The following is a 57,671-nucleotide window of genomic DNA, read 5'->3' as shown; positions in this document are numbered from 1 at the left end:
GCTCGACCGGTACGAAAGGCAGCCCGGCGAGGAGGCACCCATCGGCCTCATCCTGTGCACCGAGGCGAGCCGGGAACAGGTGGAGCTGCTGGAGATGCACAAGGACGGCATAGTCGTGGCCGAGTACTGGACCACACTGCCGCCCAAGGAGAAACTCGAGACACGCATCCAGGAGATCTACCGGGACGCCCGGGAACGGATCGCCCGACACCAGATCACCCCGGCAACCGAGGACCGAGATGACTGACCACACCCGACACGCAGGCACCACGTCGTAGGAGACACCGATGGCAGTGAACAACCGGGACCGAATCAGCAAGGCCTTCGACCTGCTCTCCGAGGGCCTCCAGGATGTGGTGGACGAGGTGATGACCAAGGTCTACGGATCGTCGCAGTGGCCGACGATGTGGGCCGACGAGGACGCGCGACGCCGGGGGAGTGCCCCGAAGATCCTCGCGAAACACGATGTCCAGGTGCAGCTGCGCGCGATCACCGAACGCGGTTACGAGTTCAGGGATGTGCTGTCCCGGGCGCAGCAGAGTTTCGCCTCGGAGCTGCGGGAGACCCGCAACCAGTGGGCCCACAACGCGCCGTTCAGTTCCGACGACACCGATCGCGCCCTCGACACAATCGTGCGGCTCCTCCAGGCGGTGGGATCCGCCGATTCCGCGGCCGATGTGCGCAAGATGCGCTCCGATCTGCGGCGCACCGTCTACGAGGACCAGACCCGCCAGCAGGTGAAGAGGACGAGAAAGGCATCGCTCAAGCCGGGCGGCGGGCTGAAGCCGTGGCGCGAGGTGATCCATCCCCACGACGACGTGGCGCGCGGCGAGTTCACCGCCTCGGAGTTCGCCGCCGACCTGCACCTGGTGCACACCGGCCAGGCCACCAGCCCCGAGTACGGCGACCCGGGAGAGTTCTTCACCCGCACCTACCTCACCGAGGGCCTACGGGACCTACTCAGCCGGGCCCTGCGTCGCATGAGCGGCGACGGCAACGCCAGCCCCGTGGTGAACCTCCAGACCAACTTCGGCGGCGGCAAAACCCACTCGATGCTTGCCCTCTACCACCTGTTCAGCGGCATCCCCGCGCAGGACATGCCCCAGGAGATCCAAGACCTCGTCGCCGGGAACGGAAACCCGCGGCTCGAGAAGCTCGGGGTGCGGCGAGTGGCCCTGGTTGGAACCTACCTGCAGGCCGGCTCCACGCACACCAAACCGGACGGCACGAAGATCCACACCCTGTGGGGGGAGCTCGCCTGGCAGCTGGGCGGGCGGGAAGCCTACGAGATGGTCGCGGATGCGGACCGATCCGGGACCAATCCCGGATCGGCCCTGCGAACGCTGATCCAGAAGTACGCGCCGGCGCTGATCCTGATCGACGAATGGGTGGCCTACGCCAGGCAGCTCGTCACGGACAAGGAGTTGCCGTCGGGTTCCTTCGAGACGCAGTTCACCTTCGCCCAGTCGCTGACCGAGATCGTCCGGTCCGTGCCGGGGGCGATGCTGGTGGTCTCCATTCCGGCTTCGGACACAGGCGCGGCCGGCGCCGGCAGCGATATCGAGGTCGGTGGCGCGAACGGTCAGCTCGCGTTGGAGCGTCTCCAGAACGTGATTCGCCGGGTGGCCGATCAGTGGAGGCCGTCCAGCAAGAACGAGTCGTTCGAGATAGTCCGCCGCCGCCTGTTCCAGCCCGCGGATGCCGAGGCACTCAGGACGATTGCCGCGGTGGCGCGCAATTTCGTGGGCTTCTACCAGAGCCACGCGGCGCTTTTCCCGCGCGACGCAGCGAAGGTCAGCGACGAGTACGAGAAACGAATCCGCGTCTCCTATCCGCTTCATCCCGAGCTGTTGGATCGGCTCTACGAGGACTGGTCCACGCTGGAACGATTCCAACGCACCCGTGGCGTGCTGAAACTCGTGTCGTCGATAGTCCACGAACTGTGGAAGTCCGAGGACGCCTCACCGCTCATTCTTCTCGGTAATGTGCCGTTGGACGCGACGACGGTCAACACCGATCTGACCCAGTACCTAGAGGATCAGTGGAAACCGATCATTGATTCCGACATCGACGGGCCCAGTTCCATGGCTCAGCGCATCGACCTGGAGCGCCCGAGCCTGGGGCAGCGGTTCGTCACCCAGCGGCTAGCGCGCGCGATTTTCATGGGTGCTGCTCCGCGCGTCCGGAGTACCCACAGGGGATTGGACAAGCAGTACCTGTGGCTCGGCACTGCGATTCCCGGCGACACGCTGGGTAATTTCGGCAGTGCCCTCGAACTGCTGGCCCAGCGGTCCACCTATTTCTACGAGGAGCAGGGGCATTACTGGTTCGACACGCAGCCGTCGGTGACCAAGACGGCCAATGATTACGCCGAGCGGCTCCGCGAGGATCCCGAGAAGGTGTGGAACGAGATCACCCGTCGGCTGCGCGCGGAGGAAAGGTCCCGCGACGTGTTCGACCGGGTTCACATCTCCCCGGAGTCGAGCGCCGACATTCCCGATCTGGAGGATGTGCGTCTGGTCATAGCTCATCCCCGGTATTCCTGGCGCAAACAGGAGAGCCGGGAATCCGAAGCATACCGGTGGGTTCATGACGCCGTCGGGGCCAAGGGCGCCAGCCAGCGCATTCACCGCAACACTGTGGTGTTCTTGCTGGCGGACAGGAACCAGCTGGATGGGCTGGAGGCCGCGACTCGCGCCTATCTCGGGTGGAAACAGGTTCAGGCGACCAGCGAATCCCTAAACCTGTCGGTCCAGCAGCGGAAACAGGCCGACGAGCAGGTGGGTAATTTCGATCAGGTGGTCGCGGATCGCATTCGAGGCACCTTCATCTGGATGGTCTACCCTGTGCAACCCGAAACGACGCAACCCTTCGAGCTGGAGGAGGATAAGGTGTCCGATTCCGGCGGTAGGTCATTGGCGGAGCGGGTTTCCTACAAGATGCGGTGTGGTGATTTGCTCGTCACCGAGTTCGGTGCGGCAATTCTCGGGTCCACCCTGCGTGATAAACTCGGCGCCAGGTGGCGTGAAACCGGTGAGATCAGCGTCGGTGAGTTGTGGGGGTATTTCACCCGCTACATCTACATGGATCGGCTCGTGAAACGCGAGGTGCTCGATGCTGCCATCGAGCGTGCGCTAACCGCCATCCTGGTGGAGAACGAATGCTTCGGAATCGCGGCGGGCAAGGATTCGGAAACCGGGCGCTACCGGGGGCTTGTGCTGCCACCCGACCCGAATGCGACGATCCAGGTGACCGACAGCACCCTGCTGGTGGATCCTGCCCGTGCTCAGGAACAACTCGACGCAGACCGCGCCGCCCGGGAAACCGCACCCCCGGCTGCAGCCGACAGCCAATCGGAGGGGGGACACGTCGATGTGGTCCGGGTTGCACCGGGCATTGGGGAAGCCGACAGGGCCGGGGTGGATGAAGTGGTCAAGACCGTGGCCGCGCGTTTCTTCGGATCGGTGAAGATCGACCCCGAACTCTACTCCCGCGACATCGGAAACATCACCCGGGAGATCATCGACCGCCTGGCAGGGGCAGGGGCCCGCCTGGAGATCACCATCGACATCCAAGCGGTGAAAACCGAAGGATTCAACGACACCGAAATCCGAACCATCAGCGAAAACGCCCGAGTCCTCAAATTCGATCCCAGTTCTGGGTTCGAGAAAAGCTGACGTGGGAATGAAACGAAACGTGAAGGGATGGTGCTGGGGTGGCTGAACCTCGAACCGTATATCTTCTTGGCGCCGGAGTGTCGGGGCGTCGCGTGATGCGGGGCTTCGATAGGTGGGGTGCATGTTGAGCGAAGCAAGCGGTCCGCAGCCCAAAGGCTGGCATGACGATCCGATCGAAGCAGTGGAGCAAGATAGATTCAATCGCGCCCCTGTTGCAGAACGAATCGCGAAATTGATTCACAGAAATCATTCGGTTAATTCGAGTATCGTATACGGACTCGAAGGTCCGTGGGGGTGTGGGAAATCATCTATTATCGCATTGATTTCAATATTCCTGAAACAGTTTCAGGAATCGAGGCGAGAATGGAGAATCGTCTCATTCACTCCTTGGGCGACGGCGGGGATTGATGGAATGCTTTCGGAGTTCTTTGCAGCCTTGTCGAGTGTCATCCCGGATGTCCCAAGGAGGAATAGAAAGAGATTGCGAAAGCTGCTCGCTGAGTACATGTGGATTGTTCGATCAGCGGGGTCATTTGTCCCGATGGTTGGTGGAATGATCGGCTCAGCCGCTAAGGTTATTGAAGATAAATTGCAAAAGCAAAAACCGTGGAAAGTGCTATTCGAAGAACTCTCCAACGGGTTGCGCGAATTGAATTCCCCGATACTCGTGATTGTGGATGATATTGATCGATTGCAAGTCGATGAACTGCTTGTTCTTCTAAAAGTCGTGCGACTTCTTGGGAGGTTTCCGGGGGTCGATTTTTTGCTTGCGTACGATGAGCAGACCTTGGTGGATATTGTCCGGTCTTCCGGTCGGGAAGACCTGTCTCAAATGCGGGCGCACGCCTTTATGGAGAAGATTATTCAGTACCCACTGACCCTCCCTCCTCTGTTGAGTGGACAGATTGTAAAACTTATATCTGATGGATTGAATGAAGTGCTGTTGCTGGACAAAACGGGAAAGGGTTTCGAATCTCATCGTATTGATGGTATTATTCTGGAAACAATGCCGTCGCAACTCGGTACTCCGCGTGCCCTTGCAAGGTTTTTCGCTCAGCTGCGTGAAGAATTTAATATTCATGCTCCGGGTGAGGTTGATAATACGGATCTAGTGCTCGCCGTGTTCCTGCGAATTCAATTTCCAAGCGTATTTTCTCAACTTCAGTACTGGAAAACCAAACTCACGGCAACTGATGATTCCCCGTTCGAGACACTTGCAAATCCTTCAAGTGAGAAGGAAGTTGACTGGAGTCCTCTTGTGCAGACTTTGGAGTGCGAGAGAGACAGGAAGGACGCATTGACTTTGCTGGAGGCCATCTTTCCCGCTGCCAAAGGGCTAGCTGGTCGGCCTCTCAAGTCTCCGCGATTTGCAAACCCCAACTATTTTGATCGCTATCTTGCCCAGAGTATGCCGGAAGGAGACATTCCCGATGGGGAAATAAGGTGCGCACTTGGTAAAGCCGTGGAAAACAATCCAGGTGATCTCAAGAAGCTGCTTAAGGAATCTGATGAGGCGCGACTAAATCTGATCTTGAGCAAGATCAATGCGCACTACCCGAATGTAATCGAGCGGTCATATCACGACGGTCCTAGGGGGCCATTGAAACGTAATCTGCTGGAGATGGCAATGGGGTGTCTGGGCTCAAACCCCTATCCCCCTTGGGTGGTGCGAACGCCATATCTTGCACTTCTAAGATGGGCCAGCACACTTCTTCATTTATTGCTGGAGGAAGATCCTGATGTGAACTTGGATCACGAGCTAGGAGCCTGCAAGCTCCCTGATCGAAGATTGGAGGTAATATCGCTTGCTGCGAAGCGCGTTGAAGGCTTGGAAGCCAAAACGATCTCCGCGCTTAAAGATACGCTTAGTCGTGAATACCGACGGTTGGTGCCAGAGATTCTTGCCAATTTGCGAGAACGTGACGGAGCCTGCCCAGATATCCGTATGGCATTTCTGCTGGATCAAGTTCTCGCCTCGCCGGAGCGGGACAAACTAATTGAGTGTGTCCGTAGAGGCTTGAGGAGCAGTGAGTTCACGCCCCAAGATGTCGCAGCTCGCCTGGTGGGTCTTTCCTATTATGAGCCCAGCGGGTTTGGGGCGGTGTCGTTCGATGGCAATTTGTTTACTCAGCTCACGGATATACCGGCTCGCAGTATTGACTACACGTCCCATTACCCTTTGTCTGGTAATGATTGGGTGTATCGCAGAGAGTTTGCTGCTTCTTTCATTGAAGAATCAGGCGCAAGCGCAGTAGAGCAAGAAGAATGAGGCTTATTCACAGCCGTCCTCAAGTGTGGTCTGACTAGGGGTTTCGCTGGCCTAGGTGTCGCCTGTGACTAAGTCTCCTCGTATCGATCTTGCTGGTAGTCTGATGAGTTGTACTTGCTCCTTCTTGAGGAGCGCCACCATCTACCAGAACCACGACCGCCGAAGGGATACCGAATGACCATTGCCATCGTCCAGGGGGAGGAGGCGGACCTGCCTGAGGTGGCTGGTCTGTTCGCTGCGGCTTTCCGTGACGACCCGGTGATCGCGGTGATGATCCCGGGGGAGCGGAACCGGCTGCAGCGTCTGACGAAGGTGTTCCTGTCCGAGTTGCGGACCGGGGCGATGGCGGGAGGGGCCGTCGATCTGGCCCGCCGGGAGGACGACGGCCGCCTGGTCGGCGCTGCGGCATGGGAGTCGCCCGACCGCAAGACCTCCAGTTGGGCGAAGGTGCGTGAGCTGCCGCGGGTGGTCTCGGCGGTGGGGTTGCGTCACCTGCCGCAGACCCTGAGGACTCTCGATGTCTTTGCCAAGAGCCGTCCCGATCACGCCCACTGGTACCTCGTCGACATCGTTGTCGGTGAGGAGGCGCGTGGCCTCGGTATCGGGTCTCGGCTGCTGAACCACCGCCTCGAGGTGGTCGACGAGGCCGGTCTGCCCGCATACCTGGAAGCCACCACCCTGGGAAGCCAGCGACTCTACGAGCGCTTCGGCTTCACCGCCAAGGAGTGGCTGCACATGACCGAGTCCGACTATCCCGTGACCATGTACCGCGAGATCCCCGAAGGCTGACCGCTCTTCGGCATGGTTTCGACTCGACCTACTCGCTGACGCTCGCAGGTCGGCTCAACCAACTTCCTCTTCCCGAAGCTGGTTGAGCCGGGTCGCGAGGGACGAGCGTCCCGAGTCGCCCCCTTTGAAGTTGGTTGAGCCAGCACGTGAGCGCCAGCGAACGGCTGAGTCGAAACCACTCCCGGCGCCCGGTGGCCAGAACCTGACTTCAGTCCCCAGACACGTGCAAGGGGTTTCGACTCGACCTGCTCGCTGACGCTCGCAGTTCGGCTCAACCAGCTTCTGGGGAAGGTCGCCCTGCCTTTCAAGGGCCCGCGGGTCGGCTCAACCAGCTTCGGGGGAGTGCGGCTTGGTGTCGAGTCGACCAGCTTTGGGTAGATGGGATCAGCGGTATTTGTCGTGCAGGTACTCCAACAGCCGCGGATCGTGATGGGTCATGCCCGCGTTCGGCTTGTGCTCGTCCAGGGCGGCGATGTCCGACATCTCGGCCTCGGTCAGTTCGAAGTCGAAGACATCCAGGTTTTCCCGCAGCCGGGCTTCGTGGGTGCTCTTGACCACCAAGGAGATCCCGCGTTGCACCAGCCATCGCAGCATCACCTGAGCCACCGACTTCCCGTGCCGCTCCGCGATCTTCCGCAGCACCGGGGAGCCGTGGATCTCCGATTTCCCTTGGGCCAGCGGCGCCCACGCCTGGAGGACGGTGCCGTGCTGCCGGGTGAGCTCGTGGAGGTCCCCTCGCTGATGGAGGGGATGCACCTCGCACTGGTCGACCGCGGGCGTGACGTCGTTGTGGACGACGAAGTCGAAATAGCGATCCGGCATGAAGTTCGACACCCCGATCGCGCGGACGACCCCCTGCCCGTACAGCTCTTCGAGGGCCCGCCACGCCCCGTAGCAATCGTTGAAGGGCTGGTGCAGCAGGTACAGGTCCACGTGATCCAGCCCCAACCTGCTCAGCGACTTCTCGAAGGCCCGCAACGTGGCGTCGCGGCCGAAGTCGCGATACCAGACCTTGGTGGTGACGAACAGCTCGTCGCGCGGCAGCCCGGAGGCCGCGATCACCTCACCGACCGCCTCTTCGTTGCCGTACAGGGCGGCCGTGTCGATCAGCCGATACCCGGCATCAAGAGCCACCGGCAGCGCGGCGCGCACCTCATCCCCGGTCATCCGGAACACACCCATGCCCACCATGGGCATCTCCACACCATTGTTGAGGGTGATCGTCTGCATCACGCACCTTCCTGTCGTGGAACCGTCCCACCACTTTAGATGTACGTCATGTGGTGAGCCGGCTCGTGGCCGGGTTCTGGCTACCAAGCGTCAGGGGTGGTTTCGACTCGGACCGCTCGTTCCTCACGGCCCGGCTCAATCAGTTTCAGAGGGAAGAGCCGGTCGGCTTTTGAGAAGATCTTTTTGAATGTTGCAGGAACGTGTAGCATCACGATCGTGGCGCCAGGAGTTGGCGATAAGGGGAGGACCGAGAAATCGTGTTCTAGGAGGAACAGATGAACTGTGTCCGGTTTTCCCGTCGTGCCCTTCTCGGGACCGGAGGCCTCGGCCTGGTGGCGTGCTGCGTCGCCGGCTCCCATCCCTCCCCATCAACTTCGGCGGTGGCATCTCCGCCCGGTGCGGGTCCGAGCAATCCCTTCGATGCGCTGTACGAGTCAAGCTTCCGGCTCACCCCGCTGTCGGACGATCCGATCAACACCATTCCTCGGCCGGAACGCTCCACCGGTCTGTCCGATGCCCTGATCGACCCCGCCTACGGAACCCGCCTGTACCGCGCGACCGCCGTTGCCGATGGGGAGGGCGACCGCATGCGGCACGAGTACTCCAGGCGGCAGGCCTTCAACGCCGACAACACCCGCTACCTCGTCCAGGATGGCAAGGGTTTCTGGCACCTCTACGACGCCACCACCTTCGGGTATCTGCGCAAGCTCCCGGACCTGGCCGGCGATTGCGAACCCCTCTGGCATCCCGGTGAACCCAACCGGCTCTACTTCACCGAACGCAACGGCGGCATGGTCTGGTGGCTGCTCGACGTGGAGACCGGAACCAAGGAACAGGCCTTCGACTTCACGGGCCGGACCCCGTGGCCCGGGGCCACGTCCTTCTGGACCAAAGGAGAAGGCACCTTCAGCGCCGACGGCAAGGTCCTGGGCCTCATGGCCACCTCCTACGACGCGGCCGCCCGGGGCAACATCTGTCACGGGCTCCTTGCCCTCGACCTCGAGAACAAAACCGTGATCGGCACCCTGGATGCCTCGGCCTTCCCTGTCCCGGGGGCCTTCCCGGACCACATCTCAACGGCGCCGAGCGGCACATACGTGGTGCCGTCCTGGCTGGCCGGGGAGGGCGGAACCGTCGCCTACAGCACCGACTTCACGCAGTCGCGTCAACTCCTCGACAGGTCGGAACACTCCGACCTCGCCCTCGGCCCGAACCATGAGGATCTCCTGGTGGTCGCCGACTACGGAAGGGGACAGATCGCGTCCATCGACGTCGCGACGGGTGAGCGCAACGACCTGCACACCCTCTATCCGGCGCAGGGAGAGGAATACTCGGTGCACATCAGCGGGCAGGCCTTCGGAGCCCCCGGGTGGGCGGTCATCTCCACCTACGGCGACGCCGCCGGTTACCGTGCCCAGATGCCGGCACCCATCCTCCGGGCCGAGTACCGGAAGGTGTGGCTGCTGGAGCTCACCCCCGGCGGGCGGGCGCTCAATGTCGCACACATCCGCGCCAACTGGGAAGAGGTCGAGGGGGACACCTATTTCCTCGAGCCACAGGCCAGCGCATCCCGTGACCTCAGTCGTATCATTGTCGCCACCAATTTCGGTGGGGGAGAGATCAACAGCTACGTCATCGGTCTGCCATCGGCGTTCGCCTGACCAACCCCGTCAGATAGGTCTCGACCACGCCAGTCGGATCGATGGGGGCCGCGTCCACGGCCCGATACATCAGGACCGCGTCGACTAGGGCGACGAACTCCGGGGCGGTCCCCTCCGGATCAGCCGCGCCGAGGGCGCGCAGCAGCTCGATGGCCTTCTCGTCGAAGCTGCGGCGCACCGGGGCGTCGACGGTGAGTTCGCGGCGCAGTTCGTCGTCGTCGCGGACCTCGAACATCAGGGCGAACCGCGCCGCCTGCGCGTCGCCGTTCAGGATGAGCCGTTCGGCCAGCCTTCCCACCAGATCGGTGGCCTGCCGGACCGTCAGCTCCCCGGGCACCTCGATGTCGGTCAGGTCGGCCTGCGACTCCGCGGAGAGCTGCTCCATCACCAGACGGATCAGGTCGCGGCGGGAACGCGCGTAATACGAGGTCGAGCCGTTGGGGAGCCCGGCCTCGGCGTCCACCGCGCGGTGGGTCAGGCGGTGGGTGCCGCCGCGCGCTATCAGGGCGATTCCCGCATTCGCGATCCGTTGTCGTCGGTCCATCCACCCTCCCATGTATCCTCTACGATCATATAGTCTCTACGTTCGTAGAGGGATGGGAGATGCACATGCATGCGGTGATAGTCGGAGGCGGGGCCTCGGGGGCCGCGATCCAGCGCGCCTGCGAGACCGAGGGGATCCGGGCGCGGCAGGTCTCGCGTTCCACCGGGTTCGACGTGACTGCGGATTCGCTGCCGCCGCTCGAAGCGGATGTGGTGATCGAGGCGACGAACATCGTCGCCACCGGGCGCAAACCCTGTGTCGAGTTCTTCGAACGGTCCGCGCGATCGGTGGCGTACGCCGCGGCTCGGGCAGGTGCGCGTCACGTCCTCCTGTCGATCGTCAACACCGACCGGCCGGAGGTCCAGGGGTACGGGTACTTCGCGGGCAAGAAGGCCCAGGAGGAGACGGCCAGGCGGTTCAGCCCGGCCCTGACGATCGTGCGCACCACCCAGTGGTTCGAGTTCGGAGCCCAGGTCCTGCAACGCAACCGGCTGGGGCCACTGGGGTTCGTGCCCGGGATGCGCATCAAGCCGATCGCCCTCGAAGCGGCGGCCCGGGTGCTTGCCGAGACGGCCTCGGGGAAACGGGCCGGGGACCTCGTCGAGGCCTCGGGTCCCGAGGAGATGACCCTCTGGGAGCTGGTGCGGTCAACCCCCGGGCCCGAGGGAGTTCTTCCGGTTCCGTTGTTCCTGCCCACCGGTTTCGGGCGCGCATTCCGGCGGGGAGCCCTGCTCCCGGACCCCGGGGTGGAGGAGGTCGGACCGAGGGTGGAGGAGTGGATGAACCGCGAGGATCCATCCTGACGGCAAATTCTCCCTCGCGGATCGATAGGCTGGGCCCGACGATTGACCAGCCGTAGGCGTTGTTCAGTGAGGATGGACGAGTTGAAGATCAGTCTTGGCACGAAGAACTCCGTGGTGGATGTCGCCCGCTCGCAGGCCGTGGCCGCCACTCTACGAGAGATGGGACACGACGTGGATGTGGTGCACATCCCCGCCGCCGGTGACTCCGAGACGGTGGGGCAACTGCGTCTCGGGCTGATGCGTGGTGATTTCGACCTGGTGGTGCACCGCATGCATCGCATCCCCAAACAGCAGATGCCGGGACTGACCTTCGCGGCCATCCTGAAACGCGGCGATCAGCGTGACGCGCTGGTGGCTCGCGACGGCCTGACCCTGGAACAGCTCCCCGAGGGGTCGGTGATCGCGACCCGCTCCGCTCTGCGTCGCTCGCAGCTGCTGGGCGTCAACCCCGGGCTCACGTTCGTCAAACGCACCCCCGGGCAGCTCCTCGAGTTCCTGGAGAAGGTGCGCACCGGTGAGATCGACGGCGTGGTGGCTGGGGCGGCCGACTTCGAGGCCGTGGGGCGCCTCGACCTCGTCACCGAATACCTCGACGACATCCTCCCGGACGCCGGGCTGGGGGCCACCGGTCTCGAATGCCGCAGCGAGGACGAGGAACTCATCGGTATTCTCCAGGAACTCGACCATCCCGACACCCGCGTCTGTGTCATGGCCGAACGGGCCGCCTATGCCGCCCTCGACGTCAGCGAAGCGGTCTCGGTGGCCGCGAAGGCCAGACGGGACGGGGTGCTGTCGCTGATCGTCGCGGTCCTGCCGAAGGACGGCTCCAAGGGGCTGATGGTGCAGATGGGTATGCCCACCTCCGAGTACCACGCCGTGCGCACCGCCCGCCGCGCCGCCGCCTATCTGCGTTCCAAGGGGGCCGAGGAACTCGGACGCAACCAGGCGCAGAACGAAACCGAACCCGAGGCGGAGAGCGGCCACCGGGTCACCGAACTCGCCAAGGCCAGGATCCTCGTTCCCCGCGAGGAGGGACGGATCGCCCGCGGGCTGCGTGAACACGGCCTGGACGTCACCTCCGTGGCGTTGCAGCGCCGCGAGGTGCTGGCGGTCAGCTCCACGCTGGAGGGTGCGGACTGGGTGGCGTTCACCTCGGTGCGTGCCGTCGAGAGCATCCGGGACCTCGGCTGGCGGCTCCCGAAGGAGGCGAAGATCGCCGCCGTCGGTGTCGGAACGGCGGATGCGCTGCGTGAGATGGGCTACCACGTCGATCTGGTGCCCGAGGGGGCGGCCGGTGTTCCGGCGCTTCTCGACATCTGGCCCACGGGCGACGGGACGGGAACGGTCCTGGTGCCCGGATCGGCCCTGCTCGCGCCGGGATTCATCTCCGGGCTCCACGCGAAGGGCTGGAAGGCCCAGCTGATTCCCGTCTACACCATGCAGCTGCTGCGGGAGGCACCCACCGACATCCGCGAGATGTGGGAGGAGGGCGCTTTCGACGCGGTGATCGTCACCTCGGGTTCGAACGCGATAGCCGTGGGCCGTCTGCTCGGCTGGCACCCCGAAGTGCTGGTGTTCGCCGTCGGCGACTCCGCCACCAAGGTGCTGGAACGGGCCGGGATCAAGGTCGCAGGAGCCACCGAGAACTACTCCGCCACCGAGGTGTTGAGGCTTCTCCGCGAGGTCATCGAGGGGTAGGACCTCGGTGATTCCAGACGCATGGGGTGGGACATCTCAGATGTCCCACCCCATGCGTCGTGTCGGTTCAAGCAGCCCCGAGAAATCTCAGACCCCTCATGCGCGGGGCTGGCGGGAGGTCCACTCCTCAAGGGTGACTCGGGGACCGGTGAAGAACGGGATCTCCTCGCGCACGTGCAGCCGGGCCTCGGCCCCACGCTGGTGCCGCATCGCGTCGGTGAGGCGATGCAGCTCGTCGGCCTCGAAGGCCAGCAGCCACTCGTAGTCGTTCAGCGCGAAGGCCGAGGTGGTGGAACCCGGCACGTCGGGGTACTCGCGGCCCATGCGGCCGTGGGCGGCCAGCATCTTGGAGCGGCGCTCCTCATCCATGTAGTACCACTCGTAGCTGCGCACGAACGGGTAGACGCACGCCCACGGGCGGGGGGCGACACCGGAGAAACAGGCCGGGGTGTGGCCGCGGTTGAACTCGGCGGGCCGGTGCACACCGATGCAGGACCACACCGGCTCCAGGTCCCGGCCCAGCCCGGAGCCGCGCAGCGCGTGGTAGGCCGCCTGCAGCTGGTGAGGGTCGTTGGCCAAGGTCCACAGCATCAGGTCAGCGTCGGCGCGGAAACCACCGATGTCGTACCAGCCGCGGATGTTCACCCCGGTGGCGAGAACCGCCTTCTCCGCGGCCGCGGTGTCGGGATCGCGCAGCGGACCCACGGTGCGGAACACCGAATACATCACGTAGTGCGGGGTGGCGTTGACCTCCTCGGCCGGAATCAGATGGTCGCGGGGATCAGCGTGCGTGTGATGCGGATGGGACATGGGTTTGCTCCTTCTGCGGATGGGGGAGGCAGCAACTCGCCGGCTCCGTGAGGCAGGGATGGTCGGGTGGGGCGAGTTCGCCCCGCGCCACGGCGGCCTGCTCGAGAAGAAGATCGGCCAGGGTGGCGATGAAGTCCGGGTGGATGCCGGCGGTGGCGGCGCGTTCGTAGTCGAAACCGGCCGCTGCCGCTGATTCGCGGGCCTGGGTGTCCAGGTCGTAGGCAACCTCCATGTGGTCGCTGATGAAACCGATCGGGGCGGCGACCACGCCGGCGACGCCCGTCAGCTCGGCCAGGCGGTCGTTGACGTCGGGTTCGAGCCAAGCGACGCGCGGGCTGCCCGAACGGGAACAGTAGACCAGCTCCCAGTCGAGACGCTCACCCAGGTGGGCCTCGGCGGCCTCGGCCACCCGGGCGGCCACCCTGATGTGCTGGGCGTCGTAGCGGGCAGCGGGGGTGCCGTCGGCGGAAGCGGCATTCATGGCGACGGGAATGGAATGGGTGACGAACAACACCTTCATCACCCCGTCGCCGATCCGGGACCGCAGCGCCTGTACAGATGCGACCAGGGCGTCCACGTTGGCCGAGACGAAACCGTCGCGCTCCGAATAGGGGCCGACCTTGTCGATGACCACGCCGGATACCTGTTCCATGACGGCGGCCAGGTCCTCCCGGTACTGACGACAGGCGGAATAGCAGGAATACGCGGCGGTGGTCAACGCCACCACCCTGTCGTGACGGTCACGATGCAGGGCAGAGACGGTCTCGGCGAAGAAAGGGGTCCAGTTGCGGTTCCCGATCACGACGGGACGGGGACAGCCTCGACTTTTCAACTCCGCCACGAGGGCGTCGCGGAGCGCCTCGTTCTGCTCGTTGATGGGGGAGCGACCACCGAAGAGCTGGTAATGCTGGGAGACCTCCAGCAGGCGTTCGTCCGGCACCCCCCGTCCCGCAGTGGCGTTGCGCATGAAGGGCAACACGTCCTCCGGTTGGCGCGGACCCCCGTAGGAGGCCAGCAGCACGGCCGAATACGGGCTCAGGGCGTCACTCATCTGATCTCCGTGGGTTCGGTGGCGAGGTCGGCGAAACTGAGCCCCGTCACCGGGCAGCGACGATGGCTCTGAACGTCGAAATCGGGTTGGATCTCGATGCCGTAGAGCTCCTCCATGGCCGCCAGGTAGTCGGCGATTCTGCCCTCGGCCGCAGCGTCGCGTGCTCGTATCGAGGGGGTGTGAAGCAGCTTCGTGGTCAGATGCCGCAGCGCCAGGGCACAGTCCTCGACGGTCAGCGCGCGGCCCTGCGGGAGCCGCGCCACCTCCTCGTCGACGATCCGCAGCATCGCGGCTCGCAGCGAGGCGACCGCGGGGTCCGCGGCGCGGGAGGCCAGGCGATCGGAGATTTCGTGCACCCCTTCGGCGACGATCCGTTCGGCGTGGGCGGAGTCGGCGGCCCAGGTGGGGGAGATGGCGGCCTGGATCGCGGTCAGGTCGAGGAGGGTGATCCCCGGGAGGGAGGCCACGGCTGGATCCACGTCCGGCTGCAATGACAGGTCGAGCAGCACGGTGGGGGTGGCGTCCTTGAGGTTGGCGGTGGTCACCACGGGGGTGGCCGAGCCGCGGCAGGTGACCACCAGCGTGGCCCTGCCCAGGGCCGAATCGAGGTCCAGAGCGGGGGTGATGGCGTGCCGCTCGGCGAATCCGATCGCCCTCCCGGACGAGGAGTGGACGAAAATGGTTCCGGCCCCGCGTTGCCGCAGTGCCGCGACGACGGCGCCCGCGTAGGAACCGGTGCCCACCAGCAACACCCGCTGGTTCTCCCAGTCCGTGATTCCGGTCATGTCGAGGCCGACGCTGACCACCGAACGTCCCGACTCCTGCAGCCGGGTCTCGGCGCTCACCCGCCGGGAGGTGTGCAGGGCGGCGTTGATGACGCTGGTCAGGGTGCCGGATGCGTCACCGGAGGCCTGTGCGGCCTTCAGGGCGCGGCGCAGCTGCCCCGTGATCTCCCGCTCGCCGACCACCATCGACTCCAGCCCGGAGGCGACCCGGAACAGGTGGGTGAGGGCGTCCTCGCCCTCGTGCACGACCCAGTCGGGCTGGGAGTCGAGTTCGCGGGCCAGCCTCAGGCGCAGGTGGGATTCGGGTACCTTCGGGGAGTCGATCATGAACTCGAGCCGGTTGCAGGTCGCCAGGGTGACCAGGCCCTCGACACCGGCGGTGCTCCTCAATGAAGCGGACAGAGTGTCCGTATGTTGAGATACGCGCTGGACCTCGGTCAGACCGTGGAGGTCATGCGTTACGGACAGGATGCGGAGGTTCACAGTGGCTCCAGTGAACCAGATTTCTGGTGATAGGGCAGAATTCGGCCATGACAAGAAGCGATCAGCCTACCCTTCTGGCCGCCCTCGAGGGCCGTCGGCCGGAACGTCTGCCCGTGTGGTTCATGCGTCAGGCCGGGCGATCGCTGCCAGAGTACCGCAATGCGAGACAGGGCGTCGCGATGCTGGATGCCTGCCTCAAACCCGAACTGGCCGCCGAGATAACCTGCCAGCCGGTGCGCCGCCACGGCGTGGACGCGGCCGTGTTCTTCTCCGACATCATGGTCCCCTTGGCGCTCGCGGGCGTCGACGTGACGATCACCGCCGGGGTGGGGCCGGTTTTCGAACAACCGGTGAACAGCGTCGCGGAGGTGAACAGGTTGGTGGAGCGCCGAATCCTCGAAGCATCGGCCGTGGAGAAGGCGGTGGCGCTGGCCGTCGCGGAACTCGGCGAGGACACGCCGGTGATCGGGTTCGCGGGTGCCCCCTTCACCCTGGCCGCCTATTTGGTGGAGGGACGCGGCGCCCGCGATCACCTGGGGGCGCGGGCCTTCATGCACTCCGAGCCCGCGGCGTGGGACCGGCTTCTCAGCTGGTGCGCCGACCTGTCGGGTGAGTTCCTGCGCATCCAGGTTGCGGCCGGGGCGCGGGCGGTGCAGCTGTTCGACTCCTGGGTCGGGACGCTCTGCCTGGCCGACTACACCACCCGGGTCGCCCCCTACTCTCGGCGGGCGCTGGAGAGCGTTTCCGTGCCCCGCATCCACTTCGGCACCGGAACCGGACACCTGCTGGAGGCCATGGCCGAATGCGGATCCGAGGCGATCGGGATCGACCACCGCATCCCCCTGGACGAGGCCGCGCGCCGCCTGCCCGGAAAGGTGCTCCAGGGCAACATCGATCCCGCGCGACTGGCCGCGGGCTGGGAGAACCTCGCCGCCCACACCAGGGATGTCGTCGAGCGAGGCCGATCCGCTCCCGCCCACGTGGTCAACCTCGGGCACGGTGTACCGCCCGAGACCGATCCCGCGGTGCTGACCGACCTCGTCGCCCTGGTACACGAGCTGTGAGGGCCGTGATCGTCGGGGCCGGGGTGGCCGGGCTGGCGGCCGCCCACCGGCTGGCCCGCGCGGGCGCCGAGGTTGTCGTCCTGGAGGCCTCGGAACGGATCGGCGGGATGGTGGCGCCGCTGACGATAGCCGGGAAAGTGATCGACGGCGGGGCCGAGGCCTACGCCCGTCGCCTGGGAATCGCGGACGAACTGTGCGCGACCCTCGGGCTGGAGGTCGCCGCCCCCACGGGGGGACCGCACATCCGCTGGTCCGCCACGCGGTCCTGGCCTGGCGCCGACGGAGTACTGGGCATCCCCGCCGACCCGGATGATCCGGCCCTGACTGCCGCTCTGGACGGCACGGACCTGGCAACGGCACTGGCCGAACCCGGACTCGGCGACGAGATCGGGGCCGGCGCCGCCACCGTCGGCGAACTGGTGACCGCGCGCCTCGGCCGGGCCGTCACCGACCGGCTGGTGGCCCCCGTGACCCGGACCGTCTACCGGATGGAACCCGACCAGATGCCGCTGGCGCAGTTCGCGCCCGGCCTGAGGGGACCCGGCTCCCTGTACGCGAAAGTCGCGGCAGCCCGCGGCAGCCGCTCCACCGTCGCCCAACCCATCGGGGGTTTGATCCGCCTCGTCGAGGCCCTGGCCTCCGACATCCGGGGCAACGGCGGAAAGATCCGGCTCGGTGCCCGCGTCACCGGGATCGGACGCGACGCGACGGTCACCGCAGGCGGTGACCGGCTGGAGGCCGACCGCGTGATCCTGGCCTGCCCCGCCCGCCCCGCCGCGGAACTGCTCGGCGGGCTGGGAATCACCGCATCGGCACCCGCGACGGGGACCTCGGTCAATGCGGTCCTGGCGCTGGAACCCGAGCCGCTGGCGGGGGCGCCGGTCGGTTCCGGGGTGATGCTCGGCCAGCCGATCCCGGGGCTCGGAGCCCGGGCGCTGACCCACTACTCGGCGAAATGGCCCTGGAGCCGCGGCGAGGTGGAGCTGATCCGCCTCAGCTACGCACCCGACGCCAACCCCACCCGGGAGCAGGCCCTGGCCGATGCCCGCCTGCTGCTCGGGTGCGAGAACCTGGTGCTCCGTGACCACGCCTTGGTGCGCTGGCCCGCCGTACCTAGGGTGCTCCCGGCCACGGAACGGGCCGGGCTGCTGGAATCCCTTCCCACCAACATCAAGGTGGCGGGGGCCTGGGTGGCGGGCAATGGAATAGAGGCCGCAATCGCATCCGGACTGGAGGCGGCAGCATGAGGCTGGGAACGCGCGCATCCACCCTGGCGGTGACCCAGTCCACCTGGGTGGCCGACCAGCTCCGCGCCCTCGGACACGAGGTGGAGATCGTCACCATCCGCACCCGCGGCGATCACGAACGCGGGTCGCTGACCCGACTCTCCGGGCTCGGGGTGTTCGCCGCGGAGCTGCGTTCCGCGCTGCTCAGGGGAGAAGTGGACCTGGCCGTCCACTCCCTGAAGGACCTCCCGGTCGAACCCGTCCCCGGACTGGTGATCGCCGCCACCCCGGAGCGGGAATCCCCCCGCGACGCGCTGTGCTCCCGCGACGGCCTGAGCCTGGCCGAGCTACCAAGGGGGGCCCGGGTGGGCACCGGGTCGCCGCGGCGGGTGGCGCAGCTGCGGGCCCTGCGTCCCGACCTGGTCTTCGTCGACATCCGCGGCAACATCGACACCCGGCTGTCCCGGGTGACCTCCGGCGACCTGGATGCGGTGGTGCTGGCCGCGGCGGGGCTGCGCCGCCTCGGGCTTGCGGGACGGATCACCGAGGAACTGCCCATCCTGCCCGCACCCGGGCAGGGGGCGCTCGGGGTTGAGTGCCGGGCCGGTGATGCCGCCCTGATCGCCGTCCTCGAAGCCCTAGAGGACGCGGACACGCGACTCGCGGTCACCGAGGAACGGGCTGTCCTGGCAGCCCTGGGCGGTGGCTGCGCGGCCCCGATAGCGGCCCTCGGGACCGGCGACGGGCTGGCAGCGGGGGTGCACTCCGCCGACGGCACCCGCCAGGCCAGAGCCGAGGTGCCGCTGATTTCCGGTGCGGGAAGAACCGCCGCCTCCCGGCTGCTCGCCCTCGGCGCCGCCGACGTGACCCAGCTGGACGCCACCCGCGCCTCCCGGCTGGCCGAGTTCCACGACGACGCGGACCTGTGGCCCCAGGCCGGGGGACGCAGGGTGTTTCTTCCCCGCGAGGCGGGCGCGCTCTCGAAGGCGCTGAACGCCGCCGGACTGGAGGTCACGACCTTCCCGGTGCAGGCTCCGGTGGTGCTGGTCGACGGGCTCGACCTCGGGCAGGCAGACTGGTCGGTGGTCACCTCCGTCCGTACCGTCGAGGCCCTTCAGGGGCTGGGTGTCCGGCTGCCCGGGCGGATCGCCGCCGTCGGTAAGGCGACCGCAGCGGCCCTGGAAGCGGCCGGGTATGCGGTGGATCTCGTCCCCGGGAAGGCCAGCGCGGCAGGACTCGTCGAGGAGTTCCCGGCCGGCACGGGACGGGTGGTGATCCCGGGATCGGCGCTGTCCAAACCGGATCTTCCCGAGGGTTTGCGGGAGCTGGGCTGGCAGGTCGATGTCTTCCCCGTCTACACGATGGAGGCGACCCGGGAACCCGCCGAACTGGCGGCCCGCTGGAGGGCCGGGGAGTTCGCGGCAGTGGTCGTGACCGCTGGCTCGGTGGCGCGGGTGATCGACCAACGGCTGGGCTGGCCGGAGGAAACCCGGGTGCTGGCCATCGGACAACCCACCGCGAAGGTGTTGAATGAACTTGGGGTGGCGGCCAGTGTCTCGCCGTCCCCCGACGCGGAGGCGGTCGCAAGGGCCGCCGCCGAACTGGTTGGGAAGGGAAACGCATGATCGAGCGCCCACGCAGGCTACGCACCACCGCCGCCATGAGAAAACTGGTCCGCGAAACCCGGCCGCGCCCGGCGCAGCTCGTCCTGCCCGTCTTCGTCGGCGAGTCCCCCGCCGAGATCGGCGCCATGCCGGGGGTGCGGCGGCACACCGTCGAACAGATCGGTGACATCGCACGATCGGCGGTAGAGGCGGGGCTGGGGGGGGTCATGGTGTTCGGGGTGCCCGATGATGCGGACAAGGACCCGCGGGGCACGCAGGCCTGGGCGCCCGACGGCATCGAACAGCGTGCCATCACCGCCTGCCGGGAAGCGGTGGGCGATGATCTGGTGATCATGTCGGATGTGTGCCTGGACGAGTTCGCCAGCCACGGGCACTGCGGTTTCCTCGCCGAGGACGGCCGCGTGATCAATGACGAGACCTGCGATGCCTACGCGCAGCAGGCGGTGGCGCAGGCCCGGGCCGGCACGCACGTCGTGGCGCCATCGGGGATGATGGACGGTCAGATCCGGGTGATCCGCGCCGGGCTGGACGCGGCCGGTTTCGAGGACGTCGGGATCCTGGCCTACTCAGCGAAGTACGCCTCCGCGTTCTACGGGCCGTTCCGGGAGGCGGTCGGCTCATCTCTCCAGGGGGATCGCCGCACCTACCAGCAGGATCCAGCGAACCGCCGCGAGGGCCTCAGGGAGGCGCTGCTGGACCTGTCGGAGGGCGCCGACATGGTGATGGTCAAACCCGCCAGCCACTACCTCGACGTGCTCGCCGATGTGGCCGCCGTCTCGAAGGTTCCGGTGGCGGCCTATCAGGTGTCGGGGGAGTACGCCATGATCGAGGCGGCGGCAGAACGCGGATGGATCGACCGGCGCGCCGCCATCCAGGAGTCGATCACGAGTATCGTTCGCTCGGGCGCCGATGTGGTGCTCACCTACTGGGCGTTGGAGGTTGCCGAATGGCTGGACTGAACCAGGAATGGATGACACGGGCCTGCGAGGCGATCCCGGGCGGGGTCAACTCGCCCGTGCGGGCATTCGCGTCCGTGGGTGGCACGCCGCGTTTCATCAAGCAGGCATCCGGTTGCCGAGTGACCGACGTCGACGGCACCAGCTACGTCGATCTCGTGTGTTCCTGGGGGCCGGCGCTGCTCGGGCACGCCCATCCTCAGGTCGTCGCGGCCGTGCAGGAGGCGGCCGCCAGGGGCCTCAGTTTCGGGGCACCGACGGGCGCGGAGGTGGAGCTCGCCGAGCGGATCCGTGCCCGGGTTCCCGTCGCGGAACACGTGAGGCTGGTCTCCACCGGCACGGAGGCCACCATGACCGCGGTGCGGATCGCCCGCGGCGCCACGGGCCGCGACAAGATCGTCAAGTTCGCGGGCTGCTATCACGGCCACTCGGATGCGCTGCTGGCCGCCGCCGGATCGGGTGTGGCCACCCAGGGGCTACCGGGAAGCGCCGGGGTGACGGTGGCTGCCGCGGCCGACACCATCGTGCTTGCCTACAACGACTTCGACGAACTGCGTTCGCTGTTTGAACGGATCGGCGGGCAGATCGCGGCGGTCATCACGGAGGCCGCACCCGCGAACATGGGGGTCGTCACCCCGGCCGAGGGATTCAACGCCGAGATCCGCCGGCTGACCGCCGAGCACGGGGCGCTCATGATCCTCGACGAGGTGCTCACCGGTTTCCGTGTCGGAGCCTCCGGCTGGTGGGGTTTCGAAGCGGGGGTCGAGGCCCCGGAGTGGGTGCCCGACCTGATCACCTTCGGGAAGGTGGTCGGCGGTGGCATGCCTCTCGCGGCGGTCGGGGGTCGCAGGGAGATCATGGATCTGCTGGCCCCTCTCGGCCCCGTCTACCAGGCGGGCACGCTCTCCGGGAATCCCCTCGCCACCGCGGCCGGGATAGCCACCCTCGACCTGGCGAAACCGGAGGTCTACGACAGGGTCGACGCCCGCTCCGCCGAGCTGCAGCGGCTGGTCGGTGACGCACTGACCGGGGCCGGGGTGCCCCACGTCATCCAGAACGCCGGGAACCTGTTCTCCGTGTTCTTCCGGGAGAAGCCCGTCATCGACTACGCAGACGCCCAGGACCAGGACACCGCGGCCTACGGGCGGTTCTTCCACGCGATGCTGGACGGGGGAGTGGCGCTGCCACCGTCGGCCTTCGAGGCGTGGTTCCTCTCCGCCGCCCACGACGACGCCGCCATGGAGACCATCGCAGCGGCCCTGAAACAGGCGGCCAGGGCCGCTTTGCCAACAGGGGAGAGCATCCGATAGTCTGGGACAGCTCTCGGGGCTATGGCGCAGTTGGTAGCGCGCTTCCATGGCATGGAAGAGGTCAGGGGTTCGAATCCCCTTAGCTCCACGTAAGATGAGCAAATCGAAATTTGCCCTGCCTGATGGTGGGGCAAATTTGTTTTGCGGTGAATTGCGCCAGAGCCTCGGTGCTGGCGTAGGCGAAGATGCTGGCTGTGGGCTAATCGGGGGTGTAGGTGGCGTTCTCATCGTCGTCGAGGGTGATGCAGATGAACAAGGCGCGGTTGAGTATGCGTCGTTTGGCTGGTTCGCACCTGTTGTATGGCGTCCCACGTCAAGTGATTGGCAGGATTTCGGGCTCGCGAGCGTTGCGGATGGTCGGGATGGTCGGATCGGCCAGGCCGCGGTGAACGTCTGAGGGCCGGTTCCAGGCCAGGGCTTGGTGCGGGCGGACGCTATTAAATTAGACGCGGTCTCGTCATCGGCTGCTCGGACCAGGTCGAGCGCATCATTGATCTACTCGCGGTAGAGGAGCTCGTACTTCAAACTCTGGAAGGCGCGTTCACGGACACCGTGCTGCCCGGGGGCCTTACACGCGTGCGGACATGACACAGCTCGGGATGGACCGTGATGCAGTGTTCGAACCGGAACGAGCGCAATGGTCCACCGTCGTCGGTGACCAACGTGATCGCAACGATCTCACCAGCCTCGGGATCAGTCAGGTGATCGATCAGGCTGATGCCATCGAGCATCGCTTCAGCCTCCGCGCGTTCAGCCTGTTGATCTGTGACCGCGACGATTCTCCTGAGATGGTCGATGTTCACCGCTTTACGCACGCCTGAGAGAAGACCGCGTCCCTGGAGCTGCGGCACGGCCGCACCCCGGTCATCGATACCTACCTCGACCACCATCGCATCCACGATGGCGACGCCGATGCCATGACCGATGCCGCCTACACCGCCTGGCGCCACGACCGGCAGCAGGGTTTGGCGTCGGTGCTGATCGCCGAAACCCGCGAGAACGTCACCACCCTCAACGTCCGCGCCCGCGCCGCTCTCATCCTTGACGGCACGTTGAAGCCCGGACCTGAAATCACCCTGTCCGACGGGTCCATGACAGGAGTCGGGGACACGATCATCACCCGCCACAACGACCGGCGGCTGCGAAACCGGCACGGGTGGGTCCGCAACAGTCAAACCTGGACCATCAGCCAAGTTCGTGGCGACGGGCCGGTCACGATCCGCCCACCCGGTGCCCGGTTCGGCAACAGCATCGTGCTGCCCGCCGAGTACGTGGCTGAGCACGTCGACCTCGGCTACGCCGACACCGCCCACCGCGCCCAGGGCATCACCGCCGACACCGCCCACGTCCTCGTCGAACCCACCACCACGCGAGAGAACCTGTATGTCGCGATGACGCGCGGACGGGAGTCGAACCTGGCTTGCGTGATCCTTGACCGCCCCGACGGTCACGCCACTCCGCATCCGGGCGACAATCCCGACGCCACCGCCCGCACGGTCCTCTACGGCGTGCTGCAACACAGCGGTGCTGAGCTGTCCGCGCACGAGACCATCACCACCGAGCAGGACCGGTGGGGCTCGATCGCCCAACTCGCCGCCGAATATGACACCATCGCCGCCCCAGCCCAACACGACCGCTGGACCACCCTCATCACCACCAGCGGACTCACCACCGACCAAGCGCAAGCCGTCATCGACTCCGACGCCTTCGGCGCCCTGACCGCGAAACTGCGCCGGGCCGAAGCCAACCACCACAACGTCGACACCCTCCTACCACGCCTCATCAAGACTCGCGGGTTCACCGACGCCGATGACATCGCCTCCATCATCCACCACCGCCTCGCCAACGCCACCACCCGCTCCGCTGACTCCGGCCGCACACGCTACGCGCCGCGTCTCATCGCCGGGCTGATCCCTGAAGCCGCCGGCCCTATGACCTCCGATATGCGGCATGCCCTCGATGAACGGCGCGAGCTGATCGAGACCTGCGCCGGCGCTGTGCTCGACACCGCCCGCGCCGCCGGAGAAGCTTGGACGCGGCCACTCGGTGACCCGCCGCGCGACCCGCGCAAGGCAGCGGCGTGGCGACGGTACGCCCGCACCATCGCCGCCTACCACGACCGTTACGGCATCACCGAGGATACGCCTCTCGGTCCAGTGCCGGATGACGCGGCGCAGAAGATCGACCGCGCCAGAGCAGAGGCCGCACTTCGCCAGCTCGCCAGCCAGCCCGAGCCACACTCGCGGCACCGCCCACCTGCCCCGACCCGACATGGGCCGACCCTATGAGACACACGGTTGCCGGAAGTAATCACGAGGTGACCGCTCATCGCCGACGGCCGCCCTATGCATGCTGCTCCGTAGTCGCCGAGCATCTTTCGTCAGTCTGTTCGGGTTCTCTTACGTGAACGTGCGACCCCGCCCGTTTGTCAGCCGCCGAAGTTGCTATCGAGGATCATCCGCGCCGCCAAGAACCGCTGGGCTGCTTGTCCGGCATCCTGGAAGGTCGGGCGAGGCGCTGTTCGGCAGCGTCGGCAAACCAGCCGATCCAACGGTCGAGAAACTCCGTGGGGTCCGCACGATCCAACTCTTCGACAGGCCACGCGAGCTGCATCGTGCCGATAACGTTCTGGAAGGCGACCTCTCCTTCGGCGGGCGAGCATGAGAACGGTTCGACCGAAGGATGACCGCTGCTGAACGGCGAGCCCATGAACGCTGTTTCGTACCAGGCAAAGCGGCCTTGCTCGTGGGCATCGCAGAACCACAGCGAGTGACTGCGGCCTTCCCAACCCACTCGGTTCCGGTCTCCCAAGTTGACTTCGATGTTCGCGAACGCGATGACGTCGAACGGGCCCTGCCAAGCGGGTGACGGTTGCGGCCGACTGACGCCGAGTTTGGCTCCAGAAAGCTCGGCCACGAACCGCATCTTTCCGCGGTCCGCGCCGACCTCGATCGTGGCGGTAGGAGCGTTGTCCTCGATGGCCTGCAACAGTGGCTGCGAGAACGACCCGAATGACTGCTCGGCCGCCGCGAAGATCTGTGCGCGGCGCTCAGATTCTTCGCGCTGCTCCACCTCATGCGCATGGCTCTGCGCTCTGCGCTGCACTTCCGCGTGGCTCACCTGTGCAAGCCGCGATAGTCCCGGACGGGAAGGTTCCTCGGCAGCGGTAGCCAGCCGGGCCAGGACATTGGTGGCGTTGGGTCGTGCTTGAGGTGCCTTGTAGAGGCACTCTTCGATGAGTATCCGAAGCCGTGCTGTCCCCGTAGTGAGCGGAGGAGGGTTGGCCGTGAGGTGCTGTTCTCTGTAACTCGCAGGGTCCGGGCCGTCGAACGGGAGTGTGCCAGACAACAACTGGAACGCGATGACACCGAAGGCGTAGATGTCAGTTGCGCTGGTCGCGCGCTCACTTCTCCACTGTTCCGGGGCTCCATAAGGGGGCGTGAGACTGAACTTGCGCGTATCGTCGGAGGTCGTCGCTTCTGCGTATCTCGCGATGCCGAAATCCGCGACGCACCATGTGCCGTCAAGCAGCAACACGTTCTGTGGCTTCAAGTCCCGATGGACAACAGCACCGTCGATGTCAGAGAGAGCCGTGGCGATATCGCTGAGGATCGACACGACTTCGGAGAGACCCAACGGGGCATGAGACTCTTCCAAGTGCTGTGCCAGTGACTTATCGGCTCTAGGCATCACCAGAACCCAGAAGTCCTCGTGTTCGCCCCGGTCAATCACCGGCACGATGTTCCGGAACTCCGCAGCGCGAAGAGAGTCGCCGATGAGGAGTTCACGCTCCGCACCCGGCGCCTTGGGAACAAACTTGGCCACCGCTGAGGAGCCGTCGACTGCCTGGACCTCGTACACCGTCCCGAAGCCACCTTCGCCGTCGACCAAGGGCTCGCCCCTCATCCACGCGCCGCTCTCCAGCTCGATCTTCATGATCTGAGCCTACAGCTGACGCTCTCCATCTCGTGTCGATGGCTGCCGTGGTGCAGCCGCCGTGTTGTCACGCGACGGTTCACAGTGAGGGAGTATCGCGCCCGAGGTCACGGCGTGCATGGTCGCGGGAGAACGCTGAGCCGAGAGGTGACCGCTGCGGACTCTTGTGGAGGGCTTCGTGCATCTGGAGCATGTGGGTGATCTGTCCGGCATCGGTGACGATCCGTGCCCGCCCGTCACCGATGAGTTGGTGGGGGCCGGTGCTGGCGGCGCTGGTCACCGGGCCGGGGATCGCACCGACGTTGCGACCCAAGTCGTACGCCTGCCGGGCGGTGTGCAGCGCGCCGGAGCGGACCCCGGCCTCGACCACGATGGTCGTGTTCGACAGGGCGGCCAGGAGCCGGTTGCGCGCGAGGAACCGGTGCCGGGTGGGCGTCGCGCCCGGTGGCGTCTCGCTGACAGCCCCACGCCGGCGATCTGGTCGAGCAGGTCGCGGTGCCCTGCGGGGTAGGGGCGGTCGACGCCACCGGCGAGGACGGCGATCGTGTCCCCACCGGCGGCCAGAGCGGCGCGGTGGGCGGCGCACTCGATCCCGTACGCGCCGCCGGCGACGACCACCCGCCCGTCGTGTGCCAGATCGGTGGCGAAGTCCGCGGCGACGCGCTCGCCGTATGAGGTCGCCGCTCGTGAGCCGGTGATCGTCAGCAGGTCCGTGAACGGACGTGACAGAAACGACGCGGCTCCGCGCGTCCACAACACGAAAGGCTCCCGCACACTCAGATCGGTCAGCGCGGCAGGCCAGTCCCGGTCGCCGGGGATCACCACGCCGATCCCGGCCGCCTCAGCGTGGCGGAGGCGGCCGGCCAGCTCATCGGGCCGCGCCGCCGTGGTGAGCCGGTCACGCCAGACCCGCGCATCGACACGGCCCAAGCCCGGCAGCTTTCCGCTGCCATCGAGCAGCCCCACCGTCTTCACGGCGCCGAGCCGGCCCAGCAGCCTCCCGGTCACCGCATCGTCGGGTTCGGTCAGCATCGACAACACCATCCGCGCCGCCCGCGCATCGCGGGCAAGCTCACTGAACGAGGTCATAATCCGGGGTCCCCTCTCGGTCGGTCCGTCGCCGAGAAGGTGCACCCACGCCGGCGCTGGGCGGGCGGGTTCCATGTGCCCGGGCTTGGGCGTAAAGTGCAAACCGAGGCAGGTTCTCCTCGATTGCGGGTCCTTCGGGACGGCCCAGCTTGGGCGCTCATACACGTACTGCCTCCTCGACGGAGAGATACGTGTGACGAGAGGCCCGCCATGATCCGCCTGATCTGGACGCTCAGCGCCCACACCCGCTACTACCTGCGCCGCTACATGCCGACCAACCGGCTGCTCGACGCGATCCGACGCCGACGCAACTTGAAGTGGGGCATCCCCGCGATGCTCCTCGCCGTTCCCTACCTGCTGATCGCGAGTACTTGCACCAACGCCCTCGAACGGGTGCCCCAGGCTGGCTGCATCTGGTCGTGTTCTAATCGGTGTGGAACGCGATGAAGTTCATCATCATGGGGCCGATCAGCCTCGTCCTTCTGGTGCGCGCCCGTATCCGAGAGGCTGGTGCACGTCGCCGGGATCGAACACGTGAGACCCTGAACCGGACTCCGCGCCAGAAGGAACCGCCTACCTACGTCGCGGCGCGGTAGCCCTCGCCGGGATAGGCCTCACTTGACCGGCGTGCGTAGTCACGATCGCGGCGGTCCGAGGCCGGCCGCGAACCAACGCGCCCTATCGGTGTGTTGGTTGTCCCTTCGCGCGCCTGCCGGTCGCTCTAGAATTGAGCCTGAGCAGCACGGTCGCCCCCGACCTCGCGCTCACGGCGAGGGAGGATGATAGTGACAGACGCGACGCCACCTCAACGGGTAGACCCGCGCGACCTGCTCAGCGAGTGGGCGAACGTTTCCGACGAATGGGTCCGCTACATCGTGAGGCACGTGCTTAACGGCGGCGGTCCGCTCGGAAGCGAGGAGCAATCCAGAGCTTACGTCCTATTTCGTCAAGAGAAAGCCCTCGATACCCGCGAACTCCCCACGGAGGAGCCGCTTGTCACCCTAGAACGCGAGGATGAGGCGATCGAGCCGCTGACCCTTACCTCGCTCTCCGATGTCGTTGGTGTCAACGCCTTGGTAGAGGGCGGAGTCATCGAGCCGCATGCCGGCCTGACGATCCTGTTCGGAGAGAACGGCACAGGCAAAACGGGGTACTCCCGCATCTTCAAAGCCCTCGCGGCGAGCCGCACTGCCGACGTGATCCTCGGCGACATCGAAGCCGCATCGCCGCAGCCCCAATCAGCACTTGTCGGCTACATGCTCGGCACTGAAACGAAGACCTACACTTGGACCGGACAACAGGGCGTTGCGCCCTTCACCAGGATGTCTATCTTCGACAGCCCTTCTGTCAGCTTTCACGTCGATGACGACCTTGAGTACGTCTACGTGCCAGCAGCCCTGGCACTGTTCAATCACGTCATCACAGGAATCAAGTCGGTGCAAGCCCACATCGACCAGGCCGTCAAAGACCTACGATCTGGGTCCACAGGGCTTCTGCCCCGTTTCCCACGAACCGCCACGGTTTACCCGCTCATCGAGGCACTGGGAGCGTCCACTGATCTGGAACACCTGAGGTCGCTCGCCGACTCCGATCCCGACGTAGACACACGTATCGGTGACCTGCGCCGCACGGTCGCCGCTCTGGAGGCGGACACCATCAGCGCTGAGATCAAGCTGCAATGGCGAGTCGAACGCGTCTTGACGCAAGCTTCCCACGCGGCCACCGTGATGGCTGACTTCAACGTGGAGGCATACGGCCGCGAACGCGACACCCTCCACGGACTTGAAGAGGACTACCGCGCCTTCCGAGCCGCCCTGTTCGAGGCAGCCGACCTGCCGGCCGAGCCCGACGACACCTGGAGCACTTTCATCGAGGCCGGCGAGGCATACCAAGCACATCTCATCGCGGTCGGAGCACACGACGTCGATCGGTGCCTGTACTGCCGGCAGCCACTGAACGAAGCGGCGCGATCGCTGATCGCCAAGTACTCCGAATACCTCGAAGATAAGATCACCACTGATATCGCCGCTTCAAAGGCGCGGCTCCACGCACTTACAGAACCGGTCACCTCGATCCAAGTCAACGACATCTCTACCTTCGCCGACGAGTACGCAGACACTGAGGACAAGCCTCACTTCCACGTTCAACTCGACCGGACCCTAAGCACCATCGCGGAGCTATCCGAGCAGCTTCTCGCCGCTTCCGCTGTGAACATAGCGCTGACCGAACACGCCGGCACAGATGCGATAGCGCTCGGCTCGGCGCTGGATACCGCCAAGCAGGCCCTCGGTGAACTGAGGGCACAGGCAGCCACACGGGCTGACACCTTGGCCGAGAAGAAGAAGGAGCTCGTCGAGCTAGAAGCCGCAGCAGAACTGACGAAGTCGTGGACGCTCATCGAGTCACACGTACGCGACGCCAAGCAGGCTGACCGGCTCACGCTGCTCGCCAAGCCCATGCCTCGGCTCCTGCGCGCTGTAACCGGGCTGGCCAAGACCGCAAGTGACCAGATGATCAACGAGAGCTTTGATGCGCTCTTCAACGAAGAGTGCGCGGCACTTCGCGCGCCGGCGCTACACGTGGAGTTCGTCGGCCGCCAAGGTCGTGCACAACGCCGCAAGATCCTCAGCGGGAAACACAAGCCGTCCAAGGTGCTCTCCGAAGGAGAGCAGAAGGTCCTCGCAATAGCGGATTTCCTCGCCGAAGCGCGCCTCGCCGGAATCACCGCGCCGGTCATTTTCGATGATCCTGTCTCAAGCCTCGACCATCGCCGCATCAACGAAGTCGCGCAGCGCGTCGCGTCGCTCGCTGACACGACACAGGTCATCGTCTTCACCCACGACATCTTCTTCGCCAGTACGCTGCTTACGCTCATGGAGGCAACCAAGCGCTGTTCCTACTTCCAGATCACCGATGAAGAGGGCAAAGGAAAGGTCACCCGAGCGACAGGACCCCGCTGGGACAGCTTGAACAACATCAAGAAGAACATCAACGAGACCATCCAGGCAGCAAAGTCACAGGACGGCGATGCGCGGGCGGCACTGGTCCGCACGGGTTACGACTGGGTGCGCGCGTGGTGTGAGGTCTTCACCGAGACTGAACTACTCCAGGGCGTCACGCAGCGCTATCAACCCAACGTGCGCATGACCAACTTGCCCAAGATCAAGTCCGAAGCACTTCCCGCTGCGATCGATACCGTCAACCGCATCTTCGAGGAAGCATGCCGGTACATCGACGGCCACTCACAACCCCTGCCTAGTCTCGGGGTCAGCCCTACACTCGCCGGACTCGAAGCCCACTGGGCCGAGCTGACCGAAGCACGAACCGCATACAACGCGGCGACTTCTTAGGTCCTCTCAGCGACACAACCAGCCGCAGCGGAACCGAGTCCCAGCCACAGGCCCTCATGTCAGTCCTCGCGCTCGGCAGGCCGGGTGCGAAAGCTGTTCACCCGTTGTGCGTCGGAACCGTGAGGGAGAATGTAGCTGTGACTGAGTACATCCCTGAGGCAGAGGCGTACATCCGTTTTCGCCTGGACGAGCTCTCGTCGCGGAACGAGCATCATCGGTTCGAGGAGATCGCGACGCGGGTTGCTCAGAAGCGGATCAGCTCGAACATCTTGATCGCGACCGGGCCTGTCAGTTCGAGCGGCGATCAGCAGCGAGACGCGGAGACGTTCATAACCCGCCTCCCGAACGAGCTACCGCACTCGGCGGGCTTCGCGGCCGCCGCCTCCACGTCGCCGGTGGTGGTTGCCTGCACCGTCCAAAGCGGAAGCCTGAAACAGAAGGTCCTCAGTGACCTCGCCGGCATCTGCGCCGACGATGCGGCGGACGTTGACCACGTCGCGTTCTTCAGCGTGCACCCCATCTCCGAGGGCGTGACCCATGACCTCCAGCAGACCGCCCGCGAATCCTACGGAGTGACCCTGGACATCTTCTGCGGTGGCGACATCGCGACGTTCCTCGCCGAGGTTGACTTGGTGTGGGTCGCACGGCACTACCTCGAACTACCTTCGCATCTGGTCCCCACGCCGGAGGGTGAGCCAGCACCGCAGTGGTACGCGGACCTGATCGATGGGTTGCGTCACAACCATGGGCCAGTAGCCCTGACGCCAGCGGTACAAGGCGAGATCACCCACGGACTTCGACACGCGACCTGGGACGAGCACGCGAACGCCGACCTGCCGGAGTGGTTGGACTTCATGGGGGCGTTCCTGGCTGACTCCGCAGACGGCTCGGACACCGAGTTGGTATTCCGAGCGTGCTACGAGATGGCTATTGCACGGTTCCGGGGCATGGGCGTCGCGGCCGGAATCGAGGACTTGGTTCGTCGTGCCGTCGATTACGCGTGTACGAGCAGCCGACCGAACATCGTTGACGACGCTGTGACCCTCTGCTCGTACTGGGGGACGATGTGGATGACGGGGGTCGCGAAAGCCGAGGCATCCGAGATCAATGCTGCGATGGTGCGGCTACGATCACACCTCGTCAACCTGCTCGACGCAACAGATTCGGCGACACATCCTGTACGCGCAGCGACCTTGACGGGAACGCTTGCGTTCGCCCACCTGGTACCGGACTGGGAGCGCATCGAGACGACTGACGGCAAGCCCCCACCCGTCGAAGTTGCCTCCAACGTCGGAGTGAGACTCGACGAGTCCGCCGTCGATACCTCGGCAATACCGGTGTCGTACCTGTTCGCCTTCGATACGGCAATGTCCTATCTGGCGCAGTTGGTCGACCTACTGCCACGGGCTCGCGCCTATTCATCCAGCGAGCTCGCGCGTCTGTTCACAATGTACGCGCCAGCAGTCTCCGGGCATGCCGACTACGAAAAGGTCCGTGACGGCTTCGACACCGTGCTGGCCCAAGTACAGGGCGACGCCGCCACCGCCGAGCGATGCTGCGATCGCGCGATGGCCTTCGTGAGGGCCGGCCAACCCCTGAAGGCTCTGGCCGAACTGCATAACGCGAAAGCACGTTGGTTCAACGGGGACACCATCTACGACGCCATCCTCACGATTCGCTACCTGGGCTCTCTGTACGCCGGCCTCGGACTGATGTACGCGGCCAAGATGTACGCGTGCACCGCCGCCGCCCTGGCCATGATGAGCGACGACACCGACGTGCAGGTGCACGTGCCCAAGGCCCTGCTGGAGACAGCCCAGTACGCCCAGCAGGCCGGTACCTGGGTCGACGCAGCCCGACTCACCGAAGTTGCACTCCTCGCGCGCAACCAGATGCTGACCGATCCATTCGACTACGACAAACACCCCGACCTCGCAGCACACGACACCAACGCTGCCTTGGAGCTAGCCGGCATCCGCAGATTCTGGCCCGAGCTTGAACCACTGATCGAAGCAGCCCACAAGACAACGAACTGGTACAAACAGTTGGTCGAAGTCATCGAGCATGACGACTCACAATTCGACATGACCGAGCACGAGTTCCAGGCTCGCGTCGCCGAGCAGCTCGCTGGCCCACTCCTCGGCGATGTCGGCCACAGGCGGCTCATCGCCTTCCAAGCCCTCGGCATCCGCTGGACCTTCCAGTTCGACAACAACCGAGAGACGGTGCTGACCGCCGAGGGCTTCGTCGCCGCGCTCCAGGTCCTCTTGGCTGACATCGCACCGATGAACCCGGTCCTGATCAAGAGCACAGTTCGGGTCGCCGTAGACGTGAGACCCGGCGCCAGCAGACAAGACGACTCGATCGACATCGACGCCGCGGGGCCCGAGGTCCTGGCCAACGTTGCCCTATCGAACTCGCTGACGGGCCCCGAAGCGCGCAACAGGGCGATCCTCGCGATGTGCTACCAACTGCTCCACGCCGTCCACGTCCGCCCACCAGACGAACTGCAGGACCTCCTAGAGCCCCTACTCAGAGGCGGCCTCATTCACAAAGTGTCTATCGGTCGCCCCTATGAGGAGACCGCCGCCCTTCTGGACGACGATCACTACGCCCGATGCGCTGACGCAAGCAGGCCGTCGTCCTCCGACGCCTTCCAACCCACCGAGTGTGAGCACTTGCCGGCCTCCACCGTTACAGGTCCGGGCTATGACAGCGATGAGTCGCTGCAGGCCATCCGCGAACGGTACGAAGTTGCCAATGAGGCCCTGCGGTTCACGCTCCCCCGACTGTTGTCTGACCAAGCCGGGCGAGCGACCATTGTGAGGCTACGCAATGATGGTTGGCTCGACTGGCAAATTCTCGTCGCTCTAGTGAACACCTCCATGAACTGGCGGATGAAACGCGCAGGACTACGACCCGGTGTAGGCGACCCCCGGCGAGCGCTCGACCTTGCCCGCGAACCGGAGAGATCAGCTTCCCCGAAGATTCCGCTGTCAGAGTTCACCAACGACGTCGTCGACATGCACATCTTTACTCAGACGGTGTCAGTCGCCCGGCGGTGGAACCTCCGCGGACGGCCCGAAGCTCCCGGTGAGAACGCGATGCGTGACCTCCTGACCCGCCGGTACAGATACGCCACCGATGACATCCCACACCGTGACCTACTCGACTGCATCGACAAGGATGGAAACCTGCTCACACTGCTCGACATCCCCACCGACCACAGCAACGACGGCCACTGCGTCCGCGATGCCAACGAGTCCGCCTAGATACTCTCGGCAACGGCCGAATCCGGGAGTGCCCATGAACATTGAGCCGCGCGTAGCACACTCGACTACCCTCAAGTGGAAGGGAGCACGCCCGTGGATGTGAGTTCGATCATGTGCACCGTTGTGATCTGAGGGTCCCGTGCTTCACGTCTACCTCGATCAGTTCGCATGGATCGGTCTCGCCAGAGCAGCGCATGGCCGGCGGGACGGCGCGCGCTACCGCGATGCACTCGAGATGTGCCGGGCCACAAGGGCGCACGAAGTGGCATCATTCCCCCTCGATCGGTATCGGTACTGGGAGACAGCCAAGAACCACAACGACTGCTCGAGGAACCGCCTGGTCGACACGATGATCGAGTTGTCCGACTTCGACGCCATCATCACACCCAAGCAACTTTTTCAGTACGAGATCGACATCGCCCTACGCGCCCGTTTCGGACGGCCAAACGATGTGACTGCGCCTCGTGTCTTCGGACGAGGCATCGCGCACCTGACTGCCGGTGGCGTCCACAAATCCATGAGGCGGACCGACCAACGGACGGCCTCCGAAGACAAGAGCAGCGACCTCCGAACTCCGATCGACCGCCCGCTCGAAGAGCTACTACTGCGCGCAGGTCCAAGCACTCACGCACGCGCGAGCCTACCACTCGACTTAGTCAACGGGGGTGACTTGTTCGTGCGGCACGAAGTTAGCGTCGCTGAGGATATCGCGCGGCGGAAGGTGCCGCGCGCTGAGTTGCTTCCTGCGGTCGTCCACTCGGACCTCAACGATGTCGCCCCGGCCATCCGTGAGCGGGTCACGGCCGCGGGTATCAGCGCCACGGCAGTGACCGAGACTTTGGGTGGAGTTGGCCTGCTCCAACCCGTTGAGTCCCTCCCCACCCGCCGGGTGACGAACGCTCTGCGAGTGAGCAAGCACCTCCATCCGCGTTCGCACCAGAAGTGGAAGGCGAACGACTTCATCGACCTCGTCCAACTTCCCGCCTCCCGCGGTCTACTGCGACGTGGTGTTCACCGAGCAACAGTGGGTCCAAGCCTTGACGCGGGAGAAGGACGGCACGCTCGATGAGCGGTTCGACACCAAGCTCATCTTCGAACCCGAACAGCTGGTCGAGGTGCTGGTCGCCGCGAGTCTGTGACGGCGAAGGTGATGACCCTGGTCCATCGACGGGAGCGACAGGTGACTACGGCGCCGAGCGCGCAGACTGGTTCACCGCGAGTTGACGGCGCCTGCTGGAGCGAATCTCGACGCCCTTGGCGGCTAGCGCTCTTCTCACCGCCTGCTGGCTCACGCCGAAACGCAACCCGAACTCCATCAGCGTCAACCCGTCCGCGTACAACTCGACCGCTTCGGGCAGGTGGCACTCGTCAAGACCGCGCCTGCGGATAGGGACCGAGCGGCGGACCAGATGCGCAGCAGCCGTGCGGCGGTGCACACCGAACCGCTCTCCCAGCTTCACCAGCGTCGCGCCCGCATCGTAGAGGGCCACCAGTTCGTCTACCTGTGTCGAGCTCAGAAAAGTTTGAGTCATCCCAACTGCACGCACCATCCGACCCAGCGAGTCCACCACGGACGGCTCCAGCGGCCTCCGATCCCGTTGGTAGACCCCCGCGACCTGCGAGAAGTCACGGTTTTCAAGGCCAGGCAGGGGTTCTCGAATTATCTACGGAGGTCCACAAGAACGGAAACGAAACGTGATCCACTCTCACCCGCTCGCTGGTAAGACCGTCCCCTATGCTGTCCACGACAAGGAGCAACCTTATGCTGTGGGGTGACGACGACCTAAGCGCGCTGAGCGGCGAGCACCGCTTTGAGGCCAGAAAACAGCAACCCAACTCCGGGAGAGGGCAAAATGTGTGCACGAGAATTCGACATCAAACTCATCGACGCGGACATTGAAGAATTCAAAAATTTGCTCGATGTTTTCCGGGAGGTATTTGACTGGGGCGGTCGTGATCACCCCGATGAGGAGTATCTCCTGCGTCTGTTGAGGGACGAGAACCTGTTGGTAGTGGTTGCCAAGGTCGGAAACGAAGTGGTCGGTGGGTTGACGGCCTACGTTCTTCCTGGTTATGAAGTGGCGAGGCCCAGTGTTTATGTTCATGACCTGGGGGTGAAGAAGAGTTTTCAAGGCCAAGGGGTGGGGAAAAGCCTGATAAACCATCTGATGGACCATGCGAGGAATAATAATTTTCACGACATCTTTGTTGACACCGAACAAGATGACAATGAAGACACGATAGCCTTCTACAGGAAAACTCCTTTTGGCAGCGAAACAAAAGTGCTGCAATACGCCGTCAAGCTTTGATCTGGTGGCAAACCGACAAGCTTTGATGAGCGTGTGTCCGGCAATCGTGGGCCGATGTCGCGATGTGGATCAGCTTGCCGGGGGGCTGCTCGGTGTCGAGTGCTCCCACTTGGCGAGGGCGGGGTGTGTCGTACCCGAATGACTCTCAAGGCAGATCGCTACGGTGGAGGATGTGGGGCCCGGACGTCGTCGCACGTTCCGACCCCGACCCGTGCCGATTCACAAGGTCCGCTCACTGACGACAGGAGCTTCCATGTCCCCTCGCAAGAAGAAGACCGCATCCAAGAACACCGGGCCGGCCGTAACCCGTACCTCCTCGAAGAGCACCCTCAGCCCGACGAAGGTGACGGTGCCCCGCATCAAACGAGCGTTGGCCGACATCGGTGTGGGGGCGAGTGACCGGCCGGACGGTTCCCTCCTGACCCTGACCGACAACAGCATCATCTCCTTCTTCGTCTTCGCAGAGATGCTGAACGTCTCCATCCAGTGGATGTCCAACGCCTCGAGCCATTTGGAAGAGGCGCTGTGCGTTGTGGCCGACTCGTGGAACGTGAACGACAGCACGGTGGCGGCCGGCATCATCGTCTCGCCGCAGGAGGACATGGCGCGTCTGTGCGGGGCCATGAGGCTGCCGGTGGAGGTCGGGTTGACCGATGACCAGCTCGAACACTTCCTTCGTGACGCCATTGACGGATGCGGGTTCTTCGAGCGGTTCCTGGAGGAAGCATTCCCGCAGACGCGATTCGACGCCCTGGCCCAGCAGGCCGGGATCCGGATCCCGGACCCCGCGGAGGAGATCCTCGCCGAACTCGACGGGCAGCCCGAAGATGCCGTGGCCCAGTTGGTCGAACAGGCGCGTGCGGTCGCCGACACCGACATGGAACAGGCGGTGACGCTCCTGTCGCAGGCATCCGAGATCGCCAGGGCAGCCGACCTGGATCCAGTGTCAACCGGCATCAACGATGTTTTCGCCACCATGATGGAGAAAACCCTCGACTACCCGGGAGTCCAGGGAACCCAGGAAGCCGCTCTCGGTCAGGCCGTGCTCGAAGTGCTCAGGACGGAGAGCCGGGAACAGGACGGCGACGAGTCGCTTTCGGAGGTGACCGGGGAACCGGCGGTTCCTGAGGGCGGACATCAACACGACCACGGGATCCGGGAAATCCAGGATCTGGAGGATGAGATGCTGCGCCTGTTCGGGGCGGGAAACGCCGATTCCGCCGCGTCCGGCCTTCCCCGGATCACCTTCCCGCTCGTCCTGGATGCGCTGAGTGACGACTACGACTTCATCGAGAAGAACGGGGCCGCCGTGCTTTCGATCGGGGACAACGGACAGGAGATGGTGGTCACGGTGGAGGGCACGGAACTCGTCGTGACCTCTCGGTGGGACGGGGTGGACTGGGAAGCCCATGACATTTCAGGACCGCTGACGCTCAACGAGTGGAATGTGGACAACCATGCGCTGACGCTGCACAGCGGCATGGCCGATCGCGTGGGTGACGCGGCAGCCACTGGGGAGGAAAACCGGTCGAATGCCGCCGAGCCCAGCTCCACGGAGTTCCATGATTTCCTGGACGAGATCATCGCCCGCGCCTCGTGGTGCATGGGCGCGGGGGCGACCAAGGACCAGATTGCCGACATGCTGGCCACGGCCGCTGACGAGGTGGAGAGCATCGACGATTTTCTCCGCGCGGAACTTGAAATGTTCGACGCCATTGACATTGATGCCGACAAGTGACGCGCCGCCCCAGGAGAACTGGAATGGTACAACCAAGGACCGAAGGGTCGAGACGGTGCCGAACATCGTCGCTGTCGGCGTGGAATTGATCAGCGGGGACACGCCAACGCGCCTGCTTCTCGGCGCGCGGCTGCGCTGAACGATCCCGTCTCGGCGACCGCCCGGGCGTACCGCAGGCCCTCGATGCTCAAGCGTTTGGAGATAATCCCCACCTCATGACCTCAGTGTCCCGGCAGATGCTGTGAAGCTCACGTACGGGAGGGGGCGGGGAGTCCGGTCCGGACCCCGAACGGGTATCGACACGCGAGACGCTTGTTCCTACCATGGGGTGGACGAAGAGGAGTGCGTGATGCGCGATCTGCAAGGCGTTGCCGACACACTGTTCATTCCGCTGGTCGCGCGGATCCACGTGTCCAGGAGGTTCCCGGAGTACTTCTACGACGAGAAGGCGCTGTCGCTAGAAAGCTTTGTTCCCGGCGACGGCATCCGGAGATCCTCCTCGGAGTACATGTATCTGGCCTCGGTGGCGCGGTACCGCAATTTGGATCGGATCGTCAGGGAATTCGCCGGAAGAAACGGGGAGTGCAACGTCGTCAACCTCGGAGCCGGGCTGGAAACAGCCGCCTTCCGGCTGGCGGATTGCGGCGCGAGGTTCTACGAGATCGACCTGCCCGAGGTCATCGAGGCCAGGGAGAAGGTGATTCCCAAAGGCCCCGGCGAGGTCTTGATCGGTTGCGATGTCCTCTCCCTCGACTGGCTCCCGCGCATCGACGCGTCGATCCCGACGCTGTTCGTGGCCTCGGGGGTGTTCCAGTACTTCCGCGAGGACGACGTCGTCGGTCTTGCCCGGGAGCTCGGGGAATCCCTGCCGGGCAGTGAACTGGTGTTCGACGCCACGGACGAGGTGGGCATGAGGTACGCCAACAGATACGTCAAGAAGACCGGGAACACCACCGCCCCGATGAACTTCTACATCAACGACCCGGAGGCATTCGCCCGCGCATGCGGTGCGGAACTGCTCGAACAACGTCCTTTCTTCAAGGACATGGAGCCCGGCGTCAGGAGAAGGCTCAAGATCGGATCGCGCATCGCAATGATGGTGGCGGACCGCAAACGCCGCACGATCATCGTGCATCTCAAACTTCTGGGCAGGAAAAGCTGAGGCCCCGGGCCACGGGCCGGGGAGGAAAGGCCTTGACGCGGAAATGACGGATGACCGGCGAACACGGGAAGGGTCGGCCGTTGCTGCGACCCGTTTCCCGCGTGGCCGGGAAACCGTGATGGTGGATTGACCCGCCCCTGGTCTCAGCCGGCCAGCGCGACCCCGGCGTGGGCGATCACCGCGACCAGCAGCGTCGATGCGGCCGCCAGGCCAAAGGGCCGCAGGCCGACCTTCAGGAGATTCCTGACCCTCACCCCGCATCCCAGCCCGAACATGGCGGCCGCCAGCAGCAGGGTCTGCAGTGTCTCACCGGCGCCCAGCGCCGCCCCCGGCAACGCCACGAAGGAACGCAGCAGCACCATCGCCAGGAACCCGAGGATGAAAGGCGGCACGATCGGGGGAAGCTTCGTGCGCGACGCCTGCCGCCCGGGTACGTCCGATCGTTGAAGCCGGCGCTGCCGGAAACTCAGGACTGCGATCACGGGCGCCAGCAACAGCACACGAGCGAGTTTGACGACGACCGCGACGGCCAGCGCCCCACCGCCGATCACACCCCCGATCGCCACCACCTGGGCGATCTCGTGGGTGGATCCGCCCGCCCATTTTCCGGCGGCCACGACATCCAGGCCGAGCAGGCCCGCCACGAGCGGCACGAGGGGAATCATCAGGGTTCCGAAGATCACCACCAGCGCCACCGCCGTGATGGTGTCCTCCTCGGCCTCGTCGTCCGGATCGGTGACCCCGGCGGCCCCCGCCACGGCGGCGGCCCCGCAGATGGAGAATCCGCAGGCGATCAGCAGGGAAAGGTTCGGGGGGACCCGCAGCAGCCTTCCCAGCAGAACCGTTCCCAGCATTCCGCCCGTGACTATGCACGCGACCACCAGCAGCATCGGCACACCCAGGTCGATGATGCTGGTCAGCGACAACTTGAGCCCGAGAAGGATGATTCCCGCGCGCAGCAGCTTCTTCGCCGAGAAATCAATACCGGGGGAGAGGGCATCCGGCAGGTGGACGACATTGGTCAGGAGCACCCCCAGCACGATCGCGATGATCAACGCGCTGACACCGGGCAGGAACAGGTTGATTCCGTAGCCGATTCCGGCGGCGGCCAGGCACAACACACACCCGGGGAGCACGCGCCCAACCCAGGAGGGAACCGGGTCCTTCGTCGCGGGGGAGTCGGATCGTGCACGCGTCATGAGCCCTATCATCCACCCAAGGCCACATTTCCCACGAGAGTTGCCCGCCCGACCGCTGGACATGGCCCGGGAGGGTGCGGTTTCAGCACTCCACGACGTTGACGGCCAGTCCGCCTTCCGAGGTCTCCTTGTACTTCGAGAGCATGTCCTTGCCGGTCTGGTGCATCGTCTCGATCACGACGTCCAGGCTCACAGTGTGGCGTCCATCCCCCCACATGGCCATGCGGGCCGCGTTGATGGCCTTGCTGGCGGCGATGGCGTTTCGTTCGATGCAGGGAATCTGCACCAGCCCGGCGACCGGGTCGCATGTGAGTCCCAGTGAATGTTCCATGGCGATCTCCGCCGCGTTCTCCACCTGGCGGGGCGTGCCACCCAGGGCCTGCGCGAGACCCGCGGCCGCCATGGCCGAGGCCGAACCGACCTCACCCTGGCAGCCGACCTCCGCTCCCGCGATGGAGGCGTTCGTCTTGATGAGGGAACCGACGGCGGCGGCCGCCAGCAGGAAACGGTGCACCGCCTGGCGTCTCTTCGCGCTGTTTCCCTCCCGGTCCGCCGGGGAGAGACGGAAGGGGAAACGGCCATTCTGGTCGAGGGGAGTGAACATCCCGAAGGGCACCCCGGCCTCTGGGCAGTAGCAGGTCAGGAACCCGATGACGGCGGGAATCACGCCGGCCGCGCCGTTCGTCGGGGCGGTGACCACGCGATGGCCGGCGGCGTTCTCCTCGTTGACCGCCAAGGCGTAGAGGTTCACCCAGTCCATTGACCGCATCGGGTCCGCGTAGGTGGCGGCCCATTCCAAGGTGTCCGGGAGTTCACGGGGCTGGCAGGTTTCGCGTTCACGCAGCCGCTTCGCCAGGGTTCCGGCGCGGCGCAGTACGTTGAGGCCGCCGGGCAGGATCCCGTGTTCCTGGAGCCCCGCGTCGATGCAGTCGAACATCGTGTTCGCGACGAGATCGAGGTAGGCATCCACCTCGTCCTCGGATCGCATGGCGATCTCGTTCTCGTAAACCAGCTGGGCGATCGACAACCCGGACCTGTCGCAGGCGTTCAGCAACTCCATGGCCTTGCCGAAGGGATGGGGAAGGGCGGGTTGCGAAGCGTCCTCCTCCGTCACCGCCCGGTCCAGGGAGCGCACCTGCGGGGCCTGGGGGTCGTCGTTGGTCTGCTCCATGACGAACCCGCCGCCGATCGAGTAGTAGGTGCGGCGCAGAAGCGTCCCGTCGGTGGCGTCGCTGGCGGTGATCGTCAGGGCGTTGACGTGGTAGGGCAGTACCGTCCTGGGGACGAAACGCATGTCCTTGGTGATGTCGAATGGTACCTGTGCGATCCCGGCCACGGGCAGCTGGCCTGAGTCGGCCAAAGCTGGCAGCAGGGATTCGACCTCGGGAATCGACACGGTCTCGGGTGCGTGACCTCCGAGACCCAGCAGGACCGCCCGGTCGGTGCTGTGACCGCGTCCCGTCGCACCCAGGGAACCGAACAGGTCGACGGTGATGTGTCTGACCTCGTTCGCCCGTGGCGATCCCGCCAGCTCCGATACGAAGGCCGCCCCGGCGCGCATCGGGCCAACCGTGTGGGAGGAGGAGGGACCGATGCCCAGGCGGAACAGATCGACCACGGAGAGCGGGCGTGGGGAAACTGACGAGGTCGGTCTCGTCGCTGATACCGAGAGCGCTTGCATCACTCAATTGTTCCACTTGTGTTCCACTTGGAGACGCTCAGGGTCAGAAAACCTGGGGAAACCGAACCACCCCACCCCGGTGTATCAGCGAGTGGGACGCCGGGGCGGGTCGGCGGAGCGAAGTTTCGCCTTGGACCGGGTGGTTTCAGGGATGGGGTTGGCGAGATGGCGCAAAAGGTGCAGAGTGATCCCTGACAACAGACATGACGAAAGGCCCAGGATGTCTTCTCAGCCTCCATATCAGACGCCTCCGCAGGGATACGGCCCGAGCCGGCCTCAAGGTGGATGGGGTCAGCAACCGGCCCCCGGAATCCAGACCTCGATCTATGGGATGCCGGGAAGTCCTCAGCCTCTCGGATCCGGATTCCCGCTGTTCGCGGTCCTGGCAATGGGGGCAGGTGTACTGTCGCTCGTCGGGTCGGTTGGCTCATGGGCGACAGCCAAGGTTTTCGGGGTCGAGGGCAGCGTGAGTGGCATGGAGACGAGAGTGTGGGGGATCCTTGGCGTGTTGGCCCTCCTGTTCAGCATCGCCATCGTGGCCCTGGCTGGTCTGTCCGGGTTTCTGCCCGCCATGAAACGGATGTCCTGGTCGATGATTCCCGTGGCGGTCCTGGGGCTGATCAACCTGATCATGGTGTTCATCGCCATGACAAACATCAGCACGGGAAACAAGCAGACCTCCGGGTTGGCCCAGGCGAGCATGGGGTGGGGCCTGATCCTGCTGCTGATCAGCTCCATCGCCGTCATCGCAGCGGCCACCATTCACGTGATCCAGGCGATGAACGCCAATCGCGCAACCAGTGCCGGGGGAGCCGGCGGTCCGTATCCGTACCGGTACCAGGGAGGACCGCAGGGATACCAGGGGCAGGCGATGCCGGGTCAGCAGATCCCGAACGGATATGGAACACCCCAGGGCGGTCCCGGCGCCCAGGGCGGATACGGCCAAGGAGGTTACGGTCCCCAAGGGGGCTACGGGGGGCAGCAGGGAGGCCACGGGCAGAACGGCTACTGACCGACATCCACGCCCGGGACTATGGTGTCGTGTATCCGTGCGGATCGGCCCGTTCAGCCGCGTAGCAGATCACGGCGGCCGAGTGTGAAACCCCCGGCCAGCACCGCGGCCGCGGCGCCCGTGGCGAGCAGCAGCACCGCGAGGTCATCGGCCGCCTCGCCCGGGAGGCGGCCCACCCAATCGAGGGGGGACAACCGCCGTGCCCAGCCGGGCAGCTGCAGAATCTCCGCGAGCATCCCGACGACCAACGTCCAGACGGGAAAACCCCAGGACAGGAAACCCAGCCGCGGAGCCACTCCGATGAGCAGGGAACCGAACCCCACCATTGCGAGTGCGGGGGCCAGGAAGGCAGAGGCGGCGGCCAGATCGTTTACCAGCACCCCCGGATCGCCCGCCGCCCACCACTGGCACGTCCCGAGTGCGACGGCGGAGAGCATCAGCACCAGGGCGGTGACGAACAGGGCCAGACCGTTCCACCCGAGCCACCAGGCCCACCGGCCGTTCCTTCCGGACAGCAGCAACCCGAGGCGGGCCCGGGATTCCTCCGAGGCGAGCCTCAGGGCCACGGTGAGCCCGGCTGCGGTGGCCATGACCGAGGCGAGCAGTAGACCGATCTGCGGGGCCAGGTCGTCCGCTCTCCCGCCGAGGGCCGCGAGCAGGTTGGGATTCGCAGCGATCGTGTTGGCGAAGTCGTCGGTCATCACCCCCAGGAGCGCGACCCAGGTCACCGATCCCAGCAGCCAGCCCGGCACCGCCCCGCGTGTGGAACGCCATGCGAGCCCGGCAGGCCGGGAAAGCAGGCGCCCCGCTCCGGGACGACCGGGCCGGGCGGGAAGCAGCCCGGAGCCGAGGTCGCGGTTGGCCGTTCCCAGGATGGCGGAGGCCGCGCCTCCTGCAGCCAGCAGCGACAGCGAGAGCAGAGGCGGCCAGCGCAGGTCGTCCCAGGGGCGGACCTCGACCACCCAGCTCATCGGGGAGATCCAGACACCGGGCCAGTCCTGCGAGTCCACGATCATTCTGGTCAGGTAGCCGGCAAGGGCCAGCAGAAGGCCCAGGCCGTTCGCGGCCCGCGGTGTGCTGGCCACCTGGGCGGTCAGCAGACCCACCCCGGACCAGGCCAGGCCGAACCCGGCCATGGCCAGCGAATACCCGGCGCTGCCCGTCGCCGGGTATCCCAGCATCACCAAACCGGCCCAGCACCCCAGTTTGAACACCGCCCACGAGATGACCAGACTCATGAATGCCGCCGCCGGCACCGCGGTCCTGTGGACGCGGGTGGAGGTCAGCAGATCCAGCACGCCATTGGACTCGGGGGCGCGGGTGAGACGGACGGCCAGCAGCACACCGACCAGGGGAAGCAGCAGCTGCCCCATGAAACCGACCTCGTAGGCGGCGATACCACCCAGAACGTTCAGGTCGTAACCGCGTCCGTTCATGGTGATCTGAGCGGGGGAGGCCCCCATGGTCGCCGCGTAGATCGTCCGTTCGGTCTCCTCGCCGTACAGATCCTTCACTCCGGAAGCGATGGCGACGACCAGGGCCGCCAGCAGGGCGGGGGACAGGAGCAACCAGAGCCATGCGGTGCGCCACTGCGTCCTGAGCAGGGCCCACACCCCTGATCCGGTCCTCATCGGAGGTTCCCCTCGTAGCGCTGCCAGAACAGGTCGTCCAGGTTCGCGGGAGTGATGCTCAACTCGCGGGGAGCCGACGACAGGAGCGCCGAGACGGCCGGTACCACCTCATCGGACGACACCGAGAGATCCAGCAGCAACGGATCGTCGTTCGTCGCATGAACCGTTCCTGCCGGGAGGGCCCCGTCGGGCAACGGGTGATCGAGCCGCGCCCCGATGCGCACGCGCGCCTGGTCCCTGAGGTTGTCGAGGGAGTCGGTGACGATGGCGCGCCCGGCCCGGATGATCGTCACCTCATGGCAGAGCAACTCCACCTCGCTCATGATGTGACTGCTCAACAGGATCGTGCGACCCTCGGCAGCGATCTCCCGGATCGTCTCCACGAAACGGCGTTCCATCACCGGGTCCAGACCAGAGGTCGGCTCGTCCAGCAACAGTAGCGAGGCCCGGGTCGCCAAGGCCGAGATCAATGCCACCTTCTGCCTGTTGCCCTTGGAATAGCCGCTGACCCGGCGCCGGGGATCGAGTTTGAAACGTTCGATCAGCTGGTCGCGTCGTCTCCGGTCCTGGCTGCCCTGGAGGCGCCCCATCAGGTCGATGCACTCTCCTCCTGTGAGCCCGGGCCACAGGACGGTGTCGCCGGGAACGTAGGCGATGTGCTCGTGGATCAGCGGGGCGCAGCGCCAGGGATCGGCCCCGAACACCGCGGCCCTGCCGCCGTTCAGGCGGATCTGGCCCAGAAGCGCCCGGATCGTGGTCGACTTTCCCGCGCCGTTCGGCCCGAGGAAACCGTGCACGGTACCGCGCCGGACCCTCAGGTCGAGGCCTGCGAGCGCCTGGACGTTGCCAAAACGTTTGGCTGCACCCTCCAACACAATAGGAAAGTCAGTCTCAACTGCAAGTGGCTGTCGCATATGGTGATGGTACACCTCCACGGTCACGGCGTCGGCCTGTGGCAGGATCGTGGATCAGGACGGGGAAGGGGCCGTGTGGTGGCAGGACTCAGACAACGCAAGAAACAGGCCGCCATGCGGCACATCCAGCACACGGCTTTCGCCTTGTTCGAGGAGAAGGGTTTCGACAACGTCACGATTGAACAGGTGGCCGAAGCGGCCGACGTGTCGCAGTCGAGCATCTACCGCTACTTCGGGACCAAGGAAGGGCTCGTGTTCCGGGACGAGTACGACGACGCGATCTTCGGGACGACACTGGCGGAGCTCGAATCCGGAGCGACGGTCCTGGGTGCCCTCGACAAGGGCATGAGTGGCATGATCGAGGAACACTTCCACCGCGACCGCGACATCACCCTGGCCAGGACGAAACTGTGGGCGACGCACGAGGGTATCCGGGCGGCCGTCGGGCTGTACCTGACGAAGCTCTCGGAGCGGGTGGTCGAGGCCGTTGCGGCGGGGGGACGCTACGACGAGACGGAAGCGCGATTCATAGTGGCGGCGCTGTTGAACGGGATGCTGTCCGCGACCCTGAGCTGGCAGAAGGACGGGGCGTCGAGTTCCCTGGAGGAATACATGGACCGTGGCCTGTCGGCCCTGGCCCGGGTGTTCCGGGAGAACTGAGGCGTTTGGCCGTCCGGGAAGCGGGACGTAGGGTCGCCCCATGACCTTGTACCGAGGCGCTGACGGGACCGAGCTGTGGTTCGACGAGATCGGCCCGGCCGATGCCGATCCGGTGATCGTACTGGCCGGTGGGCCCGCCCGCCACCCCGCCTACCTGGGCGGCCTGGCCGGGCTCGGCGGGAGCAACCGGCTGATCCTGCCGCACCTGCGCGGAGTGGGGAAATCTCCCGCCGCCCCGGATCCCGGGCGCGCCACATGGGTGGGGCAGGCCGAGGACATTGCCCTGCTCGATCAGGCGCTCGGGGGTGGTCCCAAGCTGGTGCTGGCCCACTCGGCGGGCGCCCGGGTCGCCATTCGATACCTTCAGCAGAATCCCGCGCGGGTCAAGGGCCTCGCGCTGATCACCCCGGCCGTCGACTGGCTGGTTCATGCCACCCCGGACGGGCCGGAGATCGCGGCGCGACGCATGAAGGAAGAGGCCTTCCGCGACGCGTGGCGGGTCGTCACCGGTCCCAGGACCTACCGTGACGAACCGACGTTCAACCAGTGGCAACGAGCGATCGCCCCGGCGGGGTACGCCCACTGGGGGGAGACGGAACAGGCCCACTCGAGGGTTGGGGAATGCCGACTGGAGGCGGCCCTGGCCTACCTGGAGGCCGGGACCCCCGGCGATCTGCTCGACCGGATCTCTCAGGTCGAGGTTCCCGTCCTGAGCATCGCGGGAGCCGAGGACGCCCTGGTCGGCTGCTCACCGGTTCGTGCGTTGTCCGATGTTTTTGCCCGGGGCGAATTCGTGGCGATCGATGACTGCGGACACTACCCGTGGGTGGAGCAGCCCGCGGCGTTCGTCTCGGTGATCTCGGGTTTCACCGATTCGCTCCTGTTCTGGTCCCCCGATGAGGCACCGGGGGAGGAACAGGACCAAGGTCTTTTCTGACCGGAGGTCACTCCTCCTTCTTGCCGCCCTTCTCGTTGGGGTCGAGCATCAGCAGCAGCATCTTGCTGGGCTCCAGGGCCAGGACGGCGTGGGGGAGGCGGGTGCCGAAGTGCAGGATGTCCCCGGGGACGAGTTCGACGCTCTGCCCGTCGGCGTCGATGCGGAGCCGTCCCTCGAGCACCTGGACCACGGCGGGCATCGCGGCGGTGTGCTCGCTCAGGGCCTGGTCCTTGTCGAAGGAGAACAGCACCGCGCGGCAGGTCTCCGCCTTCATGATGGTGCGGGAAACGGTGGCGGCCTCGTTGATCTCGATCATGGGGGCCATGCCGTGGACGTAGCTCAGGACGGGATCGGTGGTCATTGTTTCCTTCCGGTTTCAAAGGGGTTTACGGGCCACCAGCGTGACCCCGCACATCGATGATTCGTACGTGGCAAAGGTCCGCCGCATCGACATGACCCTGCGGCGCAGATCGGGCTGGGTGATCAGGTTCTTCGCCATGCGCAACACCCCGGTGAGTCCCTCGTCCGCGATGTTGCGGCCCAGCTTCAACAGGGCCATCGGGGCGGTGCTGGTCCACTCGACGACCAATCCGTGGTCGGTCAGCAACTCGCTCCACTGAGCCAGGGTCATGGGCCGGGCATTGACGTGGATGGATCTGGCGAGTGCCTTCGAGATCTCCGAGCCGATCTCCGGGTCGATGTCGTCCGGCGTCAGCCCCAGCTCGTGGATCGCGTAAATACCGCCGGGTCGCAGGATCCGGGCCACCTCGGCGACGATCTCCGCCTTGCCGCGCGGGCTCTGCATCGTGAGCATGGCCTCGCCGATCACGGCGTCCGCGCAGGCGTCGTCGAGCCCGGTTTTCGCGGCATCGCCCTGGCGGCAGGAACCGCCCGCTGACCTTACCACCTCGTTGACGCGCGCCACGGCCGTGGCGTCGCTGTCAACTCCCGTGTACGACTTGGGGGCCGCCGCGAGAATTTCCTTCGCGGTGCGCCCGAGCCCGGGAGCCAACTCGACCACGTCTTTGTCACCGAGGGAGCAGCGTCCGAGCATGGCGCGGGTCAGTCCCAATCCCCCGGGCCGCAGCACCCGCTTGCCCGCGCGGGCCAGTACCCAGTGCCCCGGAGCCGTCTCGGTCGGCCGATTTGCGAAGGGAAGCGATTCGGAACCTGTGCTCACTTGTGCAAGATTAGCATTGCCAAAAAGCAATTCCCAGGGGGTTCAGGGGCGGGCCAGCGGCCAGGAGGCCACGGCCGCCGCGGCGGCCACGACGGCCAGCAGGAGCGAGATGGCGGGCAGGCTCAGCCACGCCCCCAGCCAGCCGGCGGCCGGGTATGCGATCAGATAACAGGCATGGCTCAGGGAGAACTGCGCCGCGAACACGGCCGGCTGGTCCTGCGCCTCGGCCGAGCGGCGGAGCAGGCGCGACGAAGGCGTCGCGATCAGCGACGTGGCGGCCCCCAGCAGGAACCAGACGAGCCCCAGCGCCACCCAGCGGATCGTTCCCGGCGGCATGTGGATGGCCGCGGCGGCCAGCACCAGGCCCACGGGAAGCAGAACGGCCCCGCTTCTCATCACGGAAAGGTCCACAAGCCGTTTGAGGGTCCGGGGCAGGACCAGCGCCACCAGCATCGACCCGGCGCCGTAGGCGGCCAGCAACCATGCCACCCCGGAGTCGTCGCCACCCAGCCGGGTCTTCACCAGCACGGCGGTGTTGACCAGGACCATCGCTATGCCGCAGGCGACCACCAGGTTGAGCACCAGCAGGGCACGCAGGTCCGGGGTGCGCAGGAAGATGCGCGCACCGCGGGTCAGCCGGTCCCGGAAGGGCGACTGGGTATCGGGCACCGGGGCGGGTGGGCGCGCCCAGAGCACCAGCGCGATCGAGGCGATGAAACCGAACACGGTACCCGCGAACAGGGTGTGGTAGCTCATCACGCTCAACAGAACGGCCGCCAGGGCGGGGGAGAGCAACGACTCCAGGTCGTAGGCCAGCCGCGACAGCGACAACGCCGCCGTGTACTCGTCCTCATCCGGCAGGACCTGCGGAATGGTGGCCTGGAAGGCCGGCGTGAAGGTGGCGGAGGCCGCCTGCAGGCCGAAGATCAACAGGTAGATCTGCCAGGGTTCCGTGACGAAGGGCAGGCACAGCGCCATGGTTGCGCGCACCGCATCGGAACCGACCAGCACCGTGGTCCGGGGCAGCCGGTTCACCAGGGCCGACATCACCGGCGAGATCGTCACGAAAGCGGCGATGCGGATCGTCAGGGCGGTGCCCATGACGATCCCGGCCTCGTTTCCCGCGACATCGACGGCCAGCAGGCCGAGGGCAACTGTCAGCAACCCCGTTCCGATCAGGGCCAGCACCTGCGCGGCGAACAAACGCGCATAGGTGCGATTGTGCAGTGCGGCCAACATCACGGCCTCCCGTGGTGCGCCGGATTCTCGTCAACGGCGTGTTCGGCCTGGAACAGGGCGTCGGTCACCAGCTGGCGGGCATGCTCGTTCGTGAGGCTGTAAAAGATGCGCTGCCCCTCCTGGCGGCTGGCGACGATGCGGGCCAACCGCAGCTTGGCGAGATGCTGGGAAACGGCGGCGGGAGCCTTCCCTACGGCCTCGGCGATCTGCCCGACGGAGAGTTCGCGATCCCGCAGCGCCAGGATGATACGCACCCTCGTCGGCTCGGCCAGCATCGAGAAGACCGCCACGGCGAGTTCGATGTACTCCGGGTCGGGGAAACCGAGGAAGGAGTTATCTGCATTCATATGCAGATGATTACATGCGCAGGTATCTGGGTCAATGGCGTCCCGGGTCTCGGGAGTTTTGTGGGCGGTGGCTGATATACCTGAGGTGCGACGAAGGGAGAACCGATGAGGTTCATCGCAACCGCCGACTGGCAACTGGGAATGGCCGCCCATTTCCTGGAGGACGACGCCCGTGCGCGGTTCCACCAGGCCCGGCTCGACGCCGTGGCCGAGATCGGGCGACTGGCCGCACGTCGCGATGCCGGTTTCGTGGTGGTCGGTGGTGACGTGTTCGAGTCGAACCAGCTCGATCGCGCGATCCTCCTCCGGGCGTTCGAGGCCCTGCGCGCATGCCCGGTGCCGGTGCTGCTGGTACCCGGCAATCATGATCCCCTGGACGCTTCCTCCATCTACCGGTCCCGGGCTTTCGTGGACAGGTGCCCCTCCCACGTCGTCGTCGCGGAGAGCTCGGAGCCCATCGAGCTGGTGCCCGGGGCCGAGGTTGTGGCGGCCCCTTGGTTCTCGAAACGTCCGGAGACCGATCTCGTGGCCGAGGCCTGCGCCGCTCTGCGGCCCCCTGCCGAGGGAGTGGTCCGTGTCCTGGTGGGACATGGCGCGGTGGCCTGTCTCAACCCGGACCGGGAATCGCTGGCCGCCATCGACGACGCGGCCCTGGCCGCAAGGATCAGCGAGGGCCTGATTCACTTCGCCGTTCTGGGAGACAGACATTCCCTCACCGAGGTGGCGCCCGGGATCTGGTATCCGGGTACCCCGGAGGTGACCGCCCGCCGCGAGACCGACCCCGGTAACGTCCTGCTCGTGGAGATCTCCGGCGGTTCACCGCGGGTGGAGGCGATCCGCACCGGGCGGTGGAGTTTCACCGTGCTGGAGGAGGACCTCTCCTCCCACGCCGACGTGAAGCGGCTGATCGCCCGCCTGCGGGACCTGCCCCACAAGGAACGCACCGTGGTCTGGCTGAAACTGCGCGGCACCCTGTCGGTCACGGAATCCGCGCGATTCGATGAAGAACTCGCCGAACTGGGGACCCTGTTCGCCGGGCTCGACACGTGGAACCGCCACACCGATCTCGTGGTCCTCCCCGATGACCACGACTTCACGGACCTGGGGCTGACCGGTTTCGCATCCGATGCCCTGCAGGAACTGGTCGGGCTGGGTGCCGGGAGCGCCACCGCACGGGACGCCCTGTCCCTGCTCCACCGGCTTGCAGGGGGCCCGTCATGAGGATCCACCGGATCACCCTGCGGAACTACCGTGGTACCGGGGAACGCACCTTGGAGCTCCGTGACGGGGTCACCGTGATCGAGGGCCGCAACGAGGTGGGAAAGTCCACCCTGGTCGAGGCGTTGCGGCACCTACGTCTCCACAAGGCCGGCACGAGCCGGAAGGAGGTGCGTGACACCCAGCCGGTGGGACGGGATGTCGGCCCCGAGGCCGAGGTGGAGCTCAGCACCGGCGAATACCGTCTCGTTTACTGCAAGCGATGGCTCAAGGGGAGGAAGACCGAACTGAACATCACCGCGCCGCACCACGAGAACCTGAGCGGGGACGAGGCTCACGAGCGTTTCCTTCAGATCATCGCGGAGACCACGGACGGCGGACTCTTCGAGGCCCTCGAGGTGGTGCAGGGTGACTCCTTGGGGCAGGCCAGCCTGGCCCGGCTGCCCGCGCTTCGCAGGGCGTTGGACGGGGTCGGCCCCTCGACCGAGGAGCACGACGCCCTCCTGGAGGTCGTCGAGAGGGAATACCTCAGGTACTTCACTCCCACGGGCAAACCGACCGGGGACTACGCCCAAGGACAGAAGAACCTGGAGATCCTGACCGAGCAGGTGTGCGTCCTCGAGGAGGCGAGCCGGGAGATCGAGTCCCTGACCGAGAAACACGAAAAGGCAGTCGCCGCTCGTGACGCCAAGGGAAAACGACTGGAGCAGGCGCACCTGCAGGAGGCAGAACTCGTCGAGGAGAGCAGGACCCTCGACGAACTCCGCCGGCGCGCGGACCGGGCGGCCGCGCAGGTTGCGGAAGCCAAGGCGGCCCGGGAGACCGCTGAGAAGCAGGCCCGCGAACGGGAGGATGCCAGGGCCCGGGTCCGAGAACTCGACGCCACCCTCGCGGAGACCCTGGCCGCAACCGAACGGACACGGCAACGCGCGAGCAGCGCGCAGGATGCCTTGGCGTCCTGCGTCGAGGAGGCGCGTGGCGCAGAGGAGGAAGAAGAAACCCTCCGGGCGCGGCTGCGCGAGATCGACAACCGTGTCCGGCAGGCCCGTGACTTGGCGGAGTTCGAAGCCCTCAAAGAGCGGCTGGAAGGCCTCACGGAAGCAGAACGACGGCTGCATGGAGCGGCGACCGTGCTGAACATCAACACCATCGACGACGAGACCTGCCGCATGCTGGAAAAACTCGAGGTCACCGCGCGGATCACCCGGGAGACCTGGGAGGCCAGGGCCGCCGGGATCATCGTCGAGGTGACGGGCATGACGCTCTTGGAAGGGGAAGCTCTTGAACCCGGAACCCACGGCCCGATCCCGGTCAAGACCCCTGTTGCCGTCGAGATCCCCGGCCATGCGAGGATCACGGTTTCTCCCGGCGACGGGACCGACGACGTGGAACGCAAGGCCCGCGAGGCCGAGAAGGCCTTGGCCGAGGCGCTGGCGGGCCACGGTGTTCCCGACGTCGCCGCGGCCCGGGTGATGGCGGGGGAGAACGACCGGGCCGGGCGGGAGCGGGATGCGGCCAGCGAGACTATCCGGATGATCCTCGGGGACGAGAACGACGCCGAGCTGCGGGCCCGCGCCGAGGCGCTGGCCGAATCCGTGGGGAACGTGGATGCCGGGGGACTGGCCGGCGCGGAGGAGGAGCGTTCCGGGATCGCCGCGGCCGTCGAGGCGGCCGCGGCCCGGACGGCCGGCGCGCGCGTGGCGCTGGAATCCGCACGGGTCACTCAGCAGGAGGCGCGGGAGGACCTGATCCGTGAGGAGGCCGAGCTGCGCAGCCTCGAGGCCCGCAGGGATGACGCCTCGACCAGCCTGGAGGCCGCACGGGCCGGTACCCCGGATGAACGGATCCGGGAGGCCGTGACCGAGACCACCGCCGCCCTCGAGAAATGCGTCGCCGAACAGGATGCAGTGAATGAGGAACTGGAGCTCGCCGATGCCGCCGGCCTGGACGCCCGCCTCGGGAACGCCCGCGCGGTGGTGACCCGATTGACGAAGGAGCGCAGGGACCTGGACGAGGAACTGACCAGGCTCTCCACGCTGCTCGACGACCGGCTGGCCGGGGGCACCTACGACAGGCTGTCCGAGGCCCGCGCCCGGCTGGAACAGGCGGAGGCGCGGCAGGCCTCCCGGCAGCGGGCGGCCGATGCGGTGAACCTGCTCAGGGAGACACTGAACCGTCACCGTGCCGAGGCCCAGCTGCGCTACGTCGCCCCGTTCCGGGAGCGCATCGAATCCCTGGGGCGGCTCGTCTTCGGTCCGGACCTGGCGGTCGAGGTGACCCCGGAGCTCAACATCGCATCCCGCACCCTGGTGGGTGAGACGGTGCCCTTCCAATCGTTGTCCAGCGGTGCCCGCGAGCAGCTCTCCCTGCTCGGCAGGCTGGCCTGCGCGCAGCTCGTCCAACCCGGTGAGGGAGTGCCCCTGATCATTGATGACGCCCTCGGGTTCGCCGACCCCGATCGCCTGGCTCGTCTGGGAGCGGTCCTGAACCGCGTCGGGAAGGGCCTCCAGACGATCATCCTCACCTGCCAGCCGGAACGTTTCGACCACATCGGGGGTGCGCACGTGATACGCCTCTGACCCAGAGATGAGCGGCGGTACAGTCCGGGTGTGAGTGTGTGGGACTGGCTGCGGTTCGGCGGTGGGATTCTGGCGCTCGTCGCCACGGCGATTCTCCTGTTGCGGCTGCACGGAGTGACGCTGCGTTGGTTGCCGCTCACGGCGGTCCTGCGGGCGGCGGTACAGCTGGCTGCGATCTCCGTGCTGCTGAGCGGCGTCAACCAGTGGCCCTGGCTGGTACTGGGGTTCATCGCGTTGATGCTTTCCACCGCTTCCTGGACGGGAGCCTCCAGGGCCGAGGGGCTTCCCGGCGGGAGGCGCAATGCTGTGATCGCAGTCGTGGCGGGAGGATTGTCATCCCTGCTCCTGACCCTCCTGGTGGGGCTGATCTCACCCACGCCCCAGCACGTCGTGGCCATTGCGGGGAGTGTCATCGGCAACTCCATGAACATAGTCACCCTGACCTCGCGCAGGATCCGGGCCGATCTCGACGCCCACCGGGGAGAGGTGGAGGGCTGGCTGGCCCTGGGCGCCACCCCGTCCCAGTCGACCGCCTGGCTCCGGCGCAGCTCGGTGAGGGAGTCCCTGCTGCCGAACATCGATCAGACCCGCAACACGGGCCTGGTCACCCTGCCAGGGGCTTTCATCGGTGCGCTGTTCGGGGGTTCCAGCCCCGTCGAGGCAGCGATGTTCCAGTTGACCATGCTCTCCGCCATTCTCGTCAGCGCCGCCGTGACGGGGACGTTGTTCTCGACCCTGAGCGGACGCAGCCCCGTGCTGCCCACCCCACAAGAATTTTGATAATGGAAGCGAGTTTCGATCATGGTGGAAAGTCGCGTGCTCCAGGTGGACGATATCTCGGTGTTGACAACCTGGAAACGGATGAGGAACATTCGCCTGAGGATCGTTCCGCCCGAGGGAGAGGTGAGGGTTTCGGCACCGCTCGGCGTTCCACCGGAGCGGATAAGTCGTTTCGTCCGGGAGCAGCGGCCCTGGATAGACCGGAAGCGTGATGAGCTACGAGGCGCGGGTCTCGAAGCGGATCGGTTCGAGGATGGGGGAAGGGCCAGGCTGTGGGGTGGCTGGTGCGACGTGGAGCACAGGCAAGGAGGCCGGGCCCGCGCCTGGGTCGCAGGCCACCGGCTGATCATCGCGGGCAGCGACGATGCTGCCAGGGAACGCGCCATCGCCAGGTTTCGGCGCCGTGAGGTGGAACGTGTTTCCCGGCCGCTGCTCGACTCGTGGGTGGCCGTCATGGGGGTGCCGCGGCCAGCCGCGGTGCGATATCGCGCCATGCGCACCAGGTGGGGTTCCTGCAATCACCGGACCGGGGCGATCACCCTCAACACGGCTCTGGTGAGGTTCCCCGTCGCAGCCCTCGAGTACGTGGTCGTGCACGAACTGGCTCACCTGAAACATGCCGACCACGGTCAGGGGTTCTGGTCCCTGGTGGCGGCGGCCCTCCCGGATCACGTCGAGAGACGAAAACGTCTCGGCACCTACACGATCTGAGTCCATGCTGTACCATGATTTCCGTTAGCAAAGGTGGGGCAATGAGCCCGATGTCAATCAGGAGCCCGGTGGTGAGACGTTTTGCAGTCGTTCCTGTGATTTCGCTTCTTTTCCTTTCAGGATGTACTCAGGAGGTCCCTGCGAGCACCGGCCCGAGCGACTCTCCGCGTGAGGTTTCAAGCAGTTCCGTCGCCCCCGGATCGGCGGAACCGAGTTCCGCATCGGCTGAGCCCAGTGAGGTCCCCAGCCCCACACCGGAGACAACGGCATCCGTGGCCGCCCTGCTCTCCCCGGGTGACAGCGGTGACAGGGTCCGGGAACTTCAGCACCGGCTTCTTCAGATCGGATGGTTCGAGGGAAAGATCTCAGGGGACTTCGACGACAAGACCAGACTCGGTGTAGAAGGTTTTCAGGCCAAGCGTGGCCTTCCTGTTCTCGGTTTCGTGGATCAGGTGACGATGGACAACCTGAACTCGATGACCCGACAGCCCACCGAGGACGAGATGAACAACGTCCTGAAGCCCGGGCCCACCTTGATGGCGAAAGGTGACAAGGGGGACAACGTCAAGGAACTCCAGGCCCGGCTGAAGCAGATCGGCTGGTACGGGCCGGACGTCAACGGTGAATACGACGACGCCACTGCCGAATCCGTGAAGGGGTTCCAGGGCAAGCGACAGCTCCCCGTCACGGGTGAGGTGGATCAGCGGACGCTGGACCGGATCAATTCCATGACCCGCAAACCCACCCAGGACGAGATGAACAACGTCAAACCCACTCAGAAGCCCGAGGAAAACGGGATGACGCTCGACGACCGCTGCCTGCAGGGCCGGGTGCTGTGCATCTCGAAGGCGCAACGAAAACTCGCTTGGGTGATCGATGGTCGGGTTCAGATGACGCTCGCCGTACGGTTCGGCTCGGATGAGACCCCCACCCGCAACGGGGTCTTCTCCGTGGGATGGAAGTCTCGTGACCACGTCTCGACGATCTACCACACCCCCATGCCCTATGCCATGTTCTTCTCGGGAGGCCAGGCCGTCCACTACTCCGCCGACTTCGCCAAGAACGGTTACAACGGGGCCTCCCACGGCTGCGTCAACGTGCGCGACAAGGGAGCCATCGCATCACTGTTCGATCAGGTGCAGCCTGGGGACAAGGTCGTGGTTTACACCGACTGACCCCCGCACCCCGGGGTGAGTCGGCCCCGGGTCTGATGGTTCGGCGTCAATCACCCACTAGGGTGGCTCTTGCAGTCCTTGCCAACTAGTGAAAGGTGACGCGCGTGGGCATTACTCTTGCCATCACGTTGCAGGTGATCTCGTCTTTTATGTTCGCCAGCGGGGCGACCCTGCAGCACTTGGGTGTGAAGTCCACGTTCGATCCTGACGCAACGGCGTCTTCCAACCGTCTCACGCTGACGGGGATGCTGAGGCTGCTCCTGATTCCCAAATGGTTGCTCGGCCTGCTCTGCGTGCTCTCCGGGGCCGGTCTGCACCTGTGGGCGTTGACCATGGCCCCCGTGGCGGTCGTCCAGCCGGTCGGAATCCTGGCGGTTCCGTGGTCGGTGATCCTGAGTTCCCGGATCCACGGCCACCGGATCCCCTTCCGGGTGTGGCGCGCCGTCCTGGTGACCGTGATCGGCGTGGTCGGGTTCACCGTGTTCTCGTCGTTGTTCGCGAACGGCGAGAAACAGTTCGGTTTCATGCCGATCACATGGTCCTTCATCGCGGTTTGCGTGAGCTGCGCGGTGCTCTCCTTCTTCGCGGCCAAGAAGGCCGCCCCGTGGGCCAAGGCGATGATGTGGTCATCGGTCGGGGCGATCTTCTACGGCCTTGCCTCCGGCATGATGAAGGCGGCCATGAACATGGTCCAGTCCGGGGAGTTCCACCTGTTGCACCCCACCACCCTGGTGGTCATCGGGTACATGCTCGCCTGCTACGGCCTGGGGGCCTGGATGATCCAGCAGGGTTACGCATCCGGTCCCGCGGAGATCACGGTGGGCACCATGACCACGGTGGATCCCTTCGTCGCCGTGCTGTTCGGACTGTTCGTCCTCGGCGAAGGCTCCGGAATGGGTATTGGACCATCCGTTGGCATGATCGTCTCCGGTGCGGTGGCAGTGTACGGAGTGGTGATGCTCTCCAAGGATCACCCTGACACCCTCGCGGAACGCGAGAAGGCGGCGAGGGAATCCAGTGCCGTGGTCAAGGGGTGATCTCCAGTGCGGCCAGGCCCCGACCGCTCCCGTTCTCGGCCGAGAGAATGAGGGTGCTCATCTCCTTCGGTGCCGCGAACTTGAGGGTGATTTCCGCGGGCTGTCCGGAGCTGACCCGCATGGATGGGTTGTTTGTCGGTTGGTAGCTCTTCGTGGTCTTGCGCGACAGCAGGTAGATGTCGAAGGAAGCAGAACCCTCGTTCAAGGTGATACGGACCTGGACCTCGGCGGCATTGTCGCTGGTCCAGGTGGAGGAGAGAAGCTCAAAGGTTCCTCCGCCGTTCCCCTCGAAGGGTGCTTGGGTTTTTCCCGCGCCCAACGATGACATGTCTGTAGACGGGGACAAGGCAGAGGGGCCTCCGGTGGCCCCTTCCTGGCTGGATCCGAGGATTTGCAACCCCAGCAGGACGGCAGCGACCACAGCGAGGGCCACGACCCCGATCAGCACACTGCGTACTGCTCCGCCTCGTGGCTGCTGGTAGGCCTCGATCCGTGTGGGAGCACTCGCGGCGTTGGAGGCGGGGGCGCCGAAGG

General features: G+C 65.6%; 47 protein-coding genes, 1 tRNA gene and 2 pseudogenes (2 of these 50 cut by a window edge). 32 read left to right on the top strand and 18 right to left on the bottom strand.

The genetic code is table 11. The features are described 5' to 3' along the window. From E0E39_RS08100 to E0E39_RS08085, 4 genes are all read left to right on the top strand, one after another. Window positions 1–247: the final stretch of a PDDEXK nuclease domain-containing protein gene (locus tag E0E39_RS08100; RefSeq protein WP_130874285.1), read on the top strand. The gene continues 857 nt to the left of window position 1, outside the view; the window shows 247 of its 1,104 coding nt (coding positions 858–1,104); the start codon falls outside the window, past its left edge; it ends in the stop codon at window positions 245–247. A 40-nt stretch (window positions 248–287) separates the two neighbouring features. Beyond that, window positions 288–3,677: a Swt1 family HEPN domain-containing protein gene (locus tag E0E39_RS08095; RefSeq protein WP_130874284.1), complete on the top strand. Its 3,390-nt coding sequence runs from the start codon at window positions 288–290 to the stop codon at window positions 3,675–3,677. Between the two features lie 121 nt (window positions 3,678–3,798). Further along, the gene (locus E0E39_RS08090) at window positions 3,799–5,946 is read left to right on the top strand and encodes a P-loop NTPase fold protein (RefSeq protein WP_130874283.1); all 2,148 of its coding nucleotides are present in this window, start codon (window positions 3,799–3,801) and stop codon (window positions 5,944–5,946) included. Between the two features lie 174 nt (window positions 5,947–6,120). Further along, entirely contained in the window at window positions 6,121–6,735 is a 615-nt protein-coding gene (locus E0E39_RS08085) for a GNAT family N-acetyltransferase (RefSeq protein WP_130874282.1), read from the top strand. 384 nt (window positions 6,736–7,119) lie between these two features. Here the strand turns inward: E0E39_RS08085 and E0E39_RS08080 are convergent, their stop codons facing one another. Beyond that, complete coding sequence (locus E0E39_RS08080) at window positions 7,120–7,965, bottom strand: aldo/keto reductase (RefSeq protein WP_165444857.1); 846 nt, start codon at window positions 7,963–7,965, stop codon at window positions 7,120–7,122. A 275-nt stretch (window positions 7,966–8,240) separates the two neighbouring features. Between E0E39_RS08080 and E0E39_RS08075 the strand changes: the two genes are divergently transcribed. After that, window positions 8,241–9,626 carry a hypothetical protein gene (locus E0E39_RS08075; protein ID WP_130874280.1) on the top strand — a complete coding sequence of 462 codons (1,386 nt, stop codon included), beginning with the start codon at window positions 8,241–8,243 and terminating at the stop codon, window positions 9,624–9,626. Here E0E39_RS08075 and E0E39_RS08070 read toward each other — a convergent pair. After that, window positions 9,598–10,170 (bottom strand): TetR/AcrR family transcriptional regulator, encoded by a 573-nt coding sequence (locus tag E0E39_RS08070; RefSeq protein WP_130874279.1) that lies wholly within the window; start codon window positions 10,168–10,170, stop codon window positions 9,598–9,600. The two genes, E0E39_RS08075 and E0E39_RS08070, sit on opposite strands and share 29 nt — an antisense overlap. Window positions 10,171–10,229: 59 nt before the next feature. Here E0E39_RS08070 and E0E39_RS08065 point away from each other — a divergent pair, with 59 nt between their 5' ends. Both E0E39_RS08065 and E0E39_RS08060 read left to right on the top strand, forming a co-directional pair. Further along, window positions 10,230–10,973: an SDR family oxidoreductase gene (locus tag E0E39_RS08065; RefSeq protein WP_207302456.1), complete on the top strand. Its 744-nt coding sequence runs from the start codon at window positions 10,230–10,232 to the stop codon at window positions 10,971–10,973. Between the two features lie 81 nt (window positions 10,974–11,054). Next, a complete protein-coding gene (locus tag E0E39_RS08060) occupies window positions 11,055–12,671 on the top strand; it encodes a uroporphyrinogen-III synthase (protein WP_165444694.1) in 1,617 nt (538 codons plus the stop codon). Window positions 12,672–12,767: 96 nt separating this feature from the next. On the opposite strand, the gene hemQ is transcribed toward E0E39_RS08060, so the two are convergent. Genes hemQ through E0E39_RS08045 form a run of 3 tightly spaced genes read right to left on the bottom strand, consistent with a single transcriptional unit; the run spans window position 12,768 to window position 15,800 of the window. Beyond that, window positions 12,768–13,481, bottom strand: coding sequence for a hydrogen peroxide-dependent heme synthase (hemQ, locus tag E0E39_RS16140; protein ID WP_130874277.1), 714 nt, complete (start codon window positions 13,479–13,481; stop codon window positions 12,768–12,770). Beyond that, window positions 13,453–14,532 (bottom strand): ferrochelatase, encoded by a 1,080-nt coding sequence (locus E0E39_RS16135; protein WP_130874276.1) that lies wholly within the window; start codon window positions 14,530–14,532, stop codon window positions 13,453–13,455. Before E0E39_RS16135 ends, hemQ begins: the two co-directional genes overlap by 29 nt. After that, the gene (locus E0E39_RS08045; protein WP_165444693.1) at window positions 14,529–15,800 is read right to left on the bottom strand and encodes a glutamyl-tRNA reductase; all 1,272 of its coding nucleotides are present in this window, start codon (window positions 15,798–15,800) and stop codon (window positions 14,529–14,531) included. Before E0E39_RS08045 ends, E0E39_RS16135 begins: the two co-directional genes overlap by 4 nt. A gap of 47 nt (window positions 15,801–15,847) precedes the next feature. Between E0E39_RS08045 and hemE the strand changes: the two genes are divergently transcribed. The 8 genes and pseudogenes from hemE (at window position 15,848) to E0E39_RS08015 (ending at window position 22,378) form a co-directional block, all read left to right on the top strand. Next, the gene (gene hemE / locus E0E39_RS16130; RefSeq protein WP_207302455.1) at window positions 15,848–16,864 is read left to right on the top strand and encodes a uroporphyrinogen decarboxylase; all 1,017 of its coding nucleotides are present in this window, start codon (window positions 15,848–15,850) and stop codon (window positions 16,862–16,864) included. Then, complete coding sequence (locus E0E39_RS16605) at window positions 16,861–18,111, top strand: protoporphyrinogen/coproporphyrinogen oxidase (RefSeq protein WP_281275583.1); 1,251 nt, start codon at window positions 16,861–16,863, stop codon at window positions 18,109–18,111. Before hemE ends, E0E39_RS16605 begins: the two co-directional genes overlap by 4 nt. Then, window positions 18,108–18,986, top strand: a pseudogene (gene hemC, locus E0E39_RS16365) (hydroxymethylbilane synthase); the annotation flags it as partial. The gene E0E39_RS16605 and the pseudogene hemC, both read left to right, overlap by 4 nt. 54 nt (window positions 18,987–19,040) lie before the next feature. Next, on the top strand, window positions 19,041–19,715 hold the full coding sequence (locus E0E39_RS16360) for a uroporphyrinogen-III synthase (protein WP_245988449.1): 675 nt from the start codon (window positions 19,041–19,043) through the stop codon (window positions 19,713–19,715). A 35-nt stretch (window positions 19,716–19,750) separates the two neighbouring features. Further along, entirely contained in the window at window positions 19,751–20,674 is a 924-nt protein-coding gene (gene hemB, locus E0E39_RS08030) for a porphobilinogen synthase (protein ID WP_245988447.1), read from the top strand. Further along, entirely contained in the window at window positions 20,662–21,981 is a 1,320-nt protein-coding gene (gene hemL / locus E0E39_RS08025; protein WP_130874271.1) for a glutamate-1-semialdehyde 2,1-aminomutase, read from the top strand. The genes hemB and hemL overlap by 13 nt, the downstream gene beginning before the upstream one ends. A 15-nt stretch (window positions 21,982–21,996) precedes the next feature. Further along, window positions 21,997–22,069, top strand: a tRNA-Ala gene (locus tag E0E39_RS08020). 6 nt (window positions 22,070–22,075) lie between these two features. Beyond that, entirely contained in the window at window positions 22,076–22,378 is a 303-nt protein-coding gene (locus E0E39_RS08015; protein ID WP_130874270.1) for a hypothetical protein, read from the top strand. Window positions 22,379–22,502: 124 nt separating this feature from the next. Here E0E39_RS08015 and E0E39_RS16355 read toward each other — a convergent pair whose 3' ends face one another. Then, entirely contained in the window at window positions 22,503–22,871 is a 369-nt protein-coding gene (locus tag E0E39_RS16355; protein WP_245988239.1) for a hypothetical protein, read from the bottom strand. Between the two features lie 27 nt (window positions 22,872–22,898). On the opposite strand from E0E39_RS16355, the gene E0E39_RS16350 reads away from it, so the two are divergent. Beyond that, complete coding sequence (locus tag E0E39_RS16350) at window positions 22,899–24,269, top strand: TrwC relaxase (RefSeq protein ID WP_245988238.1); 1,371 nt, start codon at window positions 22,899–22,901, stop codon at window positions 24,267–24,269. Between the two features lie 166 nt (window positions 24,270–24,435). On the opposite strand, the gene E0E39_RS08000 is transcribed toward E0E39_RS16350, so the two are convergent. Both E0E39_RS08000 and dprA read right to left on the bottom strand, forming a co-directional pair. Next, window positions 24,436–25,917 carry a serine/threonine-protein kinase gene (locus E0E39_RS08000; RefSeq protein WP_130874269.1) on the bottom strand — a complete coding sequence of 494 codons (1,482 nt, stop codon included), beginning with the start codon at window positions 25,915–25,917 and terminating at the stop codon, window positions 24,436–24,438. Between the two features lie 79 nt (window positions 25,918–25,996). Continuing rightward, window positions 25,997–26,949, bottom strand: a pseudogene (gene dprA, locus E0E39_RS16840) (DNA-processing protein DprA). Window positions 26,950–27,216: 267 nt separating this feature from the next. On the opposite strand from dprA, the gene E0E39_RS16100 reads away from it, so the two are divergent. The 4 genes from E0E39_RS16100 to E0E39_RS16590 all read left to right on the top strand — a co-directional run bounded on the left by E0E39_RS16100 (window position 27,217) and on the right by E0E39_RS16590 (window position 34,767). Next, on the top strand, window positions 27,217–27,453 hold the full coding sequence (locus E0E39_RS16100) for a hypothetical protein (RefSeq protein WP_207302453.1): 237 nt from the start codon (window positions 27,217–27,219) through the stop codon (window positions 27,451–27,453). 338 nt (window positions 27,454–27,791) lie between these two features. Then, window positions 27,792–30,356, top strand: a complete 2,565-nt coding sequence (locus E0E39_RS07985; RefSeq protein WP_207302452.1) for an AAA family ATPase — start codon at window positions 27,792–27,794, stop codon at window positions 30,354–30,356. Window positions 30,357–30,493: 137 nt separating this feature from the next. Next, window positions 30,494–33,628, top strand: a complete 3,135-nt coding sequence (locus tag E0E39_RS07980) for a hypothetical protein (RefSeq protein ID WP_130874268.1) — start codon at window positions 30,494–30,496, stop codon at window positions 33,626–33,628. 1,004 nt (window positions 33,629–34,632) lie between these two features. Then, window positions 34,633–34,767, top strand: coding sequence for a hypothetical protein (locus E0E39_RS16590; RefSeq protein ID WP_281275582.1), 135 nt, complete (start codon window positions 34,633–34,635; stop codon window positions 34,765–34,767). 45 nt (window positions 34,768–34,812) lie between these two features. Here E0E39_RS16590 and E0E39_RS07975 read toward each other — a convergent pair whose 3' ends face one another. Further along, window positions 34,813–35,199 carry a hypothetical protein gene (locus tag E0E39_RS07975; protein WP_245988237.1) on the bottom strand — a complete coding sequence of 129 codons (387 nt, stop codon included), beginning with the start codon at window positions 35,197–35,199 and terminating at the stop codon, window positions 34,813–34,815. A gap of 282 nt (window positions 35,200–35,481) precedes the next feature. Here E0E39_RS07975 and E0E39_RS07970 point away from each other — a divergent pair, with 282 nt between their 5' ends. The 3 genes from E0E39_RS07970 to E0E39_RS07955 all read left to right on the top strand — a co-directional run bounded on the left by E0E39_RS07970 (window position 35,482) and on the right by E0E39_RS07955 (window position 38,837). Further along, window positions 35,482–35,937, top strand: coding sequence for a GNAT family N-acetyltransferase (locus E0E39_RS07970; protein ID WP_130874267.1), 456 nt, complete (start codon window positions 35,482–35,484; stop codon window positions 35,935–35,937). A 253-nt stretch (window positions 35,938–36,190) separates the two neighbouring features. After that, entirely contained in the window at window positions 36,191–37,675 is a 1,485-nt protein-coding gene (locus E0E39_RS07965; RefSeq protein WP_130874266.1) for a type III secretion system chaperone family protein, read from the top strand. Between the two features lie 349 nt (window positions 37,676–38,024). Further along, window positions 38,025–38,837, top strand: coding sequence for a class I SAM-dependent methyltransferase (locus tag E0E39_RS07955; protein WP_130874265.1), 813 nt, complete (start codon window positions 38,025–38,027; stop codon window positions 38,835–38,837). A 143-nt stretch (window positions 38,838–38,980) separates the two neighbouring features. Here the strand turns inward: E0E39_RS07955 and E0E39_RS07950 are convergent, their stop codons facing one another. Then, window positions 38,981–40,036: a YeiH family protein gene (locus tag E0E39_RS07950; RefSeq protein WP_130874264.1), complete on the bottom strand. Its 1,056-nt coding sequence runs from the start codon at window positions 40,034–40,036 to the stop codon at window positions 38,981–38,983. Between the two features lie 82 nt (window positions 40,037–40,118). Continuing rightward, window positions 40,119–41,717: an L-serine ammonia-lyase, iron-sulfur-dependent, subunit alpha gene (locus E0E39_RS07945; protein ID WP_165444691.1), complete on the bottom strand. Its 1,599-nt coding sequence runs from the start codon at window positions 41,715–41,717 to the stop codon at window positions 40,119–40,121. A 475-nt stretch (window positions 41,718–42,192) separates the two neighbouring features. Between E0E39_RS07945 and E0E39_RS07940 the strand changes: the two genes are divergently transcribed. Next, window positions 42,193–42,729 carry a hypothetical protein gene (locus tag E0E39_RS07940; protein WP_130874262.1) on the top strand — a complete coding sequence of 179 codons (537 nt, stop codon included), beginning with the start codon at window positions 42,193–42,195 and terminating at the stop codon, window positions 42,727–42,729. 53 nt (window positions 42,730–42,782) lie between these two features. On the opposite strand, the gene E0E39_RS07935 is transcribed toward E0E39_RS07940, so the two are convergent. Next, window positions 42,783–44,360, bottom strand: a complete 1,578-nt coding sequence (locus tag E0E39_RS07935) for an ABC transporter permease (RefSeq protein ID WP_130874261.1) — start codon at window positions 44,358–44,360, stop codon at window positions 42,783–42,785. Continuing rightward, window positions 44,357–45,235, bottom strand: coding sequence for an ABC transporter ATP-binding protein (locus E0E39_RS07930; protein ID WP_130874260.1), 879 nt, complete (start codon window positions 45,233–45,235; stop codon window positions 44,357–44,359). Before E0E39_RS07930 ends, E0E39_RS07935 begins: the two co-directional genes overlap by 4 nt. 117 nt (window positions 45,236–45,352) lie before the next feature. On the opposite strand from E0E39_RS07930, the gene E0E39_RS07925 reads away from it, so the two are divergent. Next, window positions 45,353–45,934 (top strand): TetR/AcrR family transcriptional regulator, encoded by a 582-nt coding sequence (locus E0E39_RS07925; RefSeq protein ID WP_207302451.1) that lies wholly within the window; start codon window positions 45,353–45,355, stop codon window positions 45,932–45,934. 40 nt (window positions 45,935–45,974) lie between these two features. Then, window positions 45,975–46,871 (top strand): alpha/beta fold hydrolase, encoded by an 897-nt coding sequence (locus tag E0E39_RS07920; protein ID WP_130874258.1) that lies wholly within the window; start codon window positions 45,975–45,977, stop codon window positions 46,869–46,871. 7 nt (window positions 46,872–46,878) lie between these two features. Here E0E39_RS07920 and E0E39_RS07915 read toward each other — a convergent pair whose 3' ends face one another. From E0E39_RS07915 to E0E39_RS07900, 4 genes are read right to left on the bottom strand one after another with little or no spacing between them, the layout of a single operon-like run. After that, window positions 46,879–47,232 (bottom strand): cupin domain-containing protein, encoded by a 354-nt coding sequence (locus E0E39_RS07915; protein WP_130874257.1) that lies wholly within the window; start codon window positions 47,230–47,232, stop codon window positions 46,879–46,881. 15 nt (window positions 47,233–47,247) lie between these two features. Further along, entirely contained in the window at window positions 47,248–48,051 is an 804-nt protein-coding gene (locus E0E39_RS07910; protein WP_165444689.1) for a class I SAM-dependent methyltransferase, read from the bottom strand. 42 nt (window positions 48,052–48,093) lie between these two features. Continuing rightward, window positions 48,094–49,290: an MFS transporter gene (locus tag E0E39_RS07905; protein WP_130874255.1), complete on the bottom strand. Its 1,197-nt coding sequence runs from the start codon at window positions 49,288–49,290 to the stop codon at window positions 48,094–48,096. Beyond that, a complete protein-coding gene (locus E0E39_RS07900; RefSeq protein ID WP_130874254.1) occupies window positions 49,290–49,637 on the bottom strand; it encodes an ArsR/SmtB family transcription factor in 348 nt (115 codons plus the stop codon). Before E0E39_RS07900 ends, E0E39_RS07905 begins: the two co-directional genes overlap by 1 nt. 105 nt (window positions 49,638–49,742) lie before the next feature. Between E0E39_RS07900 and E0E39_RS07895 the strand changes: the two genes are divergently transcribed. From E0E39_RS07895 to E0E39_RS07870, 6 genes are all read left to right on the top strand, one after another. Continuing rightward, complete coding sequence (locus E0E39_RS07895; RefSeq protein ID WP_130874253.1) at window positions 49,743–50,858, top strand: metallophosphoesterase family protein; 1,116 nt, start codon at window positions 49,743–49,745, stop codon at window positions 50,856–50,858. Continuing rightward, window positions 50,855–53,434: an AAA family ATPase gene (locus E0E39_RS07890; RefSeq protein ID WP_130874252.1), complete on the top strand. Its 2,580-nt coding sequence runs from the start codon at window positions 50,855–50,857 to the stop codon at window positions 53,432–53,434. Before E0E39_RS07895 ends, E0E39_RS07890 begins: the two co-directional genes overlap by 4 nt. Before the next feature lie 30 nt (window positions 53,435–53,464). Beyond that, window positions 53,465–54,214, top strand: coding sequence for an ABC transporter permease (locus tag E0E39_RS07885; RefSeq protein ID WP_130874251.1), 750 nt, complete (start codon window positions 53,465–53,467; stop codon window positions 54,212–54,214). A gap of 81 nt (window positions 54,215–54,295) precedes the next feature. Further along, the gene (locus E0E39_RS07880) at window positions 54,296–54,925 is read left to right on the top strand and encodes a M48 family metallopeptidase (RefSeq protein WP_165444688.1); all 630 of its coding nucleotides are present in this window, start codon (window positions 54,296–54,298) and stop codon (window positions 54,923–54,925) included. A 272-nt stretch (window positions 54,926–55,197) separates the two neighbouring features. Continuing rightward, window positions 55,198–56,100 carry a L,D-transpeptidase family protein gene (locus E0E39_RS07875; RefSeq protein WP_245988235.1) on the top strand — a complete coding sequence of 301 codons (903 nt, stop codon included), beginning with the start codon at window positions 55,198–55,200 and terminating at the stop codon, window positions 56,098–56,100. Between the two features lie 104 nt (window positions 56,101–56,204). Continuing rightward, window positions 56,205–57,137, top strand: coding sequence for a DMT family protein (locus tag E0E39_RS07870; RefSeq protein ID WP_130874248.1), 933 nt, complete (start codon window positions 56,205–56,207; stop codon window positions 57,135–57,137). Here E0E39_RS07870 and E0E39_RS07865 read toward each other — a convergent pair. Beyond that, a protein-coding gene (locus E0E39_RS07865; RefSeq protein ID WP_130874247.1) for a hypothetical protein crosses the window boundary here: on the bottom strand, window positions 57,127–57,671 show its 3' portion. Its footprint extends 73 nt past the window's final position; 545 of the gene's 618 nt are visible here — the last part of the coding sequence; its start codon lies beyond the right edge, outside the window; its stop codon occupies window positions 57,127–57,129. The genes E0E39_RS07870 and E0E39_RS07865 overlap by 11 nt on opposite strands.

Source organism: [Pseudopropionibacterium] massiliense (assembly GCF_900607225.1).
GTDB classification, from domain to species: domain Bacteria; phylum Actinomycetota; class Actinomycetes; order Propionibacteriales; family Propionibacteriaceae; genus Arachnia; species Arachnia massiliensis.
Note: the sequence above shows the minus strand (reverse complement) of the source record. Positions and strands in the feature narration are given on the sequence as shown.

Coding starts and splice junctions, on each gene's coding strand:
- E0E39_RS08095 (WP_130874284.1), top strand. CDS start 288: ATGGCAGTGAACAACCGGGACCGAATCAGCAAGGCCTTCGACCTGCTC.
- E0E39_RS08090 (WP_130874283.1), top strand. CDS start 3,799: ATGTTGAGCGAAGCAAGCGGTCCGCAGCCCAAAGGCTGGCATGACGAT.
- E0E39_RS08085 (WP_130874282.1), top strand. CDS start 6,121: ATGACCATTGCCATCGTCCAGGGGGAGGAGGCGGACCTGCCTGAGGTG.
- E0E39_RS08080 (WP_165444857.1), bottom strand. CDS start 7,965: ATGCAGACGATCACCCTCAACAATGGTGTGGAGATGCCCATGGTGGGC.
- E0E39_RS08075 (WP_130874280.1), top strand. CDS start 8,241: ATGAACTGTGTCCGGTTTTCCCGTCGTGCCCTTCTCGGGACCGGAGGC.
- E0E39_RS08070 (WP_130874279.1), bottom strand. CDS start 10,170: ATGGACCGACGACAACGGATCGCGAATGCGGGAATCGCCCTGATAGCG.
- E0E39_RS08065 (WP_207302456.1), top strand. CDS start 10,230: ATGCACATGCATGCGGTGATAGTCGGAGGCGGGGCCTCGGGGGCCGCG.
- hemQ (WP_130874277.1), bottom strand. CDS start 13,481: ATGTCCCATCCGCATCACACGCACGCTGATCCCCGCGACCATCTGATT.
- E0E39_RS16135 (WP_130874276.1), bottom strand. CDS start 14,532: ATGAGTGACGCCCTGAGCCCGTATTCGGCCGTGCTGCTGGCCTCCTAC.
- hemE (WP_207302455.1), top strand. CDS start 15,848: ATGACAAGAAGCGATCAGCCTACCCTTCTGGCCGCCCTCGAGGGCCGT.
- hemB (WP_245988447.1), top strand. CDS start 19,751: ATGAGAAAACTGGTCCGCGAAACCCGGCCGCGCCCGGCGCAGCTCGTC.
- hemL (WP_130874271.1), top strand. CDS start 20,662: ATGGCTGGACTGAACCAGGAATGGATGACACGGGCCTGCGAGGCGATC.
- E0E39_RS08015 (WP_130874270.1), top strand. CDS start 22,076: ATGAGCAAATCGAAATTTGCCCTGCCTGATGGTGGGGCAAATTTGTTT.
- E0E39_RS16355 (WP_245988239.1), bottom strand. CDS start 22,871: ATGGTGGTCGAGGTAGGTATCGATGACCGGGGTGCGGCCGTGCCGCAG.
- E0E39_RS16350 (WP_245988238.1), top strand. CDS start 22,899: ATGACCGATGCCGCCTACACCGCCTGGCGCCACGACCGGCAGCAGGGT.
- E0E39_RS08000 (WP_130874269.1), bottom strand. CDS start 25,917: ATGAAGATCGAGCTGGAGAGCGGCGCGTGGATGAGGGGCGAGCCCTTG.
- E0E39_RS16100 (WP_207302453.1), top strand. CDS start 27,217: ATGATCCGCCTGATCTGGACGCTCAGCGCCCACACCCGCTACTACCTG.
- E0E39_RS07970 (WP_130874267.1), top strand. CDS start 35,482: ATGTGTGCACGAGAATTCGACATCAAACTCATCGACGCGGACATTGAA.
- E0E39_RS07965 (WP_130874266.1), top strand. CDS start 36,191: ATGTCCCCTCGCAAGAAGAAGACCGCATCCAAGAACACCGGGCCGGCC.
- E0E39_RS07955 (WP_130874265.1), top strand. CDS start 38,025: ATGCGCGATCTGCAAGGCGTTGCCGACACACTGTTCATTCCGCTGGTC.
- E0E39_RS07950 (WP_130874264.1), bottom strand. CDS start 40,036: ATGACGCGTGCACGATCCGACTCCCCCGCGACGAAGGACCCGGTTCCC.
- E0E39_RS07945 (WP_165444691.1), bottom strand. CDS start 41,717: ATGCAAGCGCTCTCGGTATCAGCGACGAGACCGACCTCGTCAGTTTCC.
- E0E39_RS07940 (WP_130874262.1), top strand. CDS start 42,193: ATGGAGACGAGAGTGTGGGGGATCCTTGGCGTGTTGGCCCTCCTGTTC.
- E0E39_RS07935 (WP_130874261.1), bottom strand. CDS start 44,360: ATGAGGACCGGATCAGGGGTGTGGGCCCTGCTCAGGACGCAGTGGCGC.
- E0E39_RS07920 (WP_130874258.1), top strand. CDS start 45,975: ATGACCTTGTACCGAGGCGCTGACGGGACCGAGCTGTGGTTCGACGAG.
- E0E39_RS07915 (WP_130874257.1), bottom strand. CDS start 47,232: ATGACCACCGATCCCGTCCTGAGCTACGTCCACGGCATGGCCCCCATG.
- E0E39_RS07905 (WP_130874255.1), bottom strand. CDS start 49,290: ATGTTGGCCGCACTGCACAATCGCACCTATGCGCGTTTGTTCGCCGCG.
- E0E39_RS07900 (WP_130874254.1), bottom strand. CDS start 49,637: ATGAATGCAGATAACTCCTTCCTCGGTTTCCCCGACCCGGAGTACATC.
- E0E39_RS07895 (WP_130874253.1), top strand. CDS start 49,743: ATGAGGTTCATCGCAACCGCCGACTGGCAACTGGGAATGGCCGCCCAT.
- E0E39_RS07890 (WP_130874252.1), top strand. CDS start 50,855: ATGAGGATCCACCGGATCACCCTGCGGAACTACCGTGGTACCGGGGAA.
- E0E39_RS07880 (WP_165444688.1), top strand. CDS start 54,296: ATGAGGAACATTCGCCTGAGGATCGTTCCGCCCGAGGGAGAGGTGAGG.